Source organism: Streptomyces sp. NPDC102490 (assembly GCF_044765285.1).
Lineage (GTDB): Bacteria > Actinomycetota > Actinomycetes > Streptomycetales > Streptomycetaceae > Streptomyces.
Map to the genome: position 1 here is coordinate 54,597 of NZ_JBIWJU010000019.1, position 51,506 is coordinate 106,102.

The 51,506-nt window shown below is 73.1% G+C and carries 47 protein-coding genes, 1 rRNA gene and 1 pseudogene (1 of these 49 only partly in view); 12 read left to right on the plus strand and 37 right to left on the minus strand.

The features are described 5' to 3' along the window. The 3 genes in view from ACIRGB_RS33955 to ACIRGB_RS33965 are tightly spaced (each overlapping or abutting the next) and all read right to left on the minus strand, a layout consistent with a single transcriptional unit that may run on beyond the window. Window positions 1–89 carry the start of an amino acid ABC transporter ATP-binding protein gene (locus ACIRGB_RS33955; protein ID WP_403873009.1) on the minus strand. It extends 721 nt beyond the left edge of the window, so only the first 89 of its 810 coding nucleotides appear in the window; the start codon lies at window positions 87–89; its stop codon lies off the left edge, out of view. Then, window positions 86–1,891 (minus strand): FAD/NAD(P)-binding protein, encoded by a 1,806-nt coding sequence (locus ACIRGB_RS33960; protein ID WP_403873011.1) that lies wholly within the window; start codon window positions 1,889–1,891, stop codon window positions 86–88. The genes ACIRGB_RS33955 and ACIRGB_RS33960 overlap by 4 nt, the downstream gene beginning before the upstream one ends. Further along, entirely contained in the window at window positions 1,888–2,745 is an 858-nt protein-coding gene (locus ACIRGB_RS33965; protein ID WP_403873013.1) for an amino acid ABC transporter permease, read from the minus strand. Before ACIRGB_RS33965 ends, ACIRGB_RS33960 begins: the two co-directional genes overlap by 4 nt. Before the next feature lie 400 nt (window positions 2,746–3,145). Here ACIRGB_RS33965 and ACIRGB_RS33970 point away from each other — a divergent pair, with 400 nt between their 5' ends. Further along, a complete protein-coding gene (locus ACIRGB_RS33970; RefSeq protein WP_403873015.1) occupies window positions 3,146–4,093 on the plus strand; it encodes an ABC transporter substrate-binding protein in 948 nt (315 codons plus the stop codon). Window positions 4,094–4,128: 35 nt separating this feature from the next. On the opposite strand, the gene ACIRGB_RS33975 is transcribed toward ACIRGB_RS33970, so the two are convergent. Next, entirely contained in the window at window positions 4,129–5,319 is a 1,191-nt protein-coding gene (locus tag ACIRGB_RS33975; protein ID WP_403873016.1) for a DUF5685 family protein, read from the minus strand. A 289-nt stretch (window positions 5,320–5,608) separates the two neighbouring features. Here ACIRGB_RS33975 and ACIRGB_RS33980 point away from each other — a divergent pair, with 289 nt between their 5' ends. Continuing rightward, window positions 5,609–6,049 carry a cell division protein SepF gene (locus ACIRGB_RS33980; RefSeq protein WP_007447969.1) on the plus strand — a complete coding sequence of 147 codons (441 nt, stop codon included), beginning with the start codon at window positions 5,609–5,611 and terminating at the stop codon, window positions 6,047–6,049. A 49-nt stretch (window positions 6,050–6,098) separates the two neighbouring features. On the opposite strand, the gene ACIRGB_RS33985 is transcribed toward ACIRGB_RS33980, so the two are convergent. Together ACIRGB_RS33985 and ACIRGB_RS33990 are read right to left on the minus strand one after the other, a co-directional pair. Beyond that, the gene (locus ACIRGB_RS33985) at window positions 6,099–7,292 is read right to left on the minus strand and encodes an acyl-CoA dehydrogenase family protein (RefSeq protein ID WP_403873018.1); all 1,194 of its coding nucleotides are present in this window, start codon (window positions 7,290–7,292) and stop codon (window positions 6,099–6,101) included. 281 nt (window positions 7,293–7,573) lie between these two features. Next, window positions 7,574–9,175, minus strand: a complete 1,602-nt coding sequence (locus ACIRGB_RS33990) for an MFS transporter (RefSeq protein ID WP_403873020.1) — start codon at window positions 9,173–9,175, stop codon at window positions 7,574–7,576. A gap of 258 nt (window positions 9,176–9,433) precedes the next feature. On the opposite strand from ACIRGB_RS33990, the gene ACIRGB_RS33995 reads away from it, so the two are divergent. Beyond that, window positions 9,434–10,615 carry a mannosyltransferase family protein gene (locus tag ACIRGB_RS33995; protein ID WP_403873022.1) on the plus strand — a complete coding sequence of 394 codons (1,182 nt, stop codon included), beginning with the start codon at window positions 9,434–9,436 and terminating at the stop codon, window positions 10,613–10,615. 238 nt (window positions 10,616–10,853) lie between these two features. Next, a complete protein-coding gene (locus ACIRGB_RS34000) occupies window positions 10,854–11,873 on the plus strand; it encodes a phosphatase PAP2 family protein (RefSeq protein ID WP_403873024.1) in 1,020 nt (339 codons plus the stop codon). 18 nt (window positions 11,874–11,891) lie between these two features. Here ACIRGB_RS34000 and ACIRGB_RS34005 read toward each other — a convergent pair whose 3' ends face one another. Beyond that, entirely contained in the window at window positions 11,892–12,107 is a 216-nt protein-coding gene (locus ACIRGB_RS34005; RefSeq protein ID WP_403873026.1) for an I78 family peptidase inhibitor, read from the minus strand. 312 nt (window positions 12,108–12,419) lie between these two features. Beyond that, on the minus strand, window positions 12,420–13,277 hold the full coding sequence (locus ACIRGB_RS34010) for a hypothetical protein (protein ID WP_403873028.1): 858 nt from the start codon (window positions 13,275–13,277) through the stop codon (window positions 12,420–12,422). A 315-nt stretch (window positions 13,278–13,592) separates the two neighbouring features. Between ACIRGB_RS34010 and ACIRGB_RS34015 the strand changes: the two genes are divergently transcribed. Both ACIRGB_RS34015 and ACIRGB_RS34020 read left to right on the plus strand, forming a co-directional pair. Then, the gene (locus ACIRGB_RS34015) at window positions 13,593–14,390 is read left to right on the plus strand and encodes a hypothetical protein (RefSeq protein WP_403873030.1); all 798 of its coding nucleotides are present in this window, start codon (window positions 13,593–13,595) and stop codon (window positions 14,388–14,390) included. A gap of 73 nt (window positions 14,391–14,463) precedes the next feature. Continuing rightward, the gene (locus ACIRGB_RS34020) at window positions 14,464–14,757 is read left to right on the plus strand and encodes a hypothetical protein (RefSeq protein ID WP_403873031.1); all 294 of its coding nucleotides are present in this window, start codon (window positions 14,464–14,466) and stop codon (window positions 14,755–14,757) included. Between the two features lie 79 nt (window positions 14,758–14,836). On the opposite strand, the gene der is transcribed toward ACIRGB_RS34020, so the two are convergent. The 5 genes from der to aroH all read right to left on the minus strand — a co-directional run bounded on the left by der (window position 14,837) and on the right by aroH (window position 19,302). Next, complete coding sequence (der, locus tag ACIRGB_RS34025) at window positions 14,837–16,315, minus strand: ribosome biogenesis GTPase Der (protein ID WP_403873033.1); 1,479 nt, start codon at window positions 16,313–16,315, stop codon at window positions 14,837–14,839. A gap of 74 nt (window positions 16,316–16,389) precedes the next feature. Further along, complete coding sequence (locus tag ACIRGB_RS34030) at window positions 16,390–17,052, minus strand: lysophospholipid acyltransferase family protein (RefSeq protein ID WP_403873035.1); 663 nt, start codon at window positions 17,050–17,052, stop codon at window positions 16,390–16,392. Next, window positions 17,049–17,744, minus strand: coding sequence for a (d)CMP kinase (cmk, locus tag ACIRGB_RS34035; protein WP_403873037.1), 696 nt, complete (start codon window positions 17,742–17,744; stop codon window positions 17,049–17,051). The genes ACIRGB_RS34030 and cmk overlap by 4 nt, the downstream gene beginning before the upstream one ends. Before the next feature lie 113 nt (window positions 17,745–17,857). After that, window positions 17,858–18,943, minus strand: coding sequence for a prephenate dehydrogenase (locus tag ACIRGB_RS34040; RefSeq protein WP_403873039.1), 1,086 nt, complete (start codon window positions 18,941–18,943; stop codon window positions 17,858–17,860). Continuing rightward, the gene (gene aroH, locus ACIRGB_RS34045) at window positions 18,940–19,302 is read right to left on the minus strand and encodes a chorismate mutase (protein ID WP_403873041.1); all 363 of its coding nucleotides are present in this window, start codon (window positions 19,300–19,302) and stop codon (window positions 18,940–18,942) included. Before aroH ends, ACIRGB_RS34040 begins: the two co-directional genes overlap by 4 nt. A gap of 146 nt (window positions 19,303–19,448) precedes the next feature. Here aroH and ACIRGB_RS34050 point away from each other — a divergent pair, with 146 nt between their 5' ends. Both ACIRGB_RS34050 and ACIRGB_RS34055 read left to right on the plus strand, forming a co-directional pair. Further along, window positions 19,449–19,853 carry a Rieske (2Fe-2S) protein gene (locus ACIRGB_RS34050; protein ID WP_403873043.1) on the plus strand — a complete coding sequence of 135 codons (405 nt, stop codon included), beginning with the start codon at window positions 19,449–19,451 and terminating at the stop codon, window positions 19,851–19,853. A 22-nt stretch (window positions 19,854–19,875) separates the two neighbouring features. Further along, a complete protein-coding gene (locus ACIRGB_RS34055; RefSeq protein ID WP_403873044.1) occupies window positions 19,876–20,628 on the plus strand; it encodes a DNA polymerase beta superfamily protein in 753 nt (250 codons plus the stop codon). Here ACIRGB_RS34055 and ACIRGB_RS34060 read toward each other — a convergent pair. From ACIRGB_RS34060 to ACIRGB_RS34115, 12 genes and pseudogenes are all read right to left on the minus strand, one after another. After that, window positions 20,554–21,177 (minus strand): annotated as a pseudogene (locus tag ACIRGB_RS34060) (DNA polymerase beta superfamily protein). The gene ACIRGB_RS34055 and the pseudogene ACIRGB_RS34060 overlap by 75 nt on opposite strands. 4 nt (window positions 21,178–21,181) lie before the next feature. Next, window positions 21,182–22,204 carry an ADP-ribosylglycohydrolase family protein gene (locus ACIRGB_RS34065; protein WP_403873046.1) on the minus strand — a complete coding sequence of 341 codons (1,023 nt, stop codon included), beginning with the start codon at window positions 22,202–22,204 and terminating at the stop codon, window positions 21,182–21,184. Then, the gene (locus ACIRGB_RS34070) at window positions 22,201–22,920 is read right to left on the minus strand and encodes an NUDIX hydrolase (RefSeq protein ID WP_403873048.1); all 720 of its coding nucleotides are present in this window, start codon (window positions 22,918–22,920) and stop codon (window positions 22,201–22,203) included. Before ACIRGB_RS34070 ends, ACIRGB_RS34065 begins: the two co-directional genes overlap by 4 nt. A gap of 96 nt (window positions 22,921–23,016) precedes the next feature. Continuing rightward, the gene (locus tag ACIRGB_RS34075; RefSeq protein WP_403873050.1) at window positions 23,017–24,132 is read right to left on the minus strand and encodes a pseudouridine synthase; all 1,116 of its coding nucleotides are present in this window, start codon (window positions 24,130–24,132) and stop codon (window positions 23,017–23,019) included. Continuing rightward, window positions 24,132–24,701 carry an SMC-Scp complex subunit ScpB gene (gene scpB / locus ACIRGB_RS34080; protein WP_403873105.1) on the minus strand — a complete coding sequence of 190 codons (570 nt, stop codon included), beginning with the start codon at window positions 24,699–24,701 and terminating at the stop codon, window positions 24,132–24,134. The genes ACIRGB_RS34075 and scpB overlap by 1 nt, the downstream gene beginning before the upstream one ends. An 89-nt stretch (window positions 24,702–24,790) precedes the next feature. Then, window positions 24,791–26,020, minus strand: coding sequence for a segregation/condensation protein A (locus tag ACIRGB_RS34085; RefSeq protein ID WP_403873052.1), 1,230 nt, complete (start codon window positions 26,018–26,020; stop codon window positions 24,791–24,793). Window positions 26,021–26,038: 18 nt separating this feature from the next. Further along, window positions 26,039–26,617 carry a hypothetical protein gene (locus ACIRGB_RS34090; RefSeq protein WP_403873055.1) on the minus strand — a complete coding sequence of 193 codons (579 nt, stop codon included), beginning with the start codon at window positions 26,615–26,617 and terminating at the stop codon, window positions 26,039–26,041. Then, a complete protein-coding gene (locus tag ACIRGB_RS34095; protein ID WP_403873058.1) occupies window positions 26,602–27,732 on the minus strand; it encodes a ParA family protein in 1,131 nt (376 codons plus the stop codon). The genes ACIRGB_RS34090 and ACIRGB_RS34095 overlap by 16 nt, the downstream gene beginning before the upstream one ends. A gap of 403 nt (window positions 27,733–28,135) precedes the next feature. After that, window positions 28,136–29,251, minus strand: a complete 1,116-nt coding sequence (gene ald, locus ACIRGB_RS34100; RefSeq protein WP_403873108.1) for an alanine dehydrogenase — start codon at window positions 29,249–29,251, stop codon at window positions 28,136–28,138. A 142-nt stretch (window positions 29,252–29,393) separates the two neighbouring features. Continuing rightward, window positions 29,394–31,421 (minus strand): tetratricopeptide repeat protein, encoded by a 2,028-nt coding sequence (locus tag ACIRGB_RS34105; RefSeq protein WP_403873061.1) that lies wholly within the window; start codon window positions 31,419–31,421, stop codon window positions 29,394–29,396. Between the two features lie 164 nt (window positions 31,422–31,585). Beyond that, on the minus strand, window positions 31,586–32,221 hold the full coding sequence (locus ACIRGB_RS34110; protein ID WP_403873063.1) for an NUDIX domain-containing protein: 636 nt from the start codon (window positions 32,219–32,221) through the stop codon (window positions 31,586–31,588). Between the two features lie 86 nt (window positions 32,222–32,307). Then, complete coding sequence (locus tag ACIRGB_RS34115) at window positions 32,308–33,957, minus strand: CTP synthase (RefSeq protein ID WP_403873065.1); 1,650 nt, start codon at window positions 33,955–33,957, stop codon at window positions 32,308–32,310. 584 nt (window positions 33,958–34,541) lie between these two features. Here ACIRGB_RS34115 and ACIRGB_RS34120 point away from each other — a divergent pair. Together ACIRGB_RS34120 and ACIRGB_RS34125 are read left to right on the plus strand one after the other, a co-directional pair. Beyond that, window positions 34,542–36,344 carry a glycoside hydrolase family 15 protein gene (locus ACIRGB_RS34120; protein WP_403873111.1) on the plus strand — a complete coding sequence of 601 codons (1,803 nt, stop codon included), beginning with the start codon at window positions 34,542–34,544 and terminating at the stop codon, window positions 36,342–36,344. A 171-nt stretch (window positions 36,345–36,515) separates the two neighbouring features. Continuing rightward, window positions 36,516–38,162, plus strand: a complete 1,647-nt coding sequence (locus ACIRGB_RS34125; protein WP_403873068.1) for a PucR family transcriptional regulator — start codon at window positions 36,516–36,518, stop codon at window positions 38,160–38,162. 44 nt (window positions 38,163–38,206) lie between these two features. On the opposite strand, the gene ACIRGB_RS34130 is transcribed toward ACIRGB_RS34125, so the two are convergent. From ACIRGB_RS34130 to ACIRGB_RS34150, 5 genes are all read right to left on the minus strand, one after another. Beyond that, window positions 38,207–39,355: a glycosyltransferase family 4 protein gene (locus ACIRGB_RS34130; RefSeq protein ID WP_403873071.1), complete on the minus strand. Its 1,149-nt coding sequence runs from the start codon at window positions 39,353–39,355 to the stop codon at window positions 38,207–38,209. 274 nt (window positions 39,356–39,629) lie between these two features. Continuing rightward, window positions 39,630–41,372, minus strand: a complete 1,743-nt coding sequence (recN, locus tag ACIRGB_RS34135; protein ID WP_403873074.1) for a DNA repair protein RecN — start codon at window positions 41,370–41,372, stop codon at window positions 39,630–39,632. A gap of 141 nt (window positions 41,373–41,513) precedes the next feature. Continuing rightward, window positions 41,514–42,419 (minus strand): NAD kinase, encoded by a 906-nt coding sequence (locus ACIRGB_RS34140; RefSeq protein ID WP_403873077.1) that lies wholly within the window; start codon window positions 42,417–42,419, stop codon window positions 41,514–41,516. Beyond that, window positions 42,416–43,231, minus strand: coding sequence for a hemolysin (locus ACIRGB_RS34145; protein ID WP_403873080.1), 816 nt, complete (start codon window positions 43,229–43,231; stop codon window positions 42,416–42,418). The genes ACIRGB_RS34140 and ACIRGB_RS34145 overlap by 4 nt, the downstream gene beginning before the upstream one ends. Before the next feature lie 7 nt (window positions 43,232–43,238). Further along, window positions 43,239–43,529, minus strand: a complete 291-nt coding sequence (locus tag ACIRGB_RS34150) for a hypothetical protein (RefSeq protein ID WP_403873083.1) — start codon at window positions 43,527–43,529, stop codon at window positions 43,239–43,241. 42 nt (window positions 43,530–43,571) lie between these two features. On the opposite strand from ACIRGB_RS34150, the gene ACIRGB_RS34155 reads away from it, so the two are divergent. Then, entirely contained in the window at window positions 43,572–43,919 is a 348-nt protein-coding gene (locus tag ACIRGB_RS34155; RefSeq protein WP_403873086.1) for a sterol-binding protein, read from the plus strand. Here the strand turns inward: ACIRGB_RS34155 and ACIRGB_RS34160 are convergent. The 4 genes from ACIRGB_RS34160 to ACIRGB_RS34175 all read right to left on the minus strand — a co-directional run bounded on the left by ACIRGB_RS34160 (window position 43,903) and on the right by ACIRGB_RS34175 (window position 48,035). Continuing rightward, the gene (locus ACIRGB_RS34160) at window positions 43,903–44,778 is read right to left on the minus strand and encodes an ABC transporter ATP-binding protein (protein WP_403873089.1); all 876 of its coding nucleotides are present in this window, start codon (window positions 44,776–44,778) and stop codon (window positions 43,903–43,905) included. The genes ACIRGB_RS34155 and ACIRGB_RS34160 overlap by 17 nt on opposite strands. Continuing rightward, window positions 44,775–45,812, minus strand: a complete 1,038-nt coding sequence (locus ACIRGB_RS34165) for a FecCD family ABC transporter permease (RefSeq protein ID WP_403873092.1) — start codon at window positions 45,810–45,812, stop codon at window positions 44,775–44,777. The genes ACIRGB_RS34160 and ACIRGB_RS34165 overlap by 4 nt, the downstream gene beginning before the upstream one ends. 23 nt (window positions 45,813–45,835) lie before the next feature. Further along, window positions 45,836–46,882: a FecCD family ABC transporter permease gene (locus tag ACIRGB_RS34170; RefSeq protein ID WP_403873095.1), complete on the minus strand. Its 1,047-nt coding sequence runs from the start codon at window positions 46,880–46,882 to the stop codon at window positions 45,836–45,838. A 121-nt stretch (window positions 46,883–47,003) separates the two neighbouring features. Next, entirely contained in the window at window positions 47,004–48,035 is a 1,032-nt protein-coding gene (locus tag ACIRGB_RS34175; protein WP_403873097.1) for an HAD hydrolase-like protein, read from the minus strand. Window positions 48,036–48,107: 72 nt separating this feature from the next. Between ACIRGB_RS34175 and ACIRGB_RS34180 the strand changes: the two genes are divergently transcribed. Beyond that, a complete protein-coding gene (locus tag ACIRGB_RS34180; protein WP_403873100.1) occupies window positions 48,108–49,400 on the plus strand; it encodes a DUF1015 domain-containing protein in 1,293 nt (430 codons plus the stop codon). An 85-nt stretch (window positions 49,401–49,485) separates the two neighbouring features. Here the strand turns inward: ACIRGB_RS34180 and ACIRGB_RS34185 are convergent, their stop codons facing one another. The 3 genes from ACIRGB_RS34185 to rrf form a co-directional block, all read right to left on the minus strand. Continuing rightward, the gene (locus tag ACIRGB_RS34185; protein ID WP_403873114.1) at window positions 49,486–50,250 is read right to left on the minus strand and encodes a tetratricopeptide repeat protein; all 765 of its coding nucleotides are present in this window, start codon (window positions 50,248–50,250) and stop codon (window positions 49,486–49,488) included. After that, entirely contained in the window at window positions 50,142–51,221 is a 1,080-nt protein-coding gene (locus ACIRGB_RS34190) for a hypothetical protein (RefSeq protein WP_403873117.1), read from the minus strand. The genes ACIRGB_RS34185 and ACIRGB_RS34190 overlap by 109 nt, the downstream gene beginning before the upstream one ends. A 194-nt stretch (window positions 51,222–51,415) precedes the next feature. Continuing rightward, window positions 51,416–51,506, minus strand: a 5S ribosomal RNA gene (rrf, locus tag ACIRGB_RS34195); the annotation flags it as partial.

The following is a 51,506-nucleotide window of genomic DNA, read 5'->3' on the forward strand; positions in this document are numbered from 1 at the left end:
CCGAAGCTCTTGTGCACGGACCTGATGTCGACCATGACGTCCGTGTCGTCGGTGACGTCGGTGACGTCCGTGTCGTCGGTGGTGCTCATCGCGCGGGCTCCTCCAGCAAGGGGTGGTGCGGTGACGCGGGTGCCCCGGGCGTCCGCAGGAAGGTCAGTACGGCCCGTGCGGTGGCGTCGTTCTGCCGGAAGGCCACGCCGCCGGTACGGGGCCGGGTGAACGCGCCCGAGCCGCGCGCGTCGGTGTGCGGGCCGAGCGCGAACCGCCTCGGGTGGGGCCGCCCGGCCCGGTCCAGCACCCGCCCGTCGGTGCGGTCCACGGCCAGCAGCCCGTCCGGGGTCGCGGCGGCCCCGTCGGCGTGCAGCGCGCGCAGCAGCGGGTCGCGGGCGCGTTCGACGGTGGGGTGCGGCAGCCGCGCCTCGACCAGCGCCCGGGCCTCGACGGCGGCACCCGGCACGGTGGCGCTGCGCGCCCGGAACACCCCGTTCTCGGCCGTGACGGCCGTGTCGGCGCCCAGGAAGCGCACCACCCCGGCCCGGGACAGGGCGAGCAGTTGCCGCAGCCGGGGCCCGGGCGGTCCCGAGGCGAGGAAGCTGAAGAAGCCGTGCCACCAGCCGCCGACGTCGCCGAGCCGGACGAGCTGTCCGTAGACGGAGAGCAGGCCGAGGAAGACCGCGAGGTCCGGGCTGTGGGCCGGGTCGTGCCGGCGCCGCAGGTCGGCCTCGACGTAGCGCCGCAGCCCCACCTGGAGCTGCGCGTGCGAGCCGTACCGCACGGCGTCGAGCGGACGGTCGAGGGCGGCGAGGTCGAGCCGGTCGGCGGGGTCGGGCACCGCGGCGGCCACGAGGGCGGCCCGCTCGTCCGGCCCTGCGGCCGCGTACCGCGCCTCGAAGCCGGGCCAGCCGGTGCGCACGCGTTCCGGATGGGCCGTGAACAGGCGGTGGTAGTGGGCGAAGCCCAGTTCCTTCTCGACCAGCGGCCACACGTCGCGCCGGAAGTCGAAACCGTCCGGCCGGGCGAGCAGCGCCTCGGTCTCGGCGGGCCCGAAGAACCGCGGCAGCGGCGGCCGTTCCCCGGTCCAGTCGTAGCCGATCTTCGAGTGGTACGGCACCCCACGCCGCGAGCCGGCGTACAGCACCGGCTCCCGCCCGGACGGCACGTAGGTGTCCCCGTCGTACCGGCCTCCCCTGCCCTCGGTGAGCAGCACCATCAGATCGACGAAGGCCAGCCCGAGACCGCGGACCAGGACCGGCTCCCCGGGGCGCAGCACGGACAGGTCGCTGTCGGCGGTGAAGTCCGGCGGGAGGTGGACCAGGCCGTGCGCGCGGGCGTAGGCCGACAACTCCCGCTGCTCGTCGTCGGGTTCGGCGTCGAGGTGGCCGAGGGTGAGGACGACCAGGTCGGCGGGGAGCGGCGCGTCGCGGCCGTCGAGCCACACCCGCTGGCGCTCCTCCCGGGTGCCCTCCACCCGCAGCGCGCGGCGCGCGTGGTGGTACACGACGACGCGGGGAGGCAGCCCCGCCACGGCGCGCTGGTACGCCCAGCGCAGGTACGCGCCCTGGGTCCGCCGGTCGGCGAAGGTGCGCCCGTCCACGGCCGCCCACTCGTGCAGGGTGGGTCCGGGCCGTACGGGACCGGCCATCTCGACCGTGTCGTCGGTGAACACGGTGACGTCCTCGGCGTGCGAGTTCATCCACAGCAGCGGCGACTGCCGGGCCCGCCAGACGCGTCCGGCGCCCGGTGGATGCGGGTCCACGAGGTGGATGTCGAGGCCGCGGCCGTCGTACAGCTCGGGCGCGTTGGCGGCGATGCGCTCCAGCAGTCCGGTGCCGCGGGGGCCTGCGCCGACGACCACCAGGGAGGCCCGGGGGCCCGGCGCGGGGCGGCTCATCGGGTGCGCTCCGTGCCGCGGGCGTAGTGCTTCTCGACGTAGTACTGGCCGATGCCGAGCAGGGAGGTGACCACGGTGTACCAGACGGTGGCCACCATCAGCATCGGGATGACCTGGTAGGTGCGGTGGTAGACGAGCTGCACCGAGTAGAGCAGGTCCTGTACGGCGATGACGCTGACGATGGAGGTGCCCTTGAGGGTGCCGATCAGCATGTTCCCGGCCGGCGGCACGATGGCGCGCATGGCCTGCGGGAGGACGATCCGCCGCCACCGGCGCCACCGGCTCAGGCCGAGCGCCTGCGCGGCCTCGACCTGGCCGCGGTCCACGGACAGGATGCCGCCGCGCACCACCTCGGCGGCGTACGCGGCCTCGTGCAGGGTCAGTCCGATGACCGCGACGGTGACCGGGCCGAGCAGGTCGACCGTCTTCACGCCGAGGACCCGCGGGTACAAGGCGCCGATGTTGAACCACAGCAGCAGCTGCACCAGGATCGGTATCGACCGGAACAGCCACACGTAGCCCCAGCTCACGGCGCGCAGCACGGGGTTGGCGGAGAGCCGGAACGCGGCGAGCAGGGTGCCCAGCGCGAAGCCCAGGACCATGACGACGGCGGTGAGCCAGAGGGTGAGCCACAGGCCGCGCAGGACGCTGTCGGAGGTGAACCAGTCGGCGACGACGCCCCACTGGAACGCGTCGTTGCGCAGGACCGAGTTGACGGCGAGGGCGAGGAGGACGAGGACGACCGCGGCGGCCGTCCACTGGCCGGGGCGGCGTCGCGGGACGATCCGCGGGAGGTCCGCCCGGTCCGGGGTCTTCGGTACGGCGGCGGACTGGGCGAGGGTGTCGGAGGACATGCGAAGGCTCCGTGACATCGAGTCAGTCGGACACGGTGGGTGGTGCCTTCACACGGCCGAGCCCCTCAGCATGGCCGTCCGCCGAGAGTACGGGGGCGTTTCCGCCCGCTGTCAAGGCTGTCCACACTGTGAGCCGCGCATCTCAAGTCGTTGACGCGGAACCGGATGCCTGTTCCACTTGGCCCATGCATCCACAGCAGTGGCTGGTCACGCGCTCCCACATCGACTTCGGTCGAGTGTGGTCCTGTTCCTGTTGAGCCGACCCCCCTGCCTGCCCTGATCGTCTGATCCCGTCGGGGCCCCTCCCTGGTCCGGCCTGCCGCCGACCCGCCTTCACACGCGCACGCTCACCCCTCCCCTCGCGCCGCCCCCTGCCTTCGCTCTCAGGAGACCACTGACGATGCGTACGCCCACGCGTGCCCGAAAAAGACTCTTCCTCCCTTTCGCCCTGATCACCTCGGCCGCCCTGCTGCTCACGGCGTGCGGCTCCGGTGATCCCGCCGCGGACGTCGCGGGCGCGGCGGCCGGCTCCGACGCGGTCCCCACCACGGACGTCGTCTCCGGGGTCCGGCGGAACGCGGACGCCGTGCGGCTGCTGCCGCCGGGCACCAAGGAACTCACCCTGGCCGTCAGCGTCGGCGGCACCCCGCCGGGCACCACCTACCTGTCCGACGGCAAGACGCTGACCGGCCAGGACGTCGACTTCGCGCACGCGGTCGCCAGGGCGCTCGACATCACGCTCACGACCGAGCGGGCCTCCTTCGAGGCGATCCTGCCGGCCCTGGACAGCGGCAAGTACGACGTCGGCGCCAGCAACTTCGGGGTGACCGACGAACGGCGCGGGACCATCGACTTCGTCACCTACATCAACGACGGCCAGGGCTTCGCCGCCCGCGAGGACAGCGAGTTGTCCGAGGTCACCGACCTGAAGCAGCTGTGCGGACGGAAGGTGGCGACCGGCGCGGGCACCACCTTCGAGGCGACGCTGGAGAAGAGCCGGCACCGGTGCGCGGACGCGGGCGACGAGGCGTACACGGTGCAGACGTACAGCGAGCCCGGCGCGCTGTGGTCCTCGCTCCAGCAGGGGCGCAGCGACGTGGTGATGTCGACCATCAACGGTCTGCGCTACGCGGTCGCCCACCAGCAGGGTCTGAAGTTCCTGAACGAGTTCCACCGCCTGGACGTCGGTTTCGCCCTGAAGAAGGGCTCCGCGCTGGCGCCCGCCCTCCGGGCCGCGGTGAACGGGCTGATCGCCGACGGGACGTACGCCCGCATCCTCAAGAAGTGGGGCACGACCGAGTCGGCGATAGCGAAGTCCGAGATCTCACCCCCGGAGCTGAAGGACTGACGGCCGGCCCAGGCCGGGCGGAGGCCGACGGCGCCTCAGCAACTGCACCCGCAGTCGCAGCCGTCGCAGCCGCAGTCGCATCCGTCGCCGCAGCAGCTGCAACAGTCGCAGCAGTCGCAGCAGTTGCCGCAGTCGCAGTTGGAGCAGAGGCCTTCCCTGCGCTGCCGGCTCCAGGGGTCCTCGAACGTGCCGCAGCACATCTGGCACGTGCAGGCCAGCCCGAGCCACACGGCGCACCCCGCGAGCAGCCCGCGCCGGTCGCGGCGCGGCGGCTCCGGGGGCGTCGGACCGCCGGGGCCGCCGGGAGCGCCCGGGGTGCCGGGCGCGCCGGGAGGGGCGTACGGATGCCCGCCATGGGCGCACGAGACGGTGCCGAACGCGCGGTCCACGGACGTGCCCAGCTCGTGCACGAGCAGCCGGTGCACCAGCCGCCCGTCGGTGAACTCGGCCTCGCGCAGGGCCAGCCGCACCCCGCGCACGGCGTCGTCCGCGAGCCGCCGGGCCTCGGTGAGCGGTGTCCCGGTGGCGGTGAGCGGGTTCCAGGCGCCGGACGCGGCGTCGGCCTCCCGGTCCTCCACGGCGTCCAGGAGGTGGGCGAGCCGGCCGAAGAGCCGGCCGGCCTCGGCGAGCGGCGCGGCGTTGTGCGGCCGCCCGGCGAGGTGCGCGGTGTGGGCGAAGGCGGCGGCGGTCGCGGTCTCGGTCGGTTCGGTGACGGTCAGCAGGGGCGTGCCGGGCCCGGCGAGCGCCTCGATGCCGCCCTGCCGGTCCACGGCGTCGACCAGGACGGCGGTGTCGAAGCCGACGGCGCTGCCGCCGCGCGCCCCGGCCGCGTCCCAGCCGCCGGCGATCCGGCGGGCGGCGAGCGCCACCGGCCGGCGGGCCAGCAGGCCGTCCCCGTCGGCGACATGGTCGCGTACCTTGGCCGAGGCCAGCACCAGGGAGACGGCCGCCGCGAGCCGGGCCCCCTCGCCGTGCGCGACGGACGCGGTGCGCATCCCGCGCAGCGGACAGGGGCCCGCGGTGCGCCGCCCGGCGCCCGCACCGCCCCGCTCGGCCTGAGCCTCCGTCAAAACCGATATGAGCAGTCCGTCATAGTTCGTCACGATCCGTGCGAACTGTCCGTGGTCCTTGCGCAGCGCGAGGCACAACCCGCACAAATGAGCCATCCACTGGCTGGTGAGGCTCTCTCCGAGCCGGTGCCTGCACGGCCTGACGATTCCGAACACGACGCTCCCCCGTGGTTGGTACGACGCTGAGCTGCGGCATCGTACCGACCGCCGCCATCACCCGTACGCACTCTCCCTCACCCGTGTGCCGTGAAGAATCATATTTCACTCACAGTCAGCAGCCGTTTGGGAAACGACCCTTGGGACACAAGGACTCTCGACGGATCCGCTGTGCACCAGTACCGTCACAAACCCCCCGCGCGGCGTCTATCCACTTGGCGCGACGTCCGCATCATGGATGACCATAGGGATGCGGAAGCACGAAAGCCCGCTGTGAGAGGAGGCGTCCATGGGATCGGTACGCAAGGCGAGTGCGTGGCTCGGCCTCGTCGACGACAACGATGACGAGCGTTACTACGACGACGACTACTCCGAGGGCACCGAGCAGCCCGGGGACGCCTGGGTCACGGACCCGCGGGTCAAGGTGGCCTCGGACGTGGCCGAGGAGAAGGGCCGCCGCATCGCGACGGTCACCCCGGACAGCTTCCGGGACGCACGGGCCATCGGTGAGCTGTTCCGGGACGGGGTCCCGGTGATCGTGAACCTGACGGCCATGGAGGGGACCGACGCCAAGCGCGTGGTCGACTTCGCGGCCGGGCTCATCTTCGGCCTGCGCGGTTCGATCGAGCGGGTGTCCACCCGGGTGTTCCTGCTGAGCCCGGCCGACACCCAGGTCATCAGCGGCGAGCCCGCCGCGCACCGTTCCGACGGTTTCTTCAACCAGAGCTGAGGCGGGGCCGCACACCACGGCCCCGCTCCCCCGCTCGCCGGGGCGCCTCCTACCGGAAGGCGTCGAGCCCGGTGAGCGCCTTGCCCAGCACCAGCTGGTGCATCTCGACGGTGCCCTCGTAGGTGAGCACCGATTCCAGGTTCGTCGCGTGCCGCATCACGGGGTATTCGAGGGAGATCCCGTTGGCGCCGAGGATCGTACGGGCCGTCCGGCAGATGTCGATGGCCTCGCGCACGTTGTTGAGCTTGCCGAAGCTGACCTGTTCGGGACGCAGGCGGCCGGCGTCCATGCGCCGCCCCAGGTGGTGGGCGAGCAGAATCCCCTTGTGCAGTTCGACCGCCATGTCGGCGAGCTTGGCCTGGGTCAGCTGGAAGCCTCCGATGGGCCGCCCGAACTGCTCCCGCGACTTCGCGTACTCCAGGGCCGCCTCGAAGGAACTGCGCGCCGCGCCCATCGAGCCCCAGACGATCCCGTAACGGGCGTGCGACAGACAGCTGAGCGGTCCGCGCAGCCCGGTCACCTCCGGCAGTACGGCGTCGGCGGGCAGCCGTACGTCGTCGAGGACGAGTTCGCTGGTGACGGACGCCCGCAGGGACCACTTGTGCTTGATCTCGGGCGCGGAGAACCCGGGGCTGTCGGTCGGCACGACGAACCCGCGGATCCCCTCCTCGGTCCGCGCCCAGACGACGGCGACGCCGGCCACCGAGCCGTTGGTGATCCACATCTTGCGCCCGTTGAGCACCCAGTCCCCGCCGCCGTCGCGCTTGGCGTGGGTGCGCATGTTGGCCGGGTCGGAGCCGTGGTCGGGCTCGGTGAGCCCGAAGCAGCCGATGACCTCACCGGCGGCCATGCGGGGCAGCCACGTCTGCTTCTGCTCCTCGCTCCCGAAGCGGTGGAGGGCGTACATGGCGAGGGAGCCCTGCACGGAGACCAGGGAGCGGATGCCGGAGTCGGCCGCCTCCAGCTCCAGGCAGGCCAGCCCGTACTGGACGGCGCTCGCCCCGGCGCAGCCGTACCCCTCCAGGGACATGCCGAGCGCGCCGATGGACCCGAGTTCGCGCGCCAGCTCCCTGATCCCGGGCAGCTCGCCCTTCTCGTACCAGTCCGCGACGTGCGGCAGCACGCGGTCGGCGGCCCAGTTCCGCACGGTGTCCCGGACCGCGAGATCCTCCGGCTCGAGCAGGTCGTCGATGCCGAGGGGGTCGGCGGGATCGAACGCGGGCGGCTTGGGGGACGCGGCCATGGGGACACCCTCCGGGACTCTTAAAACTAGCGCCGCTAGTCACGGCTGTCGCTGCCGACGTTACGATGCGGCGCCCCGCACGTCCACCATGCCCGTCGCCGGGACGTCGCCCGTGGGGGTGATCCACCGCGGGCGGCTTGCGGTGGGCGGTGTGCGGTGTGCCAAGCCTGTACCCACAGGGGCATGACCCGCAGCCGCCAACGCTCCTCAACCACCCACAGGCAACGTCCACCCCTCGGCCCACGGTGAACGGGTGGTGCGTGGGTGGGAGACCACCGGGGTCACACCGAGACGCGGGACTGGGAATCCACGGCCCCCCGGGGCGCCGGCACGGAAACCTCCTCGCACTGCATCACCCGCGGCAACCGCAACGCCATCACCGCCCCCAGCACCAACAACCCCGCGCTCACCAGCAACGTCACATGCAGCCCGTGCACGAACGCATCCCCCGCGGCCCGCCGCAACGCCACCCCCGCGGGCCCCCCGAGCTGCGCGGCGACCTCGTACGCCTCCCCCAGCGAATGCCCCGCCGCCACCGACGCCGACGCCGGCACCCCGGGCACGCCCCCCGTCAGCCCGGGCGCGTACGCCGCGTTCATCACGCTGCCCAGCAGGGCGATACCGATCCCGGCACCCAGCTGGTACGAGGTCTCGCCGATCGCCGCCGCCCCGCCCGACTGCTCCGGCGGCGCCTCGCTCAGCATCGACTCGTACGCCCCGAACAGCGTCGTCTCCAGACCGAAGCCGAGCAGGACGAACCCGGTCAGCAGCAGCGCCCAGTCGTCGGCCCGGCCCATCGCGGTCAGCAGCACCACGGCGAAGGCCGTCAGGCAGAACCCCGCGCACACCGTCCGCCGGGGCCCGAAGCGCCGCAGCAGCCGCGCTCCCGCCAGCCCCGCCGCCATCGCCGCGAAGGTCAGCGGCAGCAGCCGCAGCCCGGTCTCCAGCGGGGACAGCCCGAGCACCAGTTGCAGGTACTGCGCCGCGATCAGCTCGAGCCCCACCAGCGCCAGCATGGCCAGCACGATGCACCCCACCGACGTACTGAACGCCGGCCGCCGGAACATCGCGAGGTCCACCAGCGGATACGTACGCCTGCGCTGCCGCCGTACGAAGCCCGCCAGCAGCAGCGCGCCCAGCAGCAGCGGCAGCACGGTGAGCAGGCTCGCCACCGGTTCCCCGCCGCCCAGCCGCTTCACTCCCAGGACGACCCCGAACAGTCCGCCCGCCGCCATCAGCGCGCCGACCACGTCCCAGGGCCCGCGGCCGTCGCCCTTCGACTCGGGCAGCAGCAGCCGCCCCACCGGCAGGCTGACCAGCATCAGCGGGATGTTGACGAGGAAGACCGAGCCCCACCAGAAGTGCTCCAGCAGGAAGCCGCCGAGCAGCGGACCGACCGCCGCGCCGACCGCGGCCACGGCGCTCCAGATGCCGATGGCCATCGCCCGCTCCCGCCGGTCGGGGAAGACCTGCCGCAGGATCGACAGCGTCGCCGGCATGATCATGGCGCCGCCGACGCCGAGCAGCGCGCGGGCCGCGATCAGCACCTGGGCGGTCTCGGCGAGCGCCGCGAGCGCGGAGGCGACGCCGAAGAGGGCGTAGCCGAGCAGCAGGACCCGTCTGCGGCCCACCCGGTCGCCCAGCGTGCCGAAGAGGATCAGCAGCGAGGCGCAGACGAGCGGGTAGACGTCGACGATCCAGAGCAGTTCGATGGCGCCGGGCCTGAGGTCCTCGGTGACGGCGGGGACCGCCACGTGCAGCACGGTCGCGTCGACGGCGACGAGGAGCAGGCTGACACAGAGGACGACGAGGACCACCCAGCGGTGGGCACCGGCCCCGGCCGCCCGACGGCGCGGCGCGGCAGCCGTGGTCGTCCCGGACATGTACGTACCTCCAAGATGTTCCCTCGCGTCCGGCGGGCCTCGGGGTGGGGACTCCCCTGCGGCTCGGCCGGAGAGGAGCGGGGGCTCCGGGCCGTGCAACGGAACGCGAGTGACTCGCCAGAGTACGCGAGAGTGGGCACGGCACACGTGGCGGGCCTCACAGATCCCGCGTCACCCGTGTGGCGTACGCCACTGCGGCCACCGTCCCGTCCGCCCCGCCGGGACGGTGGGCCCGGCGCACGGCAGATAATCGGGCCCGTGACCGATCTTGAAACGCGCACCGCGGGCCGCCCCGGCGCCCCGGGTCCGTCCGGTGCCCTGCGCCGGGCCGCCCCGGCGCTCCTCGGCTACGCGGCCGTGCGCGCCCTGGGCCTGCTCGCCCTGGCCCTGTGGAGCGCGGCGCGCGACAAGAGCGCGTACTCGCTGCTGACGGCCCGCTGGGACTCGCTCTGGTACACCAGGGTCGCCGAGCTGGGGTACGGCTACGAGGTGCGACTGCCCGATGGCGACGTGCACTCCAATCTGGCCTTCTTCCCGCTGCTGCCCTGGCTGGAGCGGCTCGGCGCGGCGGTGACGCCCCTGTCGTACGCCGACGCCGGATTCGTCGTCTCGCTGCTCGCCTCGCTCGCCGCGGCCTGGGGGATCTTCGCGGTGGCGGACCACGTCTACGGCCCCCGTGCGGGCGTGTGTGCGACGCTGCTGTGGGCCGTGCTGCCGGTCGGGATCGTGCAGTCGATGGCGTACAGCGAGTCCCTGTTCACGGCGCTGGCCGCCTGGTCGCTGTACGCGGTGCTGACCGGGCGCTGGGTGACGGCCGGGACGCTGGCCGCGCTTGCCGGGCTGACCCGCCCGGTCGGGCTCGCGGTGACGGCGGCGGTCTGGGCGGCCGTGATCACGGCGTGCGTACGGAGCCGCGGCGAGGGCGGCACCGACCGCGCCCTGGGCGCTCGGCGCCTGCTCGGCGTGCTGCTCGCGCCCCTGGGCGCCGCCGGCTACGTCCTGTGGGTCGGCCACCGCACCGGCAAGGGCCCGCTCGGCTATCTCGACGTGCAGGCCGGCTGGCGCAACGGCTTCGACGGGGGCGCGGCCTTCGCCCGTTTCGTCGCGGCGAAGTTCACCTCGTTCCCGGCGGCCCTGGCGGGCATCGGGCTGGTCGTCGGGATCGCGCTGCTGGCCTGGCTGTACGTGGTGTGCGTGCGGCAGCGCCAGCCGCTGCCGCTGCTGGTGTACGCGGGGATCGTCACCGTGCTCGCCGTGTGCGCGTCGAGCTACTTCGGCTCCAAGCCCCGGCTGCTGCTGCCCGCGTTCCCGCTGCTGTTCCCCCTGGCCCTTGGCCTGGCCCGGCTGCGCACCGCCGGGGCGGCGACGGTCGTGTGCGCCGTCGCGGCGGCGTCGGCGGTCTACGGGGCCTTCTGGCTGAACGGCTCCGGCCCGCCCTGACCGGCCGGGGCCGCCCGATGACCGCCGGGACAATTCCGTACCAGCATTCGGTGAACGAATTCATAAGCACGATAAAACCGCCGGCCGGACAGATCAAAGGAATTGAAGTCTGCGACCGGACGGGATTGCGGATTACCCGGAAATAAGGCGTCGCCTGAGAGGAATCCCACATCACATCGTCATCACAAAGCCGTTGATTCGGCAGGGATCACTCCTCACTCGCTGTAACGTCGATTGGGTGCGTACCGAACGGAAGCCCACCCGTCTGGACCGGGTGTTCGCGAGACTGGACCGGGAGCCGGAACGACCGGAGCTCCTGGACGTGCCGGAGATGTCCCGGCACAGGTTCGCGCTGTTCGCCGGGACCCTCGCGTTCTACCTCGCGATCGTGTGGGCCGTAGTGATCAGCTCGTGGCTGGTCCGGCTCGACTGGCAGGTCATGTTCTTCCGGCCCTACCAGCAGTGGCCGGAGATCCACGCGTTCGTCGACTACTACGTGGTGCTCGGCCAGCGCGGCCCCACCGCCGTGATGGTCGCGGCCTGGCTCGGCTGGCGCTCCTGGCGGCAGCACACCCTGCGTCCGCTGCTGGCGCTCGGCGTCTCCCTGCTCCTGCTGAACATCACGGTCGGCGCCGCCAAGTACGGCATGGGGCGGCTGGGACCGCACTACGCGACCACGATCGGCGCCAACGAGATGTGGCTCGGCGGCGATATATTTCCGAGCGGTCACACCGCGAACGCCGTCGTGACCTGGGGCATCCTCGCCTACCTGGCCTCGACGCACCGCGCCCGGCGCTGGCTGTCCGCGCTGTCCGCGGTCACCTCGCTCGGGGTGGGCATGTCCACCGTCTACCTCGGTACGCACTGGCTCAGCGACGTGCTCCTCGGCTGGGCGGCGGGGCTGCTGATCCTGCTGGCGCTCCCCTGGGTCGAACCGCTGATCACCCGCGCGGAGACCTGGATCCTCGGCCTGCGCGACCGCTGGTACGCCCGCCTGGGCCGCGGGCGGGCGACGAAGCGGCCGCCCGGGCGGCCCGCGCCCGTCGCCCCGGCAGGCTCCGGGCGGCCGGAGACCCCGGCCCGCGAGCCGGTCGCCGCGCCGCGCACCACCCGGGCCCCGGTGTACCTGGCCCCGGGCCCGCACACGGCCCGCTCGGACCGTACGCCCGTGACCCCGGCCGGCAGCCGCCGGCCGCCGCACGCCGACCGCCACCCGCGCAACACGGCCCCGGCGGCCCGGCCCCTGTCGGGCGGCTGACCGCGCCCGGGGCCCCTTCTAGCCCTTCCAGGCCCGGGAGACGCGGCCGTCCTTCACCTCGAAGTTGAGGCGGCCCACGCGGTACTCCATGGTGATGACCGTGCCGGGGGCCAGAGACCGCACCGTCGACCAGCCGCGCTCCCGCGCCTGCCGCTCGGCCGCCTCGGAATCGAGGCCGACGTAGGTGTCCGGACTGTCCTGGGGCTCGGCCGGGGGTGTCGGAATCGGTGCCATGCCGCCACGCTATGCCCTGCTCCGGGAGCGGGGAAGCCCGAGCCGGTAACACGGGCCTCAGATGCACCTACGGTCACATTTCTGTCACAGGATCACGCTGTGCGTTTTGCCGGAACTCGTTCACACGAATGGACGGATCTGCGGACGTTCCACCGGCGGCCGAGGTGAATTCCCGCGCGTCGCGGTACTCCGTCGAATAAGTGGACGGAAAAGGTGCACGCACGTCCGTTCGGGAGTGTCCGGATGCGGAATGCGGGGCGTCGCCGGGTCGCCCCGCACATCACTTACACGAATCGAACATCGGACACGCGGTCAGGCTTCCAGCGGGGCGACGGCGAGCGACAGGTCGTTGTCCCGGGTGTAGTACGGCCCGGCCTCCACGGGGCCGTACGGCGTCCGCACCCGCGCGCGGGGAAAGGTGAGGACCGGGTTCTTGTCGGCGATGTCGTCCAGCAGCCGCGCGAGCCGCACCACCGGTCCGGAGTCGCCGGCGGGCCGCAGCCACAGGTCCCAGAGGCCCGGTGCCAGGCCGTCGTAGGGCACGGTGAAGACGAACTCCGTCCGCTCGGCGGCGACGTCCACCCGGCGCACGCCGGAGCCGTCCACGCCGCCTGCCGCGCCGTCTTCCGTGTCGCCGGGCCGGGCCCGCAGCTCGGCGTCCGCCCCGGGCACCAGCTGGGTGCCGTACACGCGCCCACGCACGGTCAGGCCGCCGCTCGCGAGGCGCAGGTCCACCGCCTCCGCGTGCGGGGCGCGCAGCCAGCTGCGGACGGTGAGGTTGCCCTGCCGGGTGGCGTACGGGATGCGGACGGCGACGTGGCCGAGCAGTCCGCTGGGGGTGCGCTCGGCCAGGGAGCGCAGATCGGTGACGCCGGGCACCAGGCGCCGCGGCCGGCCGTCGGCCAGGCGGGCGTAGGCGTCCCAGCGGCCCTCGGGCAGGGACACGCTGCTGGGCAGCGCGGCGCGCAGCCGGCCCTCCACCGCCGGGGCCAGCGGGAGGCTGACCGTGTCCGCGGCGGCGACGTCGACGGCGTCGGGGACACGGCGGCGCAGGACGAGCAGGGCCGCCCCGGTCCTTCCGCGCGCGGCGACGTCGAAGGTCAGACCGCCCGCGGAGTCGCCGATGCAGTCGGCGCGCAGCGGGGCGGCCGGTGCGGCCGGCGGCGTCATGCGGTGCGGTTCCTCCCCTGGGCTTGTCGTCGTCCGGTAAGACCCGGAACCCTGCCTTCTGGTTGTCCGTGTCCGATTGCGATGTGGTCACGGCGGGGCCGGGCGCCCGACGACGACTCCTTCCGGTCACCCGGTTCCTTCACTGATTTCATGATTTGTCGACTCGCGGGGCCGGGAGAACGCCCTTCCGTCGGCCGTGGGGCGTGACCCCCGCCACCGATCCCCCGTTGTCCTTGCATGAGCCGGGGACCCGCCCGGACCCCGGCCCGGGAGCCACCCGGTCCGGCCACGCACCGCATCCCGAGGGAGCCACCCGTGCCGCGCATGCTCGACGTCAGCGACGACGTACGCGCCGAGATCGGCGACGAAGAAGCCGACCGCCTGCTGGCCGGGGAGTCCGCCCCGGGCAGTTACGACTGCACGTCCTGCCGCACCCCGGGCGACTGCGAGCAGGAGCGCACCAGCACCGTCCTCTTCATCGGGGACGAGACCGCCGTGCTGGCCTTCGCCCACGCGGGCTGCCTGCCCTCGCAGGTCGTCAAGGTCACCGAGGAGCAGCTCCAGGGCGCGGTGCGGTCGATCAACGCCGACCAGGCCCGCTCCGAGCCCGCTCCCGCCGCCCCTCAGAAGGCCGCGCCGGAGCAGGCCGTGCTCGGGGTGACCAGCGGGCTGATCCTGATCGCCGGGGAGCTGCACCCGGCCCTCGTGGTGGAGCCGACCGCTCCCATCGCTCGACCCGGCACTGCCGGCGCCGGCGACGACTTCCTGCCGCTGCTGATCGAGCAGGGCTTCATGCCGGTCACCGAGCTGGCCACCGCGCCGGCCGTGCTGCACGGCTGGTCGGTCCTGCTCGCGATGGGCCAGCTGCACGCGGTGCTCCAGCCCGGGACGAACGGCGGCCGGCCGGTGGCCTGGTGGCAGGCGCACCAGCCGCTCCAGGTCACCGAGGGGTGGCGCACGGCGGCCAACAAGCACCAGCAGGTGCTGATGTTCGCGGCGCCCGTCGGGTCGATCGGCCGGCAGCCGCGCGAGGACCTGCTGCGCGACGCGCTGGACAAGGCGGCGGCGAACGGACAGCTGGTCGCGGCGGCGCTGCCGCTGGCGGGGACCTGAGCCCGTTCACGCTGCTGCCGGACGGCCGTCACCTGGGCCGCATCCCTTCCCCCTCGGGGTCGTTTGGACATACGTGTACGCATACGACGCCTTCCACCGCCACGGCGGCTCCTCGACCACACCGATCTACGACGCGCTCTACGCCGAGTACGTCAGGTCCTTCCGATCGCTGCCGGGCGATCGCAGCGGTGAGGAGGAGTTCGGCTTCACGGCCTTCAGGAGCATTCCGCGCGGCAGAGGCGGCTACAGCGCCTACAGCGCGGGGGCCCAGAGCGCCCGGGCCGGCCAGCACTCGGTGTGGCAGCGGGTCGGCGGCACGCACCACGTCCCGGCGGCGCTGCCACCGGCCCCGCGGTCCGGCACCTGACCGCCGGACGAATGACGCGTGAGGGGCGCCCCCGGCCGGGGGCGCCCCTCACGCGTCACTGGGTGTGCCCAGCATGGTCCTACTTCTTCTTCGCGCCGCGCTTCTCGCGCACCCGCACCGAGATGTGGATCGGCGTCCCCTCGAAGCCGAACTCCTCGCGCAGCCGGCGCTCGATGAAGCGCCGGTAGCCCGCCTCGATGAAGCCGGAGGCGAAGAGCACGAACCGCGGGGGCTTGGTGCCCGCCTGGGTGCCGAAGAGGATGCGCGGCTGCTTGCCGCCCCGCACCGGGTGCGGGTGGGCGGCGACCAGCTCGCCGAGGAAGGCGTTCAGCCGGCCCGTCGGGACCCGGGCCTCCCAGCCCGCGAGGGCGGTCTCGATCGCCGGGACGAGCTTCTCCATGTGCCGTCCGGTCTGCGCCGAGACGTTGACCCGCGGCGCCCAGGCCACCTGGCCCAGCTCCGTCTCGATCTCCCGCTCCAGGTAGTAGCGGCGCTCCTCGTCGAGGGTGTCCCACTTGTTGTAGGCGACGACGATGGCGCGGCCCGCCTCGACGGCCATGGTGACGATCCGCTGGTCCTGGACCGAGATCGACTCGGAGGCGTCGATGAGGATGACGGCGACCTCCGCCTTCTCGACGGCGGCGGCGGTGCGCAGCGAGGCGTAGTAGTCGGCGCCCTGCTGGAGGTGGACGCGCTTGCGGATGCCCGCCGTGTCGACGAACTTCCAGGTCACGCCGCCCAGTTCGATCAGCTCGTCGACCGGGTCGCGGGTGGTGCCGGCCAGTTCGTTGACGACGACGCGCTCCTCGCCCGCGACCTTGTTCAGCAGCGAGGACTTGCCGACGTTGGGGCGGCCGATCAGGGCGATGCGGCGCGGGCCGCCGACGGCGGTGCCGAAGGTCTGGGCCGGGGCCTCGGGCAGGGCTTCCAGGACCCGGTCCAGCATGTCGCCGGTGCCGCGGCCGTGCAGCGCGGAGACCGGGTGCGGCTCGCCGAGGCCCAGCGACCACAGGTAGGAGGCGTCGGCCTCGCCGCTGGGGCCGTCGACCTTGTTGGCGCACAGCACGACGGGCTTGCCGGCCTTGCGCAGCAGCCGGACGACCGCCTCGTCGGTGTCGGTGGCGCCGACCTTGGCGTCCACGACGAAGACGACCGCGTCGGCGGCCTCGATGGCGTACTCGGCCTGGGCGGCCACGGAGGCGTCGATGCCGAGGACGTCCTGCTCCCAGCCGCCGGTGTCGACGACCTTGAAGCGGCGCCCGGCCCACTCGGCCTCGTAGGTGACGCGGTCGCGGGTGACGCCGGGCTTGTCCTCGACGACGGCCTCGCGGCGGCCGATGATGCGGTTCACGAGGGTCGACTTGCCGACATTGGGGCGGCCGACGACGGCGAGGACGGGCAGCGGGCCGTGCCCGGCCTCCTCGATCGCGCCCTCGACCTCCTCGGCGTCGAAGCCCTCTTCGGCGGCCAGCTCCATGAACTGCGCGTACTCGGCGTCGCCGAGCGCCCCGTGGTCGTGCTCCTCGCCCGAGCCCTCGGGGTGGATGTGGTCGTTCATGAAGTCCGTACCTCGTTCATCGTGGTGATCGGTGGAACACCCCTGTACCGGGTGATCCACTACTCAAGTGTCACTCAGCGCCCGGTGAGGCGCCTGGCGTTTTCCAGGTGCGCGGTGAGCTGCTTCTGGATGCGTTCGGTGGCCTCGTCCAGGGCCTTGCGGGTGCGCCGCCCGCTGCCGTCGCCCGCGTCGAAGGGGTCGCCGAAGACGACGTCGACGCGGGAGCGCAGCGGGGGCAGCGCCTTTATCAACCGTCCGGGACGGTCCGTGCTTCCCAGTACCGCGACCGGGACGATCGGGGCACCGCTGCGCACCGCGAAGTAGGCGAGCCCGGCGCGCAGCGAGGCGAAGTCGCCCTCGCCCCGGGTGCCCTCCGGGAAGATGCCCAGGACGCCGCCGTTGTCCAGCACGCCCAGCGCGCGGGCGATGGCCGTGCGGTCGGTGGAGTGGCGGTCGACCTCGACCTGGCCGATGCCGGTCAGGAAGCGTCCCAGCGGGCCGACGAACGCCTCCTTCTTGATCAGGAAGTGCGTCGACCGGGGCGCCACGCCCATGACCATCGGGCCGTCGATGTTGTGCGCGTGGTTGACGGCGTAGATCACCGGGCCGGTGGCGGGCACCCGCCAGGCGCCGAGCACACGCGGCTTCCACAGCCCGTACATCAGGCCGACGCCGATGCGCCGGCCTACCTCGGCACCCTTCTCGGAGGGGGCGGGCGCTGCGGGGGATGCGGTCACTTCCCCGCCCGCTTCTCCTCGACGAGGGTGACGACGCACTCGATGACCTGCGGCAGGGTGAGGGCGGTGGTGTCCACCTCGACCGCGTCGCCGGCCTTGGCCAGCGGGGAGGTCTTGCGGCTGGAGTCGGCCGCGTCCCGCTTGATCAGGGCCTCGCGGGTGGCGTTGACGTCGGCGCCCTTCAGCTCGCCGCTGCGGCGGGCGGCGCGGGCCTCCGCCGAGGCGGTGAGGAAGATTTTCAGGTCGGCGTCGGGCAGCACGGTGGTGCCGATGTCGCGGCCCTCGACGACGATGCCGAGCGGCGCGGCGGCGGCGATGGAGCGCTGGAGCTCGGTGATCCGGGCGCGGATCTCCGGTACGGCGCTGACCGCGCTGACCTTGGAGGTGACCTCCGGGGTGCGGATCGGGCCGGCCACGTCCACGCCGTCGACCGTGATGGTCGGGCCGGCCGGGTCGGTGCCGGAGACGATCTCGGGCTTGCCGGCCGCGGCGGCCACGGCGTGCGGGTCGTCGGTGTCGATGCCGTTGGTCACCATCCACCAGGTGATCGCCCGGTACTGCGCACCGGTGTCCAGGTAGCTCAGGCCGAGCTGTGCGGCCACGGCCTTCGACGTGCTCGACTTGCCCGTGCCGGAGGGGCCGTCGATGGCGACAATCACGGCCGGGGCGGTCGGGGCGGCGCCGTTTTCCACGAGGGGACACCTTCCTGGTGCGGTGCGGTGGGTGGTGTGCGGGACGCGAGCGCGTCCCGCACAAGGTTACCGGGCCGCTGGGCCCCCTCTGACAGGCGTCCGGCGCCCCGTGCTCACTGGCGGATCGCCCAGCCCCGCTCCGTCAGGGCCGCGGTGAGGACGGCGGCGGCCTTCGGCTCCACCATCAGCTGCACCAGACCCGCCTGCTGCCCGGTCGCGTGCTCGATGCGCACGTCCTCGATGTTGACCCCGGCCCGTCCCGCGTCCGCGAAGATGCGGGCCAGCTGGCCGGGCTGGTCGTCGATGAGGACGGCCACCGTCTCGTAGGCCCGCGGGGCCGAGCCGTGCTTGCCGGGGACGCGGACCTGCCCGGCGTTGCCGCGCCGCAGCACCTCGGCGATGCCGGTGCCGCCCTCGCGGCGCTCGTCCTCGTCGGAGGACTGCAGGGCGCGCAGGGCCCGCACCGTCTCCTCCAGGTCGGCGGCGACGTCGGTGAGCAGGTCGGCGACCGGCCCCGGGTTGGCGGAGAGGATGTCGATCCACATCCGGGGGTCGGAGGCGGCGATCCGGGTCACGTCGCGGATGCCCTGGCCGCACAGCCGTACGGCGGCCTCCTCGGCGTGCTCCAGGCGCGCGGCGACCATGCTGGAGACCAGGTGCGGCATGTGCGAGACGAGGGCCACGGCACGGTCGTGGGCGTCCGCGTCCATCACCACCGGCACCGCGCGGCAGTGCGAGACCAGCTCCAGGGCCAGGTTCAGCACCTCGGTGTCGGTGTCCCGGGTCGGGGTCAGCACCCAGGGGCGCCCCTCGAAGAGGTCGGCGGTGGCGGCCAGCGGACCGGACTTCTCCCGGCCGGACATGGGGTGGGTGCCGATGTACGCCGACAGGTCGAGGCCGCGCGCCTCCAGCTCGCGCCGGGGGCCGCCCTTGACGCTGGCCACGTCGATGTAGCCGCGGGCGGCGCCGCGGGCCATGGCGTCGGCGAGCACGTCGGCCACCAGGGCGGGCGGGGCGGCGACGATCGCGAGGTCGACCGGGCCGTCCGGGGCCTCGTCGGTGCCGGCGCCGAGCGCGGCGGCGGTGCGGGCCTGCTCGGGGTCGTGGTCGGCGAGGTGGACGGTGACGCCCCGGTCGGTGAGGGCGAGGGCGGCGGAGGTCCCGATGAGGCCGGTGCCGATGACGAGTGCGGTTCTCACTGGGCGATGTCCTTGCGCAGGGCCGCGGCGGCGCCGAGGTAGACGTGGGCGATGTCGGCGCGGGGCCGGTCCGACTCGATGTGGGCGAGGACACGCACGACGCGGGGCATGGCGCCCTCGATGTCCAGCTCCTGGGCGCAGATCAGCGGCACGTCGGTGATGCCGAGCCCGCGGGCCGCGGCGGCCGGGAAGTCGCTGTGCAGATCGGGGGTGGCGGTGAACCACAGGCTGATCAGGTCGTCGACCGTCAGGCCGTTGCGCTCCATGAGGGCGGTGATCAGGGCCGCGACCTGCTCGTCCATGTGCCCCGCCTCGTCCCGCTCCAGTTGGACGGCGCCCCGGACCGCTCGTACCGCCACGGCGATGCTCCTTGCTCACAGTGCTGACGCATGTATCGGTTCTTGGTCCGTCCAGCCTAGTCAGCCCGCCGCGTACCGGCCCCCGGCGCCCGTCTCCTGAGACGCTGGCCCCGCCGCCTGGAACCCCCCTCCCCCGGAGTTGCGACATGACCCAGAACCCGACCCGCCGTACGGTCCTCCGCTGCACCGGCGCGGGCGCTGTGGCGCTCTGCACGGGCTGCGGCGACGGGGATGGTGACGGCGGTTCCTCGGCCGTCTCGCCCGGGCGGGAGCTGGCGGCCACGGGCGACATCCCGATCGCCGGCGGCAAGATCCTCACCGAGGAGAAGATCGTGGTGACCCAACCGGAGAAGGGCGAGTTCAAGGCGTTCTCGGCGGTCTGCACCCACCAGGGCTGCATCGTGTCCGACGTGCGGGACGGGACCATCGACTGCGCCTGCCACGGCAGCAGGTTCTCCGCGGCCGACGGCTCGGTGGTACGGGGTCCGGCCACGGAGCCGCTGCCCGGCAAGCGGATCACGGTGCGGGGAAATTCGGTCCGCCTGGCCTGAGCGGCCCGCGTACGCTCCCGCCATGCGCCCCCAGACCCCCGAGTCCCTGGTCCGCGACCACACGGTCTACTCCTGCGTCATGGGCTCGCGGGCCTTCGGTCTGGCGACGGAGGACAGCGACACGGACCGCCGGGGCGTCTTCCTCGCCCCGACCGAGCTGTACTGGCGCTTCGAGAAGCCGCCGACGCACGTGGAGGGGCCCGCGGAGGAGCAGTTCAGCTGGGAGCTGGAGCGCTTCTGCGAGCTGGCCCTGCGGGCGAACCCGAACATCCTGGAGTGCCTGCACTCCCCGCTGGTGGAGTCCGTGGACGACACCGGCCGCGAACTGCTCTCCCTGCGCGAGGCCTTCCTCTCCCGCCGGGCCTACGAGACGTTCACCCGGTACGCCCACGGCCAGCGCCGCAAGCTCGACGCCGACGTGCGCACCCACGGCACCCCGCGCTGGAAGCACGCGATGCACCTGCTGCGGCTCCTGACGAGCGCCCGCGACCTGCTGCGCACCGGCGTCCTGACGATCGACGTCGGCGAGGCGCGCGAGTCGCTGCTCGCCGTGAAGCGCGGCGAGGTGCCCTGGCCGGAGGTGGAGACGCGGATGAACCGCCTGGCGCGCGAGGGCGAGGAGGCGGCCCGCCGCAGCCCGCTCCCCGACGAGCCGGACCTGCGCCGGGTGGAGGACTTCCTGGTCCGCACCCGCCGTGCCTCAGCGCTCCAGCCGGGTCCGTACGACGAAGTCCTGCAGGGCGTCGTACGCGGTCGGGGCGTCGGGGAGGGCTGACGCACCCTGCGCCTCGTCCAGCACGGCGTGCAGCCGCTCCATGTCGGCCCGCACGCGCGCGTGGTCGACGCCCGCGTCGCCGTGCTCGCGCTCGGCCTTGGCCGCGATCAGCTCGGGGAGGTAGGCGGGCGCGGCGTCCACCGCCCGGGCGAGGGTGGGCAGGTGGGGCTGCACCTCGCCGACGCGCATCAGGTGGATGCCGGTGAGCAGTACCCGGAAGGTGTACAGCAGCGGCTTCAGCTCTCCGGTCTTCTCGAACAGACGCCACTGGGTGCCCGCGAACCCCCGGTAGGGCGGCCAGCTCGCGGTGGGCGTCGGTGGTGTGCACGACCAGGGGCGACAGCAGCTACTCCAGCACGTAGCCGTTGCGGCGGAGCATCAGGCGTACGAACTTGCGCAGGTCGTGCGTGACCAGGCCCATCGCAGGTCCACGTCGGAGTCGCGGGAGGGGAAGCCGTAGAGGTGGGCGCCGGAGACGGTGGCGAACAGCACCGGGAAGGGCTGTTCGGCCACCACGGGGGCCAGGTCGATGTCCAGGGCGTCGATCACGCGCTCAAGCGTCCCAGAGCGCTCCCAGGCTCAGCAGGTCGCCCCGGTACTCGACGCGGTCCGCCCAGTCGGCGGGCCAGGCGTCGGCCCCGAGGTGCGCACCGGCGAAGGCGCCCGCGAGGCAGGCGATGGAGTCGGAGTCGCCGGCGGTGCAGGCGCCGCGGCGCAGGGCGGTGAGCGGTTCGTCGACGAAGAGCAGGAAGCAGAGCAGCCCGGCCGCCATGGCCTCCTCGGCGATCCAGCCCTCGCCGACGGCCAGGCAGGGGTCGGTCTCGGGCGAGACGGTGCGCACCGCCTCCTGGAGCCGGTCGAGTGTCGCCAGACACTCGTCCCAGCCGCGTGCGATGAAGTGCTCGGGCGTCGGGTCCTGGGCGCGGGTCCACAGGTCGCCGAGCCAGCGCTCGTGGTAGCGGGTGCGGTTGTCGTAGGCGTACGAGCGCAGCCGTCCGACCAGTCCGGTCGGCTCGGCTCCCTCGGCGAGCAGCCGTACGGCGTGCGCCGTGAGGTCGGAGGCGGCGAGCGCGGTGGGGTGCCCGTGGGTGAGCGCGGACTGCAACTGGGCGGCGCCCGCGCGCTGTTCGTCGCTGAGGCCGGGGACGAGCCCGACCGGTGCGACGCGCATGTTGGCGCCGCAGCCCTTGGAGTGGATCTGACTGGCGTCCTGCCAGGGGCGGTCCGGGGTCTTGAGGAGGTTGCAGGCGCGGAGACAGGTGTTGCCCGGCGCCCGGTTGTTCTCCGGGGACTGGTACCAGTCGACGAACTCCTCGCGCACCGGCCGCTCCATGCGCTTGGGGCCGAGCACTCCCCGGTCCATGGCGGTCCGCAGCCCCTTGCCCAGTGCCAGGGTCATCTGGGTGTCGTCGGTGACGATCGCGGGGCGGGGCAGCGCCATCTCCCGCCAGGGGCCGCACTTGGCGAGGATCGACGGCACGTCGTTGAACTCGGTGGGGAAGCCCAGCGCGTCGCCGAGGGCGAGGCCGGTGAGCGCTCCGGTGGCGGCGCGCTTGGTGCCGGTGGTCGTGGTCATGCGGGGCGTCCTTCCCGAGGGGTGCGCAGCAGGGGCGGGTGCAGGGTGGTGGCCGGGCCGGCGCGGTACACGGCGGCGGGCTTGCCGCGGCCTCCGGTCAGGCGGGCGGCGCCCGGGACGGGCTCGACGAAACCGGGGGTGGCGAGGACCTTGCGGCGGAAGTTGGGCCGGTCCAGGGCCGTGCCCCACACCGTCTCGTAGACCTGTTGCAGCTCGCCCAGGGTGAACTCGGCCGGGCAGAAGGCGGTGGCCAGGCAGGTGTACTCCAGCTTGGCGCCGACGCGGTCCCGGGCGTCGGCCAGGATCCGGTCGTGGTCGAAGGCGAGGCCCCGGGCCTCGTCGTACGGCACCCAGCGGGCCTCGGCCGCGTCCCCGCCGCCGTGCGGTTCGGGAGGGTCCGGCAGCAGCGCGGCGAAGGCCACGGAGACGACCCGCATCCGGGGGTCGCGGCCGGGTTCGCTGTAGGTCCGCAGCTGCTCCAGGTGCAGCCCGGTCACGTCCGCCAGGCCGGTCTCCTCGGCCAGCTCGCGCCGGGCCGCCGTCTCCGCCGACTCCTCGGGCAGCAGGAAGCCGCCGGGCAGTGCCCAGCGGCCCGCGTACGGCTCCTGTCCCCGCTCGACGAGCAGCGCGTGCAGGGCGCCCGCGCGGAGCGTGAGAACGGCGAGGTCGACGGTGACGGCGAAGGGTTCGAAAGCGTGCTTGTCGTAGCCGTGCACGAACACCCACCCTCTTAATAGTCACTACGACTATAAAGACGGTGGGTGCTCGGAACAACCCTCGAAGACCTGGGAGACCTAGAAGACCTGGGAGACCTAGAGGTCGACCTCCTGCATCAGCATCCCGACCTCCGTGTTGGACAGGCGGCGCAGCCAGCCCGACTTCTGGTCGCCCAGCGTGATCGGGCCGAAGGAGGTGCGCACCAGCTTGTCGACGGGGAAGCCCGCCTCCGCCAGCATCCGGCGGACGATGTGCTTGCGGCCCTCGTGCAGGGTGACCTCGACCAGGTAGTTCTTGCCGGTCTGCTCGACGACCCGGAAGTGGTCCGCGCGCGCGTACCCGTCCTCCAGCTGGATGCCGTCCTTGAGGCGCTTGCCGAGGTCGCGCGGGATCGGGCCCACGATGTGCGCGAGGTAGGTCTTCTTCACGCCGTACCGGGGGTGGGTCAGGCGGTGCGCCAGCTCGCCGTGGTTGGTGAGCAGGATGATGCCCTCGGTCTCGGTGTCGAGCCGGCCGACGTGGAAGAGGCGGGTCTCGCGGTTGGTGACGTAGTCACCGAGGCACTGGCGGCCCTCCGGGTCCTCCATGGTGGAGACGACACCGGCGGGCTTGTTGAGCGAGAAGAACTGGTACGACTGCGTGGCGACGGTCAGCCCGTCGACCTTTACCTCGTCCTTCTCCGGGTCGACGCGGCGGCCCTGCTCCAGCACGATCTCGCCGTTGATCTCGACCCTGGCCTGCTCGATCAGCTCCTCGCAGGCGCGCCGGGAGCCGTAGCCCGCGCGCGCGAGGACCTTCTGGAGCCGCTCGCCCTCCTGCTCGGCGCCCGGGAAGGTCTTGGGCAGCTTGACGTCCTTCTTGCCCGCGTACCGCTCGCGGTTGCGCTCCTCGGCCCGCGTCTCGTACTCGCGGGACGTGGCCGGGGCGCTGCGGCCACGCTGCTGGGGCCGCTTGGGGCCGCCCTTGGCGCCGCCGCGGGCCGAGGGTCCCCGGCCCGACTTCGGGCCGTCCTTGGTGGCGCCGGGGCCCACGTCGTAGCGCCGCTCCTCCGGGCGCGGCTTCTTGGGACGGCCGCCCTGCTTGTCGTCGCGGTCGTTGCCGGCGCCGCGGTAGTTGCCGCGGCCACCGCCACTCCCGCCGCGGCCGCCGCTGTTGCCACCACGGCTCCCGCCGTTGTTTCCGCTGCTGTTCCTGCCGCTGCTGCTTCGCATCAAAATTCCGTCTTGTCGTGTGCGCCCTCGGAATCCGGGGCGTCCGGATCGAACGACGGGACCGCTTCCAGCGTCTCGGCCTCGATCGCCTCCGCCTCCGGGAGGAAGGGCGCGAGCTCCGGGAGCTCGTCCAGGCCGCGCAGGCCCATCCGCTCCAGGAAGTAGTTCGTCGTCACGTACAGGATCGCACCTGTTTCGGGTTCCGTGCCCGCCTCCTCGACCAGACCCCGCTGGAGGAGGGTGCGCATCACGCCGTCGCAGTTCACGCCGCGCACCGCGGAGACGCGGCTGCGGCTGACCGGCTGGCGGTAGGCGACCACGGCGAGGGTCTCCAGGGCGGCCTGGGTGAGGCGGGCGTGCTGGCCGTCCAGGACGAAGCCCTCGACGGCCGCGGCGTACTCGGGCCGGCTGTAGAAGCGCCAGCCCCCGGCGACCAGGCGCAGCTCGAAACCGCGACCCTGGACGGCGTACTCGTCGGCCAGCTCGCGCAGGGCGTCCGCGATCCGCCGCCGGGGCCGGTGCAGTATCTTCGCCAGCCGCTCCTCGGTCGCGGGCTCGTCGACGACCATGAGGACGGCTTCGAGGGCGGGCTTGAGGTCGAGTCCGGCGACGCCGTCCGGAGCCTCGGTGGCCGCCTCGGCCTCGGTGGTCTGCTCCCTCACGCCTTCTGCTCCTCCTTCGGGGCCTCGGGCGGCCGGTCGAACTCGTCGGTCACCACCGGCTGCGTCTCCCCGTCACCGCCGGTCCAGCGCACCAGCAGGTCGCCGAGGGCCATCTCCTGGTCCAGCTCGACGGCCTTCTCCCGGTACAGCTCCAGCAGGGCGAGGAAGCGGGCGACGACGGTCAGGGTGTCCTCGGTGTCCTGGACCAGCACGCGGAAGCTGGCCTCGCCCAGTTCCTTCAGGCGGGCGACCACGATCCCGGCCTGCTCCTGCACGCTGACCAGGGGGGCGTGGATGTGTTCCACGTACACCTGCGGCCGGGGCTTCGGCTGCATCGCCTTCACGGCGAGCCTGGCGAAGCCCTCGGGGCCGATGCTGATGACCACCTCGGGCAGCAGCTCGGCGTGGTGCGGCTCCAGGCCCACGGTACGGGGGTAGCGGCGGGCCTCGGTCTCCAGCCGCTCGTTGAAGATCTCCGCGATCCGCTTGTACGCGCGGTACTGGAGCAGGCGGGCGAAGAGCAGGTCGCGGGCCTCCAGGAGGGCCAGGTCGGCCTCGTCCTCGACCTCGGCGGCGGGCAGCAGCCGGGCCGCCTTCAGGTCCAGCAGCGTGGCCGCGACCACCAGGAACTCGGTGGTCCGGTCGAGGTCCCAGTCCGGCCCCATCGCCCGGATGTGCGCCATGAACTCGTCGGTCACCTTCGACAGCGCGACCTCGGTGACGTCCATCTTGTGCTTGGAGATCAACTGGAGAAGCAGATCGAACGGCCCCTCGAAGTTGGCGAGCCGCACCGTGAAGACACCGTCGTCCCCGGGGTCCTGTGCGGGCCCGGTGGGCGACTCGGGGGCGAGGGCGCCCCGAGCCTGGTCGGCCGCCCGCACCCGCGGCTCGGTCCGCGTCCCGGGGTCCGCTGTGCCCGGGCCCGTCGTGGGCGTTTCGGTGTCCGAAGGACCGGGGTGGTCCCGTCCGTCCGCGTCCGGTCGTGCCGTCTCCCGGACCCGCGCCGGGTCTCCGGGCTCCTCGGCCGGGGCGGGGGCGGTTTCTCCCCGGACGTGCCGGTCGCCGTCCTGCGACGACGCAACGGGGCCGGAGTGCGTATCCTCTCCGGGCTCCCCCGCCGTGGGGGCCTCCACTGCGGCCGCCGACACCTCCGGACCCCTGCCCAGGGCACGCCGGCGGGCGGCGCGCGGGCCGCGGCCGGGGTGGGGGGCGTCGTTCGAGGTCATGGCCCCCGCAGGCTACCGCTAGCGTCCGCGCAGCCGTCGTACGAGGATGCTGGCGTCCCCGCGGGTCTCCAGGTCCGCCAGGACCACGGCGACCGCCTCGCGGACGATGCGGCCGCGGTCCACGGCCAGGCCGTGCTCGCCCCGGAGCACCAGGCGGGCGTGCTCCAGGTCCATCAGTTCCTCGGCGGAGACATACACGGTGATCTTCTCGTCGTGGCGCTCACGCCCGCTGGGGCGCCGTGCGGCGGCCCTGCCGCGCTTGCGGGGCCGGTCGGCGCCAGCGGCGGCAGAACCTTCCTGCGCGCCCGTCCCCGGCCCGGAGGGCCGTGCGGAGCGCTCCGTGCCCCGCGTGTGCGTCTCGCCCGCCGAGCCCGCCTCCGCGTCCGCCGCCGCGTGCTCCGCGCCCTCGCCGTCCCCGGCCTGCGCGGGCACCGACTGCGGTCCGTCCTCGGCGGCTGCCTGGTCGCTCTCCCCCGCCGGGGCCGGCACCCGGGCCTCGCCGCCCGCCGGTCGCCGCGGGGTGGACGCCTGGAGCGCCGTTCCCCCTGTCGTACGGAAGAGTTCGTCGGCCCCCGGCAGACTCACTCGGCGTGACACCGGGCGAGCACCTCCCTGGCGAGCTGGCGGTAGGCGGCGGCACCGACGGAGTTGGACGCGTACGTGGTGATCGGCTCACCGGCGACCGTGGTCTCCGGGAAGCGGACCGTGCGCCCGATGACCGTGTGGTAGACGTGGTCGTCGAACGCCTCGACGACCCGCGCGAGCACCTCGCGGCTGTGCACCGTGCGCGAGTCGTACATCGTGGCGAGGATGCCGTCGAGCTCCAGGTCGGGGTTGAGCCGCTCCTGGACCTTCTCGATCGTCTCGGTCAGCAGCGCCACACCGCGCAGCGCGAAGAACTCGCACTCCAGCGGCACGATCACCTTGTGCGCCGCGGTCAGCGCGTTGACCGTGAGCAGGCCGAGCGAGGGCTGGCAGTCGATCACGATGTAGTCGTAGTCGTCCATCAGCGGCTTCAGCGCCCGCTGGAGGGTGGACTCGCGCGCCACCTCGCTCACCAGCTGCACCTCGGCCGCCGACAGGTCGATGTTGCTGGGCAGCAGGTCCATGTTGGGGACCGCGGTCTTCAGCAGCACCTCGTCGGCCGCCATGCCCCGCTCCATGAGCAGGTTGTAGACGGTGAGGTCGAGTTCCATCGGGTTGACGCCGAGTCCGACCGACAGCGCGCCCTGCGGGTCGAAGTCGACGAGCAGCACCCGGCGCCCGTACTCGGCGAGCGCGGCACCCAGGTTGATGGTCGACGTGGTCTTGCCCACGCCGCCCTTCTGGTTGCACATCGCGATGATCTTGGCGGGGCCGTGCTCGGTCAGCGGGCCCGGGATCGGGAAGTACGGCAGCGGGCGTCCGGTCGGGCCGATGCGCTCGCGGCGCTGCCGGGCCGCGTCGGGCGCGAGCGTGGCGGCGTACTCGGGATCCGGCTCGTACTCCGCGTCCGGGTCGTAGAAGTGCCCCTCGGGCAGTTCGTCGTAGTCGGCGAAGTGGTTGCGTGGCGCGCCACTTCCGTCGCCGGCCATGGCGTTCACGTGTTGGCCATCCATACTCATGTGTGCTGTCCGAGTTGCCTGCGGACTCTGGTGGTCGGCTGCGGAGGTGCGTACAGCCACGGAGCCGACAGCCTCGAGACATCCGGGACCGCGGGTCCGTGCCGGCATTCCTGGTTGACCACCCCCGGGAGTAAATGTCGACTCATTCACAAGTCGTCTTACCTCCTTGGTGACCAGGGAACTTCTCGACAGGTCAGCGTGGCACCATGCCGACGTTCGGCGACTCTATGGCGTGTCGGCCGTCCGCAGCAACACAATCCGCCGGACCCGGCCCGATGTGTCGGCAATGAAACATCCCTCTGTCAAGGGCGTACGGCCGTCGCACAGCAGGTTTCACCGGTGCGCGAATCGGTTGAAGCGTTACGTTCGAGGCGAGTTGACCGAGAATCGCAAAGTGACCATACACACACCCGGCCGGACCTTGTCGGGCAAGGTCCGGCCGGGTGTGCGGGGTTGACGACGACTGTTGACGTATCGCCTTTGCCGTTTGATGACTTACGCGAGTGACGACTCAGGCGAGCAGAGTCGCCGGGTCGACATACTCCAGGCCGTGCGCCTCGGCGACCTCGCGGTAAACCACCTTGCCGTCATGGGTGTTGAGGCCCTTGGCCAGCGCGGGGTCGCGGCGCAGCGCCTCGGCCCAGCCGCGGTCGGCCAGCTCGACGATGTAGGGCAGCGTGGCGTTGGTGAGCGCGTTGGTCGAGGTGTTGGGCACCGCGCCCGGCATGTTGGCGACGCAGTAGAAGACCGAGTTGTGGACCCTGAAGGTCGGCTCGGCGTGCGTGGTCGGGTGCGAGTCCTCGAAGCAGCCGCCCTGGTCGATCGCGATGTCGACAAGGACACTGCCCGGCTTCATCCGGGAGACCAGCTCGTTGGTGACCAGCTTCGGGGCCTTGGCGCCCGGGATGAGCACCGCGCCGATGACCAGGTCGGCGTCGACGACGGCCTTCTCCAGCTCGAAGGAGTTGGACATGACGGCCTTGACCTTGGTGCCGAAGATCTTGTCGGCCTCGCGCAGCTTGTTGATGTCGCGGTCGAGCAGGGTCACGTCGAAGCCCATGCCGACGGCGATCTGGGTGGCGTTCCAGCCGGAGACGCCGCCGCCGATGACGACGGCCTTGGCGGGGGTCACGCCCGGCACGCCGCCGGGCAGCACGCCGCGCCCGCCGTTGGGGGCCATCAGGTGGTAGGCGCCGACCTGCGGGGCGATCCGGCCCGCGACCTCGGACATCGGGGCCAGCAGCGGCAGCGCGCGGCCGGGCAGCTCGACCGTCTCGTAGGCGATGGCGGTGGTGCCGGACGCGATGAGCGCGTCCGTGCACTCCTTGGAGGCGGCCAGGTGCAGGTAGGTGAAGAGCGTCTGGTCCTTGCGCAGGCGGTGGTACTCCTCCGCGATCGGCTCCTTGACCTTCAGGAGCAGGTCCGCGGTGGCCCACACCTCGTCGGCGGTGCCGAGTATCCGCGCGCCGGCCGCGACGTACTCCTCGTCGGGGATCGAGGAGCCGACGCCGGCGTTGTGCTCGATGACGACCTGGTGACCGTGGCGCACCAGCTCGTGCACGCCGGCGGGGGTGATGGCCACCCGGAACTCGTTGTTCTTGACCTCGCGGGGGATGCCGACCTTCACGTGGATCACGGTCCTTGGCTCAGAGGATGGGCTATTACAAGGCATACCCGCTCAAGCGCGGGCACACCGGGAGAGACCGCAGGAGAACGTGCGGCAGAGCCAGTCTAATGAAGGTGTTCCCTCTGTCTAGCCTTTCAAAGCATTAATCTTCAGACGATGTGCTGCGGATTTCGCAGGCATCTGCGGGATCTTCCCTCAGCATCCGTTCGGCCACGCCCCGCTCCAGGCCGGCCGCGGTGGGGTCGCCGAGCCGGTCCAGCGTGTCGGCGAGCCGCAGGTGCAGCGCGGCCTGGAGCCGTACGTCCTCGGCCCGGCGGGCCCAGTCGACGGCCTCCCGGCAGGTGCGCAGCGACTCCTCGGGGCGCCCGGCGTACTCCTGGACCCGGGCCAGCTCGGCCAGTGCCCGCGCGTGCGCCGCCACGTCCCCCGCCTTGCGGTGCCCGGCCGCCGCGGCGCGCCAGGACCGCACCGCCTCGCCGTAGCGTCCGGCGTAGGTGTGGGCGGTGGCGAGGCGGCCGTAGACCCGGGCGGCGTCGGCGCGCTCGTCCCGGGCGAGGCGCTGGGCGAGGGCCCGGCCGAACCAGTCGGCGGCGCGGTCGTAGTCCCCGAGCTCCAGGTGGGCGCCGCCGACGGATTCCATCGCGCGGCCGGTCGCGTACGGGTCGTTCGCCTCGCGTCCGGCGTCCAGCGCGGCCCGGTAGCGCACCAGGGCCTCGGCGGTGCGGCCGGTGCGGGCGTCCAAATCGGCCAGGTTCAGCAGGGCCGCGGCCTTCTCCCGGGGCAGCTCGCGGCGCTCGGCCACGTCGAGGACGAGGCGGTGGACGCCGTACAGGTCGGGAGCCGCGGCCTGGGTGCCGAAGTGGGCGACCATGGCCCGCACCAGCTGGGACATCAGTCTGCGGGCGAGGGTGTCCAGCTCGCCGTCGGCGACCGCGAGGCGGGCCGCGGCCAGCAGGGCGGGGCGCCGGGCGCGCAGCCAGTCGGCGGCGGCCCCGGGGTGCGGGAAGCGCAGGTCGCGCGGCGTGGCGAGGAGCCTCTCGCGGGCCTGCGGGCTGTCGGTCTCGGTGACCGCCCGGCAGGACTGGAGCAGCCGCACGGTCCGCTCCAGCATGCGGGCGCGGGCCAGTTGCAGCTCGGCGGGCCGGTCGTGCTTGCGGGCGAGGGCGCTCAGCCGGCCGTGCAGGCACCCGGGGACCTCGTACTCGGGCAGCGGCGAGTCGACGGCGCGCAGCAGGCCGAGGCCGACGAAGTCGTCCAGGGTGGTGCGGGCGCCGCTCACCGAGCAGCCGGCGAGCGCGGAGGCGGTGTGCGGGTCGACCCGGCCCGCCGGGGCGAGGGAGAGCAGCCGCAGCATGCGGGCGGCGGTGCTGGGCAGCGACGCGTAGACGAGGCGGAAGACGCGGTCGAGCGCGCTCCCCTCGTCGCTCTCCGCGTGCACGTGCTTGGCCAGGTCGGCGACGGCCGCCTGGGGACGGGCCGCGAGCCAGCCGCCGGCCAGGGTCAGCGCGGCGGGCTGGGCCTGGCACAGCTCGACCAGTTGTTCGGCGGCCCGGGGGTCGACGGTGATGCGGACCGAGCCGGTGTGGCGGGACAGCAGTTCCACGGCCGACTTGGTGTCCAGGCCGCCCAGCGTGCACGGGCGGACGTCCGCGATGCCGGTCAGCGGGCCCTCGGCCACGGCGACGGCCAGGCAGTCCGGGGTGTCCGGCAGCAGGGCGTCGACCTGCTCGGCGTCGGCGACGGCGTCCAGCAGGAGCAGGACCCTGCGGTCGGCGAGCGCGGTGCGCAGGGTTTCGGTCAGGTCGTCCTCGTCGGCCCCGGGCGGCGCGGTGCGGTCCAGTGCGGTGAGCAGGTCCCGGGCGACGCGTGCGACGGGGACGCGGGAGCCGTCCGGCTCGCTCAGCCGGGCCCGCAGCACGCCGTCCGGGTAGTCGTCCGCGACGCGCGCGGCCAGTTCCTCCGCGAGCGCGGTGCGCCCCGAGCCGGGACGGCCCGCGATCAGCAGCACGCGCGCGCGGGGGGCCTTGCGGCCGGAGAGGGTGTCGAGGCCGGCGCGCTCGATGTCGGCGCGCAGCTCCTTCAGCTCCCGGGTGCGGCCCAGGAATCCGCTGTCCGCAGCAGGGTCCTGCGACAGTCGTACGCCGTCCGTGTCCACCGCCTGATCCGTCACGGGCCACACTCCCGATCCCACCGCACGCCGGTGCCCGCCGGAAGCCCGGTTCGGGCGTTTGAGAGCCTAGTTCACGCTCTGCGACGTTCCCGGTGGAGCGCGGCGGGCAGATCCCCCGATCGGATCAGCCGATGGTCACACCAGTAGGGGCTCCGAGGGCACTCTCAGGCCTCGAAGGGGCGGGCCGGCCACGGCGCCTGGGCCGGACGCAGGGCGTCGAGCCCGTCGCCCTGCTCGGCGGCGACCAGCGAGAGCACGCCCACGACCAGGCAGTTGTTGTGCAGCTCGCCCGCGAGCACCCCCCGGACCAGGTCGGCCACGGGCACCCGCGCCAGCTCCATGTCGGCCTCTTCGTCCTCGACCTCGAAGCGCTCGCCGGCGGCCTCGGACAGGTCCCGGGCGAGGAAGATCCGTACGGCCTCGTCGCAGCCGCCGGGGGTGGTGTACACGTCGGTCAGCACCCGCCAGTCCTCGGCCTTGACGTGCGCCTCCTCGTACAGCTCGCGCTGGGCGGCGTGCAGCGGGTTCTCGCCGGGGACGTCGAGCAGGCCGGCCGGGATCTCCCACAGCTTCTCGCGCACCGGGTGCCGGTACTGCCGGATGACCAGCACCCGGCCCTCGCCGTCCAGGGCGAGGACGGCGACCGAGCCGGGGTGGACCTGGTAGTCGCGGGTCACCACGGAGCCGTCGGGCATCACCACGTCGTCCGTGCGGACCGAGGTCTTCTTGCCCTGGAAGGGGGTCTGGCTGCCCCGGATCTCCCACTCCTCGGGAGTGTCCTTGATCATGCTGCCCGTCATTGCCTGACCTGCCCTTCCAGACGTACGCGAAAGCCGGGGCCCGCGCCGTCGAGTGCGCGTGCCCCGGCCACCGTACAACTGGTGTGTTACTTCGACGTCTTCCGCTCGACCGCGGCCTTGACCAGCCCGGCGAAGAGCGGGTGCGGGCGGGTCGGGCGCGAGCGCAGCTCCGGGTGCGCCTGCGTGGCGACCAGGTAGGGGTGGACGTCGCGCGGGTACTCGACGTACTCGACGAGCTTGCCGTCCGGGGAGGTGCCCGAGAAGAGGAGGCCGGCCTTCTTCTCCAGCTCCGCGCGGTAGGCGTTGTTCACCTCGTAGCGGTGGCGGTGCCGCTCCTCGACGTACTCCTTGCCGTCGTAGACCTCGCGCACGATGGAGCCCTCGGCCAGCTTCGCCGGGTACATACCGAGCCGCATGGTGCCGCCCATGTCGCCCTCGCCGGCCACGATGTCCAGCTGCTCGGCCATGGTGGAGACGACCGGGTGGGCGGTGGCGGGGTCGAACTCGGTGGAGTTGGCGTCCGCGATGCCGGCCAGGTTGCGCGCGGCCTCGACCACGATGCACTGGAGGCCGAGGCAGAGGCCGAGCAGCGGGACGCGGTTCTCACGGGCGTACTTGATCGCACCGACCTTGCCGGTCACGCCGCGCTCGCCGAAGCCGCCGGGGATGCAGATCGCGTCGACGTCGCCGAGCTGCGCCTTGGCACCGGCCGGGGTCTTGCAGTCGTCGGACGTGACCCACTTGATCTTCACGCGGGCCTTGTTGGCGAAGCCGCCCGCGCGCAGCGCCTCGGTGACCGAGAGGTAGGCGTCGGGCAGGTCGATGTACTTGCCGACCAGGGCCATGACGATCTCGTGCTCGGGCTTGTGGACGCGGTCGAGCAGGTCGTCCCAGGTCGTCCAGTCCACGTCGCGGAACGGCAGGTCCATCTTGCGGACGACGTAGGCGTCCAGGCCCTCGGTGTGCACGACCTTGGGGATGTCGTAGATGGAGCGGGCGTCGGGGCAGGCCACCACGGCCGCCTCGTCGACGTCGCACATCAGCGAGATCTTGCGCTTGATCGCGGTCGGGACCTCGCGGTCGCAGCGCAGCACGATCGCGTCCGGCTGGATACCGATGTTGCGCAGGGCGGCGACGCTGTGCTGGGTCGGCTTGGTCTTCAGCTCGCCCGACGGGCCGATGTAGGGCAGGAGCGAGATGTGCACGACGAACACGTTGTCCCGGCCGACCTCGTGCCGGACCTGGCGGACGGTCTCCAGGAACGGCAGCGACTCGATGTCGCCGACCGTGCCGCCGACCTCGGTGATCACGACGTCGACCTCGTCCGTCGCCATGCGGCGGATGCGGTGCTTGATCTCGTTGGTGATGTGCGGGATGACCTGGACGGTGTCGCCCAGGTACTCGCCGCGCCGCTCCTTGGCGATCACCGTGGAGTACACCTGGCCGGTGGTGACGTTGGCCGAGCCGTCGAGGTCGCGGTCGAGGAAGCGCTCGTAGTGGCCGATGTCCAGGTCGGTCTCGGCGCCGTCGTTGGTGACGAACACCTCACCGTGCTGGAACGGGTTCATCGTGCCGGGGTCGACGTTCAGGTACGGGTCGAGCTTCTGCATCACGACGCGCAGGCCCCGGGCCTTGAGCAGCATGCCGAGGCTGGAGGCGGTGAGCCCCTTGCCGAGCGAGGAGGCGACACCCCCGGTGACGAAGATGTGCTTGGTCGTCGAAGATTTGGGCGGCATGGCCAAGAGGGGGCTCCCGTGGTCGCGGTCTGGGGTGCGGTGCGTTCGTCCTCCGCCCCGGTCGTCCGGGGGTCGTCGGCGGCGCCGTCGCTGCGGTTCCGGGGTTTTTCTCCCACCGGTCCACGGGCTACCAGCGTATCAGCGCCTCGGGGCGATGGCGTCCGGCCACCCTCCGCGCACGCCCGGACACGCAGGTGGGACCGTTACCGTTTCCTCACCCGGTGGTCACCCGTTCGGCGGACCCGGGTTGCCCGGAGCGGCACACAGATCATCTACGTGCGTCGTATCCTGCTCGGACGTTCGCTGCCGAGCCCGCCCGGCGACACGGCACCACCCCTCGCCCGTCAGCACCGGAACAACGAGAGCTCGTCAGTTCGTTGAGCGACAATTGTCGTTCGGGGCACCCCGTTTGGCTGCACGGCCGGACGGCTGCTTTGCTTCATGGCTCAACGAGGCATGGCACACAGGACCGACATCCTCACCACATATTCCCTGACACACACCTCTGACCCCACCCTTGACCGCTGACCGCACTAGCGACCGCCCCCATGCGGGGTGACGTGGCCGTTCGACTGGAGTTGCACGTGGCCGGGCGCATCGAAGACTACGCACTCATCGGAGACATGCAGACCGCTGCCCTGGTCTGCCGGGACGGCACAGTCGACTGGCTGTGCCTGCCCCGCTTCGACTCGCATGCCATCTTCGCCGGCCTGCTGGGCACCGGGGAGCACGGATTCTGGCGGCTCGGCCCCGCGTACGCGCCCGGCGCCGAACCGCCCACCTCGACCCGCCGGACCTACCGCGGCGACTCCCTGATCCTGGAGTCCGAGTGGGACACCCCGCGCGGCACCGTCCGGGTGATCGATTTCATGCCACCGCGCGACGGCGCGCCGCAGCTGATCCGGATCGTGGAGGGCGTCTCCGGCCGGGTGCCGATGCGCTCGGAGCTGCGGATGCGGTTCAGCTACGGCCGGGTGGTCCCCTGGGTGCACAAGCACGAGGGCCGCACGGTGGCCGTCGCGGGCCCGGACTCCGTGTGGTTCGACACAGAGGCGGAGACCTACGGCAAGGCGCTCACCACGTACGCGGACTTCACGGTGGCGCCGGGTGACCGGATCGCGTTCACCATCTCGTGGGAGCCCTCGCACAAGGAGCCGCCGGCGCTGCCGGAGCCCGAGCAGTCGCTGGTGGCCACCGAGGACTTCTGGCGCGACTGGGTCGAGCACTGTACGTACCACGGTCCCTACCGGGAGGCCGTGGTCCGCTCCCTGATCACGCTGAAGGCCCTGACGTACGCCCCCACCGGCGGCATCGTCGCCGCGCCCACCACCTCCCTGCCGGAGGACATCGGCGGCGTCCGCAACTGGGACTACCGCTACACCTGGCTGCGCGACGCGGCGATCACGCTCTCCTCGCTGCTGCGCACGGGCTACCGCGAGGAGGCCCGCGCCTGGCGCGAGTGGCTGCTGCGCGCGGTCGCCGGCGACCCCGAGAACCTTCAGATCATGTACGGCATCGCGGGCGAGCGCGAGCTGGGCGAGGCGGAGCTGGACTGGCTGCCCGGCTACGAGGGCTCCGGCCCGGTCCGGGTCGGCAACGGCGCGGCCCACCAGCTCCAGCTGGACGTCTACGGCGAGGTGACCGAGGCCCTGCACCTGGGCCACATGACGGGCCTGGCCCGCAACGACTACGCGTCGGTGCTCCAGCTCAAGCTGATCCGGTACCTGGAGTCCCACTGGCACGAGCCGGACGAGGGCATCTGGGAGGTGCGCGGCCCGCGCCGCCACTTCGTGCACTCCAAGGTGATGGCCTGGGTCGCCGTCGACCGCACCATCAAGCTGATCGAGTCCGGCGACGCCGACGGCCCGCTGGAGCGCTGGAAGCAGCTGCGCGACGACATCCACCGGGACGTGTGCGAGAAGGGCTACGACAAGGAACGCAACACCTTCACGCAGTCCTACGGCTCCCAGGAGCTGGACGCCTCCCTGCTGCTGATCCCGCAGATGGGCTTCCTGCCGCCGGACGACAAGCGGGTCATCGGCACCATCGAGGCCATCCAGCGTGAGCTGTCCACCTCGGACGGCTTCATCCTGCGCTACCCGACGGACGGCAAGGACGAGGGCGTGGACGGTCTGCCGGGCGACGAGGGGGCCTTCCTGGCCTGCTCGTTCTGGATGGCGGACGACCTGGCGATGATCGGCCGGGTCGACGAGGCGCGGAAGCTGTTCGAGAAGCTCCTCTCGCTGCGCAACGACCTGGGCCTGCTGGCCGAGGAGTGGGACCCCCGCCTGCAACGCCAGGTCGGCAACTTCCCCCAGGCCTTCAGCCACGTCCCCCTGATCGACACGGCCCTCAGGCTGACGGCGAGCGGGGCGTACGGCGGCTGAGCACGGGGCGCTCGGCGCCTGAACGGCAGCAGGTCCGTTGCGGGCCGTCCGGCCGCTGGACGTGCCCGGCGCCACGCCGGCCGGGCGCCCGGCCGCGTCACCCGCAAGGGCTCGTCGGGGGGAAGCCGGGTGGATGTCCGGGGCGGTGCCGCGCCGGGTAGCGTCCGGCCCATGGACAGCGGCATGAACAGCGGATTCGACACGCAGGGCGCCGGGATCACCGTGCGGCGGGCACTGGAGCTGCCCGGGCTGCGCAGCGGTCTGCCGGAGGTCCTGGCGGGCGCCGACCGCATGCAGCGCACGGTGCGCTGGGTGCACGCCGGTGAGGTACCCAACATCGCCTCGCTGCTCAAGGGCGGCGAACTGCTGCTGACCACGGGGTACGGCCTCGGCACCCGTCCCGCCGAGCAGCGGGCGTTCGTGCGCACGCTGGCCGAGCGGGGCATCGCGGCGCTCGTCGTGGAGCTGGGCCCGCGCTTCGCCCGGCTGCCGGCGGCGCTGGTCGACACGGCCCGCGCGGCCGGGCTGCCGCTGGTGCAGCTGCACCGCGAGGTGCCGTTCGTGACGGTCACCGAGGAGATCCACACCGAGATCGTCAACGGCCACTACGCGCTGCTCCAGCGTGCCGAGGAGGTGCACCGCCGCTGCACCGAGGCCCTGCTGGGCGGCGGCGGAGTGCCCCAGGTCCTCGCCATCCTGGCCGACTTCGCCGGCAACCCGGTCTTCCTGGAGACCACCGACGGCCGCCTGCTGTACGCCGCCGGTTCCGGGCCCGAGGGCGCCGACCCCCTCCAGGTCTGGGAGGGGCTGCGGGGCCCGCACAAGGAGGCGCCGCCCCCGGCGGGCTCGGTGCTCGTGGACGTGCCCGGCGGCGGACCGGGCACCGGGTCGGTCCGGGCCCGCCTCGCCCTGCTGCCGGTACGGTCCCCGCTGGCGCCGGTGCACCGGATGGCGGCGGAGCGGGCGGCGGGCATCCTCGCCGTGGTGCTGATGCAGGCCCGGCAGGAGGAGGAGCTGGCGGCGCGCGGGCGGGGCGACTTCCTCACCGACCTCGCCGAGGGCCGGATCACCGCCGAGGACGCCCCGGCGCAGGCCCGGGTCCTGGGCTTCAAACCGGGCTCGGGCCCCCTGCTGCCGGTGGTGATGCGGCTGGGTGACGCCCTGTCCCCGGCGGGCGGCGGCTGGGCGGTGCTGGCGCGCGCGGTCGCCGAGGAACTGGCCTCGGTGGGGGTTCCGGTCCTGCTGGGCGTGCGGCCGGTGGAAGGCCGGGTCCCGCTGCTGCTGGGGCTGCGCTCGGAGTCGGAGCGGGCGGCGGTCGCCGACCGGGTCGCGGCGGCGCTGCGGGCGGGCGCGGAGCGGGCCGGGATGCAGCGGCCGGGGGCGCAGCCGCCCGTCGTGGTCGTCGGGGTCCCCGGCGGCTGGGCGGCGGCCTCGGCGGGCCTCAGGCACGCGGCGGAGACCGCGACCGCGGCGCAGGGCCTGACCGACCGGCCCTGGTACGACGCCCGGCGCCTGGACATCGACCTGCTGCTGTGGCGGCTGCGCGAGCACCCGGACCTGGCGGCGTTCGTGGACCGGGCGATCGGCCCGCTGCGGGACCACGACGAGCGCGCGAAGCCGCCCCTGCTGCCCACCCTCCAGACGTACCTGGCCCACGCCGGCCGCAAGGCGGAGACGGCCCGCGAACTCCACCTCAACCGGCAGACGCTCTACAACCGGCTGGCGAGGATCGGGGAGTTGCTGGGCACGGACCTCGACGACCCGCAGACCGTACTGGCGTTGAGCCTGGCCCTGCGCGCCCGCCGGCACGTGCCCTAGGGCCTGTCCGGCGGAGCCTGTCCGGCGGAGTCCGAGGCGGGTGCCTAGAGCAACGGCGTGGGCTGCGTCAACTCGTCGTAGATGCTCAGCACCTGGGCGACGGTCTCGTCCTCGGTCGGCCAGGTGGCCGTCTGCCGTGCGCCCCGCTCCCGCAGCTCGTCCCGCCGCGCGGGGTCGGCGAGCAGGCGGACCACGGCGTCGGCGAGCGCCCGCGCGTCCCCCGGTGGCACGAGTTCGGCGGCGTCGCCGACCAGCTCGGGGATGCCGCCGGCGGCACCGGCGACGAGCGGCACGCGCGCGTGGAGTGCCTCCTGGGCGAGGAGGGAACGCCCCGGCTCCCGGCGGCTCGGCAGCAGCGCCAGGTCGGCCGCCGCCAGCAGGTCCGGCACGTCGTCGCGGCTGCCGACGAGCACCACCGGCAGTCCCTCGCCCTCGATCCGCCCCTGCAACTCGCCGCGCAGCGGCCCCTCCCCGGCGACCACGACCAGCGGTGCCGGGTCGAGGCGGCGCCACACGCGGGCGGCGTCGAGCAGGACGTCGTAGCCCCGGTGCGGCTCCAGGGAGCCGACGGCGACGAGCAACGGGCGGTCGATGACGCCGAGTTCGGCCCGGACCTTGGGCCGCAGCCGGTCGGGGTCCTCGGGACCGGCGGGCCGGTCCGGCCGGGCGGGCAGTGCGACGGGGCCGAGCCGGGCGTCCCGCGCGCCCGTCCGCCGCGCCCCGTCGACCAGTTCGGAGGTGGCGCCGAGCACGACGGTGGCGGCCTTCATCACCCGCCGCTCCAGCACGCGCAGCAACTGGCCGCGGGCTCCCTCGGCGTGCGCCCGGTCGTGCCAGGTGACGACGAGCGGTGTGCGCACGCGCCGCCCGCCCAGGGCCAGGGCGGCCCGGAAGGAGGCGTGCAGCCCGTGCGCGTGCACCAGGTCGGCCTCGGCGCACACCGTGCGCAGCGCGGCCACCGAGACGGGATCGCTGCTGCGCGGCACGGGCACGTGGTCGGCCCCGGCGCCCGTGAAGTCGTAGATGCGCTCCGCATCAAAGGGGGCGCACACCGTCACTTTCACGCCCCGTGCGACGAGCCCCGCGGCCAGCGAGCGCACGTGCGCGCTGCTGCCGGCGTTGCCGCCGCCCAGCACCTGCACGGTGCGCAGGGGCGACTGGCCGTGCGGTGAGTGGCTGCTCACGGGGGTCACCTGGCCGCGGCTCCTGGTTCGGCGGGGGGACGGTCACGAAGAACGTACAGAAGGATGGTGCGGACGGGGCGCGCCGGGCGGATTCCGGTGCGCCGCTCCGTCAAGGATGCCAGGCCGCACGGGTGTTCCGGGAACGACGACCGCCGCGCCCGGACGGCCGACGGGACAACGACACGGAACCGCCTCACTCGTACGAGTGAATGTCACGCCGTCGCACCGGCCCGTCCGGGGCGTACGTCCGGGAGCCCCGTACGCCCGCTCGGACGCCGGAGTGCTACTGGTCGGCCCGGGCCGTCTCCAGCAGTTCCTCCGCGTGGGCGCGGGCCGTCTCCGAGTCCTCCTGGCCGGCGAGCATCCGGGAGAGTTCCCGCACCCGGTCCTCGCCCTCCAGGACCTTCACGCCGGAGCGGGTGACCGAGCCGTCGTTCGTCTTCTCCACCAGCAGCTGCCGGTCGGCGAACGCGGCCACCTGCGGCAGATGCGTGACCACCACGACCTGCGCGCTCTTCGCCAGCCGCGCCAGCCGCCGCCCGATCTCCACCGCCGCCTTGCCGCCGACCCCGGCGTCGACCTCGTCGAACAGGTACGTCGGCACCGGATCGGTGCCCGCGAAGACCACCTCCACGGCCAGCATCACGCGCGACAGCTCACCACCGGAGGCGCCCTTGGCGATGGGCCGCGGCGGCGCCCCGGGGTGCGGGGCCAGCAGCAGCTCCACCTCGTCGGCGCCCGACGGGCCGCAGGCGACCGTCCGCCCGCCGACCTCGACGCCCTCCGGGTCCTCGGTCTGCCGGATCTCGAACGACACGCGCGCGTGGGGCATGGCCAGTGACGCCAGCTCGGCGGTCACCGCGGCGGCGAACCGCTCGGCGGCCTCGGTACGCGCGTCGGTCAGCGCCTGGGCGAGCCCGCCCAGCTCCGCCCGCAGCGCGTCCCGCTCGGCGGTCAGCTCGCCGATCCGCTCGTCGTCGCCGTCCAGCTCGGTCAGCCGCGCGGCGCTCTGCTCGGCCCAGCTCAGCACGGCCGCGATGTCCTCGCCGTACTTCCGGGTCAGCGCCGTGAGCGCGGCCCGGCGCTCCTCGACCGCCGCCAGACGCAGCGGGTCGGCGTCCAGGTCGTCGGCGTACCCGGCGAGTTCCCCGGCCACGTCGCGCAGCAGGATGCCGACCTCACCGATCCGCTCGGCGAGCGCGGCCAGCGCCGGGTCGTGGGACCGTACGGCGTCCAGGGCCCGCTGCGCGCCCGCGACGAGCGTGGAGCCGTCCACGCCCTCGGGGTCCTCCGGGTTGCCCGCCAGGGCGGCGTGGGCGGCCGTGGCGGCCGACGCGAGCGCCTCGGCGTGCCCCAGCCGCTCCGCCTCCTCCGCCAGCTCCACGTCCTCACCGGCGCGCGGCTCGACGGCCGCGATCTCGTCGAGGCCGTAGCGCAGGAGGTCGGCCTCCTGGGCGCGCTCACGCGCACGCGTGGTGATCTCCTCCAGCTCCGTGGTGACGGCCCGCAGCCGGCGGTACGCCTCGGCGTACTTGGTGAGCGGGACGGCGACCGCGTCGCCCGCGTACCGGTCGAGCGCCTGCCGCTGCCGGGACAGCTTGAGCAGCCCCTGCTGGTCGGTCTGCCCGTGCACGGCCACCAGCTCGTCGGCCAGCTCGGCGAGCACCCCCACCGGCACCGACCGCCCGCCCAGATGCGCCCGCGAGCGCCCCTCGGCGGAAACGGTACGGCTGATCAGCAGGGCCCCGTCGTCCAGCTCGGCCCCGGCCTCCTCGGCCCGGACGGCGGCCGCGGCGTCGCCGGGCACGGCGATGCGCCCCTCGACGACCGCGTTCTTCGCCCCGATCCGCACGAGCGCCGCGTCCGCGCGTCCGCCCAGCAGCAGCCCCAGGCTGGTGACCACCATGGTCTTGCCGGCACCCGTCTCACCGGTGACAGCGGTGAACCCGGGCGACAGCTCGACCACGGCGTCGTCGATGACCCCGAGCGACCGTATCCGCATCTCCTCAAGCACGGACACGACCATACGAGGTCAAGGGCAGGAAGCGCACACAGGCCGCCCTTTCAACGCCGTGCAGTGCACGCCGCTCAGGGGCGCGGGGAACTGCGCGACCAGCCACAACGCACCCGCAGCCCGCGAGGCACCGAAACCACCCCTTCGAGACCGCTAGTGCGGCGCCCCGCGCCACCCCGACACCGGCAGCGCGAACTTCGCGACCAACCGATCAGTGAACGACGCATGGTGCAACCGAGCCAACCGCACCGGCACCGCCCCCCGCCGCACCTCCACCCGCGCCCCCGGCGGCAGCTCCACCGTCCGCCGCCCGTCACACCACAGCACCCCCGGCGGGACATGCGGCAGCACCTCCACCGCGAGCACCGAGTCCGGCGAGGTCACCAGCGGCTTCGCGAACAGCGCGTGGGCGCTGATCGGCACCATCAGCAGCGCCTCCACCTCGGGCCACACCACCGGGCCCCCGGCCGAGAACGCGTACGCCGTCGACCCGGTCGGCGTCGACAGCACGATGCCGTCGCAGCCGAACCCGGTCACCGGCCGGCCGTCGATCTCCAGCACGACTTCCAGCAGCTTCTCCGCGCCCGCCTTCTGCACGGCCGCCTCGTTCAGCGCCCAGTCGGTGTGCACGATGTCGCCGTTGCGGTGCACGACGACGTCGACCGTCATCCGCTCCTCGACCTCGTAGGCCCGGCTCACCACCCGGTCGACGACCTTGTCCAGGTCGTCGCGCTCGGCCTCCGCGAGGAAGCCGACCCGGCCGAGGTTGACGCCGAGCATCGGCACGCCGGAGGCGCGGGCGAACTCGGCGCCGCGCAGCAGCGTGCCGTCGCCGCCCAGCACGATCAGCAGCTCGCATCCGTCCAGGCACTGCGGCGTGGCCTCGCCGACCAGCTCCACCTCGCCCGGCAGCGGCAGGTCGCGCGCCTCGGCCTCCAGGACCCGTACGCCGATCCCGGCCCGCTGCAGCCCCTTGACCACCAGCTCGGCGCTGCGGATGGCAGCGGGGCGCCCGGTGTGGGCGAGCAGGAAAACAGTACGCGCTCGGTTCTGTGTCAACGCGGCCCCTCCGCCACTGCACGGTCAACGTCGGCCGGGTCCAGTTCACCGGCACCGGCCCGCAGCCACAGAAAGTACTCGACGTTCCCGGAGGGACCGGGCAGCGGACTGGCGGTGACCCCCTTCACCCCGAGCCCCAGCTCCCAGGCCCGCCGCGCCACCGCCCGCACGGCCTCGGCCCGCAACTGCGCGCTGCGTACCACTCCCCCGCTGCCGAGACGTTCCTTCCCCACCTCGAACTGCGGCTTCACCATCATCACCAGGTCGGCGTCCGGCCGGGTGCAGCGCACCAGTGCGGGCAGTACCAGCCCGAGCGGGATGAAGGACAGATCCCCCACGACCAGGTCCACGGGCTCCCCATCGATCGCTTCCGGCGTCAACTCGCGTACGTTCGTACGGTCCTTGACGGTGACGCGTTCATCCTGCCGGAGACTCCAGGCGAGTTGCCCGTATCCGACGTCCACGGCGACGACGTGCGCGGCGCCCGCCCGCAGCAGTACGTCGGTGAAGCCGCCGGTGGAGGCACCGGCGTCCAGGGCCCGCCGCCCCTCGACGACGAGGCCCTGCGGAACGAACGCCGACAGCGCCCCGGCGAGCTTGTGGCCGCCGCGCGAGACGTAGTCGGGGTCGTTGTCGTCCGCGGTCACCACGATCGCGGCGGCGGTCTCGACCTGGGTGGCGGGCTTCGTCGCGACGGTCTTGCCGACGGTGACCCGCCCGGCGGCGATCAGCTGGCTCGCGTGCTCGCGCGAGCGCGCCAGCTTGCGGCGGACCAGCTCCGCGTCGAGACGGCGGCGTGCGACTCCTGCCACGTTCGGTTCAGCTCCTGTGTTCGTGCGGGGACGGGGGCGCCGGTGGTCCCGGGCGGGCGTCGAGCGCGGTGAGCGCGTCGCGCAGCCCCCGGTGTACATCCTCGTACACCTCGACATGTCCGTCGGTGGCCAGGTGGTCGGCGTCGGCCAGCCGCGCCAGCCGGGCGTCGACCTCGGCGTTCCCGGTGGGGGTGCGGGAAACGTCCAGCGGGGCGGGGGCGGCCGGCTCGTACCCGGGGTCCGGGCGGGCGCCGGGCTCCGTCTCCTCGGGCTCCGGCTCCGGTACTGCGTCGCTCATGCCCCGACGCTACCGCGTGGTGCTGGGGTACGGTCGGTCCCGATGGCGACGACTGAGGAGTGCCGTGCCGCACTCGACAAGCTCTCGGACAGCATGCGCGGCGCCGAAGGGGACGTGCGGTCGGCCACGGAGCTGGACCGCTCGGTGAGCTGCCACATCACCGACCTGGACGTCACCTTCGCCGGACGCATGGCGGACGGCCGCATCGACGTGCGCGAGACCCTGAAGGGTCCGCCGCGCGAGAAGGCCGAGATCAGGCTGGCGATGACCGGCGACGACCTGGTGGCCCTGGTGGCGGGCGAACTGAACTTCGCCAAGGCGTGGGGCTCGGGCCGGGTGAGGCTGGAGGCGGGCCTGCGTGACCTGTTCCGGCTCAGAAAGCTCCTGTAGCGGCTGTTTGCGCCGGCTTGGTACGCCCCTTGCGCGCGGCCGGCACCACCAGCGGCGTCCCCGTCTCCGGGTCGTCGATGACCTGGCAGCGCAGTCCGAAGACCCGCTCGACCAGGTCGGCGGTGACGATGTCCTTCGGCGCGCCCTCGGCGATGATCTCCCCGTCGCGCAGGGCGATGAGGTGGGTGGCGTAGCGGGCGGCGTGGTTGAGGTCGTGCAGCACGGCCACGAGGGTGCGGCCCTGCTCCTCGTGGAGTTCGGCGCACAGGTCGAGGACGTCGATCTGGTGCTGGATGTCCAGGTATGTCGTCGGCTCGTCGAGGAGCAGCAGCGGGGTCTGCTGGGCGAGCGCCATGGCGATCCACACGCGCTGGCGCTGTCCGCCGGAGAGTTCGTCGACGTAGCGGTCGGCCAGTTCGGAGATGCCGGTCTGGGCCATCGACTCCTGGACGACCCGCTCGTCCTCGGTCGACCACTGGCGCAGGATGCCCTGGTGCGGGTAGCGGCCGCGGCCGACGAGGTCGCCGACGGTGATGCCGTCGGGCGCGAGGGAGGACTGCGGGAGCAGGCCGAGGGTCCGGGCGACCTGCTTGGCGGGCATCGACTGGATGACCGACCCGTCGAGCAGCACCCGGCCCTCGCTCGGCTTGAGCATCCGGGACAGGGCGCGCAGCAGGGTGGACTTGCCGCACGCGTTCGGGCCGACGATCACCGTGAAGGAGTGGTCGGGTATCTCCACCGACAGCTTCTCCGCGATGACCCGCTGGTCGTAGGCGAGGGTGACGTTCTCGGCGGTCAGACGGTTCACGTTGCTCCTTCGGTTCTTGGGCCCGCCGCGGTGGCCGGTGCCGGCGCTCATATCCGGCCCGCCTTGCGCTCGGTGACCAGCAGCCACAGCAGGTAGACGCCGCCGAGGACGCCGGTGACGACGCCGACGGGCAGCTGGTCGGCGCCGAAGACCCGCTGCGAGAGGAAGTCGGCGCCGACCAGCAGGGCGGCGCCCATGCACAGGGACGGCAGCAGGTTGGGGCCGGGCGAGCGGGTCAGCCGCCGGGCGAGCTGCGGCGCGGTGAGCGCGACGAAGCTGACCGGTCCCGCGGCGGCGGTGGCCGAGGCGGTGAGCAGGACGGCGGCCACCATCAGCAGCGCCCGCACCCGCTCGACGCGCACCCCGAGGGCGTACGAGATGTCGTCGCCCATCTCCATCATGCGCAGCGCCCGCCCGTTGGTGAGCACCAGTGGGACGAGGACGGCGCACAGCGCGAGCAGGGGCCAGACCTGGTCCCAGTCGCGGCCGTTGAGGGAGCCGGTCATCCAGACGACGGCGCGGGAGGCGTCGACGATGTCGGCGCGGGTCAGCAGGTAGCCGTTGACCGCCGTGACGATCGCGGACACGCCGATACCGACCAGGACCAGTCGGTATCCGTGCACGCCCTGCTTCCAGGCGAGCAGATAGATGGCGAGACCGGTCACCAGGCCGCCGACGAGCGCGCCGACGGTGACCTGGGCCGCGCTGCCGGAGAACAGGACGATCATGATGAGCGCACCGGCCGTGGCACCCTGCCCGAGGCCCAGGACGTCCGGACTGCCGAGCGGGTTGCGGGAGATGGCCTGGAAGAGCGCGCCGCCGACGCCGAGGGCGCCGCCGACCAGCAGTCCGACCAGGACCCGCGGCAGCCGCAGCTCGTTGACGATGAACTCCTGCCCGGCGTTGCCCCGGCCGACCAGGGTCCTCAGCACGTCGGCGGCCGGTATGTCGAAGTCGCCGGTGCCGATCAGCAGCACGCTCGCGGCGAGCGCGAGGAGCAGCAGCAGGGCGACGACGACCACGGCCCGGACGTCCAGGCGCAGGGACAGTCCGCCCGCGGTGCGCACGGCACGGTTGCTCTTCACGGTCTTCACGGTCTTCCCGTTCTTCACAGCTGGGCCGTCCTCCGCCGTCGTACGAGAAAGATGAAGACCGGCCCGCCGAGGACGGCGGTGACGATGCCGACCTGGAGTTCCGAGGGCCGGGCGACGATCCGGCCGAGGACGTCCGCGCCGAGCAGCAGCACCGGGGACAGGATCGCCGCGTACGGCAGGATCCAGCGCATGTCGGGTCCGGTGAAGGAGCGGACGATGTGCGGGATCATCAGCCCGACGAACACGATCGGCCCGCAGGCGGCGGTCGCGGCGCCGCACAGCACGGTCGCGGCGAGCATGGACAGCGCCCGGGTGCGGTTGAGGTGGGCGCCGAGGGCCTGGGCGGTGTCGTCGCCCATTTCCATGGCGTTGAGCGGCCGGGCGAGCGCGAGGGCGAGGACCGTGCCCGCCACGAAGAACGGCAGCACTTCCCTGATGGTGCCGGTTGTCGCCGAGGCGAGCGAACCGACCGTCCAGAAGCGCATCCGGCCCAGCGCCGCGTCGTCCATGATCATCACGGCCTGGAGGTAGCCGAAGAGCGCGGCGCTGATCGCGGTCCCGGCCAGCACCAGCCGCACCGGCGTGGCTCCCCGGCTGCCGCCCAGGAACCAGACCAGTGCGCCGACCCCCGCCGCACCGGCGAAGGCGAACCACACGTACCCGGACAGCGAGGTGACGCCGAAGAAGGTGATGCCCGTGACGACGGCCGCCGAGGCGCCCGCGTTGATGCCGAGCAGTCCGGGATCGGCCAGCGGATTGCGGGTCAGCGCCTGGAGTACGGCGCCCGCGAGGCCGAGGGCGGCCCCGGCCAGCAGGCCGAGGACGGTGCGCGACAGACGCTCACCGACCACGACGTCGCCGTAGGTGCCCGAGTCGTGGAAGAGGCCGTGCCAGACCTGGGCCAGGGACAGGTCCTTGGCGCCGATCGCGATGCTCGCCAACGCGAGGAACACCAGGACCGCGACGGAGACGGGCAGCCCCGCGGCACGCAGGACGCGGCGCTTGGCGGGCGGCGCGGGAGCGGTCTCCGCGCGCTGTTCGGGGGGACTGTCGACCAACACGCAGTTAGGTTAGCCTACCCTGCCAATCGATCACGATTCCCGAGGGCTGCCCGGAGGCCGCCGGCCCGCATCCGTCCCACTCGTGAGCTTCGTGAACGGGCGTCTTCCCCGTACGCCGCCGTCACAACCCCAGCCGCGCCAGCGCCTTCCCGGAGTCCAGCCCGCAGCCCCGCTCGCCGCCCGCCGTCCAGGCCGCCGCGCACAGCGCGCGCAGCCCGTCCAGCGCCGCGCCCTCGCCGTCCAGTTCCAGCCGCTCCTCACCCGCCGTCGCCGTCCAGCCTCCGCAGCGGAAGCCTTCCTCCGCGTCACCCGTGACCTCCGGCTGCCCGGTGAGCAGCCCGCGCAGATCGGCGTCCACGTAGGTCGGCCGGTGCTGCGGCGGCGCCGCGAGCAACTGCGGCCCGTCGGTCACGCCGGTCAGGACGAGCAGCGAGTCGACCTCGCCGTTGAACGCGCCCTCGATGTCCGTGTCCAGCCGGTCGCCCACCACCAACGGGCGCTGGGCGCCGGTCCGCAGGATCGTCTCCCGGTGCATGGGGGGCAGGGGTTTCCCGGCGACCTGCGGCTCGGCGCCGGTCGCGATCCGCACGACCTCCACCGCCGCGCCGTTGCCCGGGGCGATTCCGCGGGCGCCGGGGATGGTCAGGTCGGTGTTGGAGGCGTACCAGGGGACGCCCCGCGCGATCGCGTAGCAGGCCTCGGCGAACCGGCCCCACGGCAGCTCGGGACCGCCGAACCCCTGCACCACGGCCGCCGGATCGTCCTCGGCCGACTCCACGGGCTCGAGACCGCGCTCACGCAGCGCCACACGCAGCCCCTCACCGCCGATCACCAGCACCCGCGCCCCCGGGGGCAGCTGCTCGGCGATCAGCCGGGCCACCGCCTGCGCCGACGTGATGACGTCTTCGGCCCCCGTCGGTATGCCCAGCTCGGTCAGGTGCGCGGCCACCGCGTCGGGGGTACGGAGCGCGTTGTTGGTGACGTACGCCAGGCGCATGCCGCCGTCGTGGGCCGCGGCGAGGGAGTCGACGGCGTGCGCGATCGCGTGCCCCCCGGCGTACACCACGCCGTCCAGGTCGAGCAGCGCCGTGTCGTAGGCCTCGTGCAGCTCCCGCCCACTGCCCTCGGGCCTCGTCCTGACGCTCCGGCTCATTCCGCATCGCTCCTCGTTCGTCGCCTTTCCCCCGATCATCCCCCATGCCACCGACACACGTACGATGCCGGGATGAACTCTGCAGGTCACCCGGAAGCAACGGCGCGCCGGGGCCTGGAACTCACCCCGTTCCGAGGCCTCCGTTACGACCCCGACCGGGTCGGCAGCCTGGCCGCCGTGACCTCCCCTCCCTACGACGTCGTGGTCCGCCCCGACGGCCTGCTCCACCTCGAGTCCGCCGACCCGTACAACATCGTCCGGCTGATCCTGCCGCAGGCCGCCACGCCCGAGGAGCGCAACGAGCAGGCCGCGCGCACCCTACGGCGCTGGACGGCGGAGGGCGTCCTGACCACCGACCCCGAACCGGGCCTGTACGTCTACGAGCAACGCGACCGCGACGGCATGGTGCAGCGCGGCGTCATCGGCGCCCTGCGCGTGTCGGACCCCGCCGAGCAGGTGGTCCTGCCGCACGAGGACGTCATGCCGCACGTCGTCGCCGACCGCGCGGCGCTCATGCGGGCCACCCGGGCGAACCTCGAACCGCTGCTCCTGACCTACCGCAGCGACGGCGAGGCGCCGGCCACCACCGCCCTCGTGGAACGCACCGCCGAACAGCCGCCGCTCCTCTCCACTACAACGGAGGACGGCCACTGCCACCGCCTGTGGTCGGTCACGGACCCGGACACCGTGGCCCGCGTCCAGGCCGAGCTGTCCCGGCACCAGGCCCTCATCGCCGACGGCCACCACCGCTGGGCCACCTACCGCACCCTGCGCGCGGAACACCCTTCGCCCAGCCCGTGGGACCACGGCCTGGTCCTCCTGGTCGACACGGCCCGCTACCCGCTCCGCGTCCGCGCCATCCACCGGCTGCTGCACAACATCCCGGTGCACGACGCCGTGGCCGCCCTGGACGGCCACTTCCGCGTCCGCCGCCTGGGCACGCCGCTGGACGCGGCCCTGGAAACGCTGGCGAAGGCGGCCGCCGCGGGCAACGCCTTCCTCCTCGCCGGCGACGGCGACTTCCACCTCGTCGACCTGCCGGAGCCCGGCCTGCTGGCCCGCACGGTCCCCACCGACCGGCCCGAGGCCTGGCGCACCCTGGACGCCACCGTCCTGCACGCCACGCTCCTCGCCCATGTCTGGCGCGTCCCCGACGACTCGGCGGCCCACATCTCCTACATCCACGACACGGCGGCCACCGTCGAGAAGGCGGAACGCGACGGCGGTACGGCGGTGCTGATGCACCCGGTCCGCGAGGAGGTCGTCCGCGACCTGGCCCGGCAGGGCGTCACGATGCCCCGCAAGTCCACGTCCTTCGGCCCGAAACCGGCCTCGGGCCTGGTGCTGCGCACCCTCGACACCTGAGAGGGCCTGACACGCCGAAGGGGGCGGGCCCGTGAACCGGTCCCGCCCCCTTCGACACGCCGTCAGACGATCAGCCCGTCAGCCGTCAGTCCTTGTCGTCGTCTTCGTCCTCGACCTCGACCTCGTCCTCAACGGAAGGGCTCGCCCCGCCGTCGCTCTCGGACTCACCCTCGTCCAGGGCGTCCATGAACTCCACGCCGTCCAGTTCGGCGAGCCGGTCTGAGGCGTCCGTGCTGCCGTCCCGGTCCGACTCCACGGCCTTCGCGAACCACTCCCGCGCCTCCTGCTCCCGGCCCGCGGCCAGCAGCGCGTCGGCGTAGGCGTACCGGAGCCGCGCGGTCCACGGCTGTACGGAGTGGGAGGCCAGCTCGGGGCTCTGGAGCGTCACGATGGCCGCGTCCAGCTGCCCCATGTCACGCCGGGCACCGGCCGCGACGAGGCGCATCTCGACCTGACCGGCCTTGTCCAGCTTGTGCACCTCGGGGGCACCGGCCATGTCCAGCGCCTTCTCCGGCCGGCCGAGCCCACGCTCGCAGTCGGCCATGACCGGCCACAGCTCCACGGACCCGGTCATCCGCCGCGCCGCCCGGAACTCCGCCAGCGCCTCCCCGTACTTCTGGTTGGCGTACGCGGCGAACCCGGCCGCTTCCCGTACGGCGGCGACGCGGGACGCCAGGCGCAGGGCCACCCTGGAGTAGCCGTACGCGGCCTCGGGGTCCTCGTCCAGCAGCCGGGCGACCATCACCAGGTTCCTGGCGACGTCCTCCGCGAGCGTCTTGGGCAGGCTCTGGAGCTCCTGCCGTACGTCCTTGTCGATCTCGTCGCCCGTGACTTCCTCGGGGATCGGCAGGCGCTTGATCGGCTCGCGGTCCCGGTCACGGTCGCGCTCCTCACGGAAGCGGCCACCGCCGCCACCCTGCCGGTCGTCACGCCCCCGGTAACCGCCGGGCCGCCCGCCCCGGTCGTCACGACGGGGACCACGGCCTCCGCGGTCGTCCCGCCCACGGAACCCACCGCGGTCGCCACCCCGACCGTCGTCACGCCGCCCGAACCCGCCCCGCTCACCACGGTTGTCGTCCCGACGGAAACCACCACGGTCGTCACGGCGATCGTCACGCCGGTCATCCCGCCGGAAGGGAGGACGCTCGCCACCCCGGTCATCACGGCGGTCGTCACGGCGGAAGGAGGGACGCTCGTCACGGCGGAACGAGTGACGGTCGCCGCCCCGGTCGTCACGCCGGTCGTCACGCCGGAAGGGAGGACGCTCGCCGCCCCGGTCGTCACGCCGGAAGGAGGGACGGTCACCGCCCCGGTCGTCCCGACGGTCGTCACGCCGGAAGGAGGGACGGTCACCGCCCCGGTCGTCCCGACGGTCGTCACGGCGGTACGAGGGACGGTCGCCCCCACGATCGCGGTCGTCACGGCGTCCGTAACCGCCACCACGGGAGTCCTCACGACGACCGTCACGCCGGTCATCCCGCCGGTCGTCACGGCGGAAGGGGGGACGCTCGTCACGCCGGAACGAGGGCCGGTCAACCCGACGGTCGTCGCGCCGGAAGGGAGGACGCTCGCCACCCCGGTCATCACGCCGGTCGTCACGCCGGTACGAGGGACGGTCACCGCCCCGGTCGTCCCGACGATCGTCACGCCGGTCGTCACGCCGGAAAGTCGGACGATCGCCCCCACGATCGCGGTCGTCACGGCGAGGCCCACGGTCGCGGTCGTCACGGCGGAAGCCGCCACTCTGTCCGCCACGGGCATCACCCCTGCGGTCGTCACGGCGGAACCCACCACGGTCACTGCGCTGACCTCGGCGGTCACCGCGGTCACCACTGTCCCGTCGCCGCTGGTCGCGCTCCGGTCGGTCCTCGGGAGAGTTGGTGGTCATCGGTGACTCCTGTCTTCGGTACCGCAAGTCATTCTCGCGCAGCCGGCTACCCGGTGCGCCCTGGAAAAACGAAAGGACCCCTGGTCCCCAGCTGAACGCTGGGGACCAGGGGTCCTTCCCAAAGATTGTTCGGCGGCGTCCTACTCTCCCACAGGGTCCCCCCTGCAGTACCATCGGCGCTGTAAGGCTTAGCTTCCGGGTTCGAAATGTAACCGGGC

What these genes read in the sequence shown, in the direction of transcription:
- der (WP_403873033.1), bottom strand. Translation starts at nt 16,315, where the DNA reads ATGAACGACCACATCCACCCCGAGGGCTCGGGCGAGGAGCACGACCAC.
- ACIRGB_RS34150 (WP_403873083.1), bottom strand. Translation starts at nt 43,529, where the DNA reads ATGAGCGACGCAGTACCGGAGCCGGAGCCCGAGGAGACGGAGCCCGGC.
- ACIRGB_RS34075 (WP_403873050.1), bottom strand. Translation starts at nt 24,132, where the DNA reads ATGCGAAGCAGCAGCGGCAGGAACAGCAGCGGAAACAACGGCGGGAGC.
- ACIRGB_RS33970 (WP_403873015.1), top strand. Translation starts at nt 3,146, where the DNA reads ATGCGTACGCCCACGCGTGCCCGAAAAAGACTCTTCCTCCCTTTCGCC.
- ACIRGB_RS34005 (WP_403873026.1), bottom strand. Translation starts at nt 12,107, where the DNA reads ATGGCACCGATTCCGACACCCCCGGCCGAGCCCCAGGACAGTCCGGAC.
- ACIRGB_RS33965 (WP_403873013.1), bottom strand. Translation starts at nt 2,745, where the DNA reads ATGTCCTCCGACACCCTCGCCCAGTCCGCCGCCGTACCGAAGACCCCG.
- ACIRGB_RS34110 (WP_403873063.1), bottom strand. Translation starts at nt 32,221, where the DNA reads ATGACGGGCAGCATGATCAAGGACACTCCCGAGGAGTGGGAGATCCGG.
- ACIRGB_RS34010 (WP_403873028.1), bottom strand. Translation starts at nt 13,277, where the DNA reads ATGACGCCGCCGGCCGCACCGGCCGCCCCGCTGCGCGCCGACTGCATC.
- ACIRGB_RS34095 (WP_403873058.1), bottom strand. Translation starts at nt 27,732, where the DNA reads ATGCCGGCACGGACCCGCGGTCCCGGATGTCTCGAGGCTGTCGGCTCC.
- ACIRGB_RS34055 (WP_403873044.1), top strand. Translation starts at nt 19,876, where the DNA reads ATGCGCCCCCAGACCCCCGAGTCCCTGGTCCGCGACCACACGGTCTAC.
- ACIRGB_RS34125 (WP_403873068.1), top strand. Translation starts at nt 36,516, where the DNA reads ATGGACAGCGGCATGAACAGCGGATTCGACACGCAGGGCGCCGGGATC.
- ACIRGB_RS33980 (WP_007447969.1), top strand. Translation starts at nt 5,609, where the DNA reads ATGGGATCGGTACGCAAGGCGAGTGCGTGGCTCGGCCTCGTCGACGAC.
- ACIRGB_RS34115 (WP_403873065.1), bottom strand. Translation starts at nt 33,957, where the DNA reads ATGCCGCCCAAATCTTCGACGACCAAGCACATCTTCGTCACCGGGGGT.
- recN (WP_403873074.1), bottom strand. Translation starts at nt 41,372, where the DNA reads ATGGTCGTGTCCGTGCTTGAGGAGATGCGGATACGGTCGCTCGGGGTC.
- ACIRGB_RS34155 (WP_403873086.1), top strand. Translation starts at nt 43,572, where the DNA reads ATGGCGACGACTGAGGAGTGCCGTGCCGCACTCGACAAGCTCTCGGAC.
- ACIRGB_RS34050 (WP_403873043.1), top strand. Translation starts at nt 19,449, where the DNA reads ATGACCCAGAACCCGACCCGCCGTACGGTCCTCCGCTGCACCGGCGCG.
- scpB (WP_403873105.1), bottom strand. Translation starts at nt 24,701, where the DNA reads ATGGTCGTCGACGAGCCCGCGACCGAGGAGCGGCTGGCGAAGATACTG.
- ACIRGB_RS34065 (WP_403873046.1), bottom strand. Translation starts at nt 22,204, where the DNA reads ATGACCACGACCACCGGCACCAAGCGCGCCGCCACCGGAGCGCTCACC.
- ACIRGB_RS33990 (WP_403873020.1), bottom strand. Translation starts at nt 9,175, where the DNA reads ATGTCCGGGACGACCACGGCTGCCGCGCCGCGCCGTCGGGCGGCCGGG.
- ACIRGB_RS33985 (WP_403873018.1), bottom strand. Translation starts at nt 7,292, where the DNA reads ATGGCCGCGTCCCCCAAGCCGCCCGCGTTCGATCCCGCCGACCCCCTC.
- ACIRGB_RS34175 (WP_403873097.1), bottom strand. Translation starts at nt 48,035, where the DNA reads ATGAGCCGGAGCGTCAGGACGAGGCCCGAGGGCAGTGGGCGGGAGCTG.
- ACIRGB_RS33960 (WP_403873011.1), bottom strand. Translation starts at nt 1,891, where the DNA reads ATGAGCCGCCCCGCGCCGGGCCCCCGGGCCTCCCTGGTGGTCGTCGGC.
- ACIRGB_RS34180 (WP_403873100.1), top strand. Translation starts at nt 48,108, where the DNA reads ATGAACTCTGCAGGTCACCCGGAAGCAACGGCGCGCCGGGGCCTGGAA.
- ACIRGB_RS34160 (WP_403873089.1), bottom strand. Translation starts at nt 44,778, where the DNA reads ATGAGCGCCGGCACCGGCCACCGCGGCGGGCCCAAGAACCGAAGGAGC.
- ACIRGB_RS34085 (WP_403873052.1), bottom strand. Translation starts at nt 26,020, where the DNA reads ATGACCTCGAACGACGCCCCCCACCCCGGCCGCGGCCCGCGCGCCGCC.